Source organism: Chloroflexota bacterium (genome assembly GCA_018829775.1).
Classification (GTDB): Bacteria; Chloroflexota; Dehalococcoidia; order Dehalococcoidales; family RBG-16-60-22; genus E44-bin89.
On record JAHJTL010000053.1, the window covers coordinates 1 to 50,504 of the forward strand.

46 protein-coding genes and 1 pseudogene are annotated in these 50,504 nt (G+C 52.9%); 39 read left to right on the top strand and 8 right to left on the bottom strand.

Annotation, left to right across the window (positions count from 1 at the left end):
- Positions 1 to 58: 58 nt before the first annotated feature.
- From KKD83_05170 to KKD83_05180, 3 genes are read right to left on the bottom strand one after another with little or no spacing between them, the layout of a single operon-like run.
- Positions 59 to 784 (bottom strand): hypothetical protein, encoded by a 726-nt coding sequence (locus KKD83_05170; GenBank protein ID MBU2535540.1) that lies wholly within the window; start codon positions 782 to 784, stop codon positions 59 to 61.
- 2 nt (positions 785 to 786) lie between these two features.
- Positions 787 to 960, bottom strand: coding sequence for a hypothetical protein (locus tag KKD83_05175; protein ID MBU2535541.1), 174 nt, complete (start codon positions 958 to 960; stop codon positions 787 to 789).
- A gap of 22 nt (positions 961 to 982) precedes the next feature.
- Positions 983 to 1,525, bottom strand: coding sequence for a TdeIII family type II restriction endonuclease (locus KKD83_05180; protein ID MBU2535542.1), 543 nt, complete (start codon positions 1,523 to 1,525; stop codon positions 983 to 985).
- A gap of 533 nt (positions 1,526 to 2,058) precedes the next feature.
- Between KKD83_05180 and KKD83_05185 the strand changes: the two genes are divergently transcribed.
- From KKD83_05185 to KKD83_05230, 10 genes are all read left to right on the top strand, one after another.
- The gene (locus tag KKD83_05185; GenBank protein MBU2535543.1) at positions 2,059 to 3,249 is read left to right on the top strand and encodes a hypothetical protein; all 1,191 of its coding nucleotides are present in this window, start codon (positions 2,059 to 2,061) and stop codon (positions 3,247 to 3,249) included.
- A gap of 103 nt (positions 3,250 to 3,352) precedes the next feature.
- Positions 3,353 to 3,859 (top strand): TRAP transporter small permease subunit, encoded by a 507-nt coding sequence (locus KKD83_05190; GenBank protein MBU2535544.1) that lies wholly within the window; start codon positions 3,353 to 3,355, stop codon positions 3,857 to 3,859.
- Entirely contained in the window at positions 3,856 to 5,202 is a 1,347-nt protein-coding gene (locus KKD83_05195) for a TRAP transporter large permease subunit (protein MBU2535545.1), read from the top strand. Before KKD83_05190 ends, KKD83_05195 begins: the two co-directional genes overlap by 4 nt.
- A 213-nt stretch (positions 5,203 to 5,415) precedes the next feature.
- A complete protein-coding gene (locus KKD83_05200) occupies positions 5,416 to 6,609 on the top strand; it encodes an aminotransferase class I/II-fold pyridoxal phosphate-dependent enzyme (GenBank protein ID MBU2535546.1) in 1,194 nt (397 codons plus the stop codon).
- 140 nt (positions 6,610 to 6,749) lie between these two features.
- Positions 6,750 to 7,379: a response regulator gene (locus tag KKD83_05205; protein MBU2535547.1), complete on the top strand. Its 630-nt coding sequence runs from the start codon at positions 6,750 to 6,752 to the stop codon at positions 7,377 to 7,379.
- Positions 7,380 to 7,421: 42 nt separating this feature from the next.
- Complete coding sequence (locus KKD83_05210) at positions 7,422 to 8,114, top strand: response regulator transcription factor (GenBank protein MBU2535548.1); 693 nt, start codon at positions 7,422 to 7,424, stop codon at positions 8,112 to 8,114.
- A gap of 174 nt (positions 8,115 to 8,288) precedes the next feature.
- A complete protein-coding gene (locus tag KKD83_05215; GenBank protein ID MBU2535549.1) occupies positions 8,289 to 8,822 on the top strand; it encodes a hypothetical protein in 534 nt (177 codons plus the stop codon).
- 38 nt (positions 8,823 to 8,860) lie between these two features.
- Positions 8,861 to 9,124, top strand: coding sequence for a hypothetical protein (locus KKD83_05220; protein MBU2535550.1), 264 nt, complete (start codon positions 8,861 to 8,863; stop codon positions 9,122 to 9,124).
- A gap of 30 nt (positions 9,125 to 9,154) precedes the next feature.
- Positions 9,155 to 9,583 carry a response regulator gene (locus KKD83_05225; GenBank protein ID MBU2535551.1) on the top strand — a complete coding sequence of 143 codons (429 nt, stop codon included), beginning with the start codon at positions 9,155 to 9,157 and terminating at the stop codon, positions 9,581 to 9,583.
- 2 nt (positions 9,584 to 9,585) lie between these two features.
- Positions 9,586 to 9,960 carry a hypothetical protein gene (locus KKD83_05230; protein MBU2535552.1) on the top strand — a complete coding sequence of 125 codons (375 nt, stop codon included), beginning with the start codon at positions 9,586 to 9,588 and terminating at the stop codon, positions 9,958 to 9,960.
- Between the two features lie 279 nt (positions 9,961 to 10,239).
- Here the strand turns inward: KKD83_05230 and KKD83_05235 are convergent, their stop codons facing one another.
- Positions 10,240 to 12,108: a hypothetical protein gene (locus tag KKD83_05235; protein ID MBU2535553.1), complete on the bottom strand. Its 1,869-nt coding sequence runs from the start codon at positions 12,106 to 12,108 to the stop codon at positions 10,240 to 10,242.
- A 236-nt stretch (positions 12,109 to 12,344) separates the two neighbouring features.
- Here KKD83_05235 and KKD83_05240 point away from each other — a divergent pair, with 236 nt between their 5' ends.
- Both KKD83_05240 and KKD83_05245 read left to right on the top strand, forming a co-directional pair.
- A complete protein-coding gene (locus KKD83_05240) occupies positions 12,345 to 14,165 on the top strand; it encodes a HAMP domain-containing protein (protein MBU2535554.1) in 1,821 nt (606 codons plus the stop codon).
- 65 nt (positions 14,166 to 14,230) lie between these two features.
- Positions 14,231 to 15,586: an amidase gene (locus KKD83_05245; GenBank protein MBU2535555.1), complete on the top strand. Its 1,356-nt coding sequence runs from the start codon at positions 14,231 to 14,233 to the stop codon at positions 15,584 to 15,586.
- 45 nt (positions 15,587 to 15,631) lie between these two features.
- Here the strand turns inward: KKD83_05245 and KKD83_05250 are convergent, their stop codons facing one another.
- The gene (locus KKD83_05250; protein ID MBU2535556.1) at positions 15,632 to 16,657 is read right to left on the bottom strand and encodes a C-terminal binding protein; all 1,026 of its coding nucleotides are present in this window, start codon (positions 16,655 to 16,657) and stop codon (positions 15,632 to 15,634) included.
- A gap of 163 nt (positions 16,658 to 16,820) precedes the next feature.
- Here KKD83_05250 and KKD83_05255 point away from each other — a divergent pair, with 163 nt between their 5' ends.
- From KKD83_05255 to KKD83_05275, 5 genes are read left to right on the top strand one after another with little or no spacing between them, the layout of a single operon-like run.
- Entirely contained in the window at positions 16,821 to 19,289 is a 2,469-nt protein-coding gene (locus KKD83_05255; GenBank protein MBU2535557.1) for a hypothetical protein, read from the top strand.
- A gap of 9 nt (positions 19,290 to 19,298) precedes the next feature.
- Positions 19,299 to 19,997 carry an MBL fold metallo-hydrolase gene (locus tag KKD83_05260; protein ID MBU2535558.1) on the top strand — a complete coding sequence of 233 codons (699 nt, stop codon included), beginning with the start codon at positions 19,299 to 19,301 and terminating at the stop codon, positions 19,995 to 19,997.
- A 30-nt stretch (positions 19,998 to 20,027) separates the two neighbouring features.
- On the top strand, positions 20,028 to 21,119 hold the full coding sequence (gene tal / locus KKD83_05265; GenBank protein MBU2535559.1) for a transaldolase: 1,092 nt from the start codon (positions 20,028 to 20,030) through the stop codon (positions 21,117 to 21,119).
- A gap of 41 nt (positions 21,120 to 21,160) precedes the next feature.
- Positions 21,161 to 22,414, top strand: a complete 1,254-nt coding sequence (locus KKD83_05270; protein ID MBU2535560.1) for a glycosyltransferase — start codon at positions 21,161 to 21,163, stop codon at positions 22,412 to 22,414.
- Between the two features lie 38 nt (positions 22,415 to 22,452).
- A complete protein-coding gene (locus tag KKD83_05275; protein ID MBU2535561.1) occupies positions 22,453 to 23,604 on the top strand; it encodes a mandelate racemase/muconate lactonizing enzyme family protein in 1,152 nt (383 codons plus the stop codon).
- Between the two features lie 29 nt (positions 23,605 to 23,633).
- On the opposite strand, the gene KKD83_05280 is transcribed toward KKD83_05275, so the two are convergent.
- Together KKD83_05280 and KKD83_05285 are read right to left on the bottom strand one after the other, a co-directional pair.
- Positions 23,634 to 24,044: a hypothetical protein gene (locus KKD83_05280; GenBank protein ID MBU2535562.1), complete on the bottom strand. Its 411-nt coding sequence runs from the start codon at positions 24,042 to 24,044 to the stop codon at positions 23,634 to 23,636.
- A gap of 31 nt (positions 24,045 to 24,075) precedes the next feature.
- Complete coding sequence (locus KKD83_05285) at positions 24,076 to 24,582, bottom strand: Lrp/AsnC family transcriptional regulator (GenBank protein MBU2535563.1); 507 nt, start codon at positions 24,580 to 24,582, stop codon at positions 24,076 to 24,078.
- A 264-nt stretch (positions 24,583 to 24,846) separates the two neighbouring features.
- Between KKD83_05285 and KKD83_05290 the strand changes: the two genes are divergently transcribed.
- The 12 genes from KKD83_05290 (at position 24,847) to KKD83_05345 (ending at position 37,233) form a co-directional block, all read left to right on the top strand.
- Positions 24,847 to 25,092, top strand: coding sequence for a ferredoxin family protein (locus KKD83_05290; GenBank protein MBU2535564.1), 246 nt, complete (start codon positions 24,847 to 24,849; stop codon positions 25,090 to 25,092).
- A 42-nt stretch (positions 25,093 to 25,134) separates the two neighbouring features.
- Positions 25,135 to 26,184 carry a 3-methyl-2-oxobutanoate dehydrogenase subunit VorB gene (vorB, locus tag KKD83_05295; GenBank protein MBU2535565.1) on the top strand — a complete coding sequence of 350 codons (1,050 nt, stop codon included), beginning with the start codon at positions 25,135 to 25,137 and terminating at the stop codon, positions 26,182 to 26,184.
- A gap of 15 nt (positions 26,185 to 26,199) precedes the next feature.
- Positions 26,200 to 27,000, top strand: a complete 801-nt coding sequence (locus KKD83_05300; protein MBU2535566.1) for a 2-oxoglutarate oxidoreductase — start codon at positions 26,200 to 26,202, stop codon at positions 26,998 to 27,000.
- Positions 26,993 to 27,592: a 2-oxoacid:acceptor oxidoreductase family protein gene (locus KKD83_05305; protein MBU2535567.1), complete on the top strand. Its 600-nt coding sequence runs from the start codon at positions 26,993 to 26,995 to the stop codon at positions 27,590 to 27,592. Before KKD83_05300 ends, KKD83_05305 begins: the two co-directional genes overlap by 8 nt.
- Positions 27,571 to 29,247, top strand: a complete 1,677-nt coding sequence (locus KKD83_05310) for a methylmalonyl-CoA mutase family protein (protein ID MBU2535568.1) — start codon at positions 27,571 to 27,573, stop codon at positions 29,245 to 29,247. Before KKD83_05305 ends, KKD83_05310 begins: the two co-directional genes overlap by 22 nt.
- Positions 29,248 to 29,260: 13 nt before the next feature.
- Positions 29,261 to 29,680 (top strand): cobalamin B12-binding domain-containing protein, encoded by a 420-nt coding sequence (locus tag KKD83_05315; protein MBU2535569.1) that lies wholly within the window; start codon positions 29,261 to 29,263, stop codon positions 29,678 to 29,680.
- 210 nt (positions 29,681 to 29,890) lie between these two features.
- Positions 29,891 to 31,561 carry a thiamine pyrophosphate-binding protein gene (locus KKD83_05320; protein MBU2535570.1) on the top strand — a complete coding sequence of 557 codons (1,671 nt, stop codon included), beginning with the start codon at positions 29,891 to 29,893 and terminating at the stop codon, positions 31,559 to 31,561.
- Between the two features lie 51 nt (positions 31,562 to 31,612).
- Positions 31,613 to 32,482, top strand: a complete 870-nt coding sequence (locus KKD83_05325) for a semialdehyde dehydrogenase (protein MBU2535571.1) — start codon at positions 31,613 to 31,615, stop codon at positions 32,480 to 32,482.
- A 26-nt stretch (positions 32,483 to 32,508) separates the two neighbouring features.
- Positions 32,509 to 33,783, top strand: a complete 1,275-nt coding sequence (locus KKD83_05330) for an MFS transporter (protein MBU2535572.1) — start codon at positions 32,509 to 32,511, stop codon at positions 33,781 to 33,783.
- A gap of 14 nt (positions 33,784 to 33,797) precedes the next feature.
- Positions 33,798 to 34,106, top strand: a complete 309-nt coding sequence (locus KKD83_05335) for a UxaA family hydrolase (protein MBU2535573.1) — start codon at positions 33,798 to 33,800, stop codon at positions 34,104 to 34,106.
- Positions 34,103 to 35,290 (top strand): UxaA family hydrolase, encoded by a 1,188-nt coding sequence (locus KKD83_05340; protein MBU2535574.1) that lies wholly within the window; start codon positions 34,103 to 34,105, stop codon positions 35,288 to 35,290. Before KKD83_05335 ends, KKD83_05340 begins: the two co-directional genes overlap by 4 nt.
- An 80-nt stretch (positions 35,291 to 35,370) precedes the next feature.
- Positions 35,371 to 37,233: an aldehyde ferredoxin oxidoreductase family protein gene (locus tag KKD83_05345; GenBank protein MBU2535575.1), complete on the top strand. Its 1,863-nt coding sequence runs from the start codon at positions 35,371 to 35,373 to the stop codon at positions 37,231 to 37,233.
- Between the two features lie 26 nt (positions 37,234 to 37,259).
- Here KKD83_05345 and KKD83_05350 read toward each other — a convergent pair whose 3' ends face one another.
- Positions 37,260 to 38,351, bottom strand: a complete 1,092-nt coding sequence (locus KKD83_05350; protein ID MBU2535576.1) for a DUF362 domain-containing protein — start codon at positions 38,349 to 38,351, stop codon at positions 37,260 to 37,262.
- 262 nt (positions 38,352 to 38,613) lie between these two features.
- On the opposite strand from KKD83_05350, the gene KKD83_05355 reads away from it, so the two are divergent.
- The 10 genes and pseudogenes from KKD83_05355 to KKD83_05400 all read left to right on the top strand — a co-directional run.
- The gene (locus KKD83_05355) at positions 38,614 to 39,825 is read left to right on the top strand and encodes a CoA transferase (protein MBU2535577.1); all 1,212 of its coding nucleotides are present in this window, start codon (positions 38,614 to 38,616) and stop codon (positions 39,823 to 39,825) included.
- A 107-nt stretch (positions 39,826 to 39,932) separates the two neighbouring features.
- The gene (locus KKD83_05360) at positions 39,933 to 41,183 is read left to right on the top strand and encodes an efflux RND transporter periplasmic adaptor subunit (GenBank protein ID MBU2535578.1); all 1,251 of its coding nucleotides are present in this window, start codon (positions 39,933 to 39,935) and stop codon (positions 41,181 to 41,183) included.
- A 2-nt stretch (positions 41,184 to 41,185) separates the two neighbouring features.
- Positions 41,186 to 43,138: an ATP-binding cassette domain-containing protein gene (locus KKD83_05365; GenBank protein ID MBU2535579.1), complete on the top strand. Its 1,953-nt coding sequence runs from the start codon at positions 41,186 to 41,188 to the stop codon at positions 43,136 to 43,138.
- Position 43,139: 1 nt separating this feature from the next.
- Positions 43,140 to 44,255, top strand: coding sequence for an ABC transporter permease (locus tag KKD83_05370; GenBank protein MBU2535580.1), 1,116 nt, complete (start codon positions 43,140 to 43,142; stop codon positions 44,253 to 44,255).
- A gap of 213 nt (positions 44,256 to 44,468) precedes the next feature.
- Positions 44,469 to 46,016, top strand: coding sequence for a PAS domain S-box protein (locus tag KKD83_05375; protein ID MBU2535581.1), 1,548 nt, complete (start codon positions 44,469 to 44,471; stop codon positions 46,014 to 46,016).
- A gap of 22 nt (positions 46,017 to 46,038) precedes the next feature.
- Positions 46,039 to 46,461 (top strand): response regulator, encoded by a 423-nt coding sequence (locus tag KKD83_05380; protein MBU2535582.1) that lies wholly within the window; start codon positions 46,039 to 46,041, stop codon positions 46,459 to 46,461.
- On the top strand, positions 46,427 to 47,482 hold the full coding sequence (locus tag KKD83_05385; protein ID MBU2535583.1) for a response regulator: 1,056 nt from the start codon (positions 46,427 to 46,429) through the stop codon (positions 47,480 to 47,482). The genes KKD83_05380 and KKD83_05385 overlap by 35 nt, the downstream gene beginning before the upstream one ends.
- Before the next feature lie 1,561 nt (positions 47,483 to 49,043).
- Positions 49,044 to 49,121, top strand: a pseudogene (locus KKD83_05390) (pilus assembly protein).
- Positions 49,122 to 49,304: 183 nt separating this feature from the next.
- A complete protein-coding gene (locus tag KKD83_05395; protein ID MBU2535584.1) occupies positions 49,305 to 49,985 on the top strand; it encodes a response regulator transcription factor in 681 nt (226 codons plus the stop codon).
- The coding region (locus tag KKD83_05400) for a hypothetical protein (GenBank protein MBU2535585.1) at positions 49,986 to 50,504 on the top strand (519 nt) is incomplete at its 3' end. It lies immediately after the preceding gene.

Here is a 50,504-nt window from a genome sequence, read left to right on the forward strand (position 1 = left end):
ATGTTATTGGAAAGTGTCAAACTCCGGGTTGAAGACTACATAACATTTACCTACAAGGTTATTTGAAAAGCGACAAGTTTTCCAATTCTAACCTTTTATTGTAGTAATCTATGATTTCTTCGTAGCTTTGATATTTGTAACGACTGTCAATTCTAATAAATGGTTCCTTTGTAATTCTACCTTTGAATTTCTCCTCGTTTTCTTTACTTCCGATAATGTGGAAATCCAAATTAAATTCTACTAATTGATAGGTTCTGGCTAGTGCATCTCCTAGTGTCCCAATGCTGTCAACGATTTCAAATGCTCTTTTAGGAAACTTAAAACCCTTTTTGTTGAACCATATTACATCAATTCTTTTCACAGTCTCTATAATTTCTTGATAAGTAAATGGTGGCAATGAATTCATTGTTCTTAAACTACTCAACAAGATATTGTCTTTAAAGGTTGCTGTGGGGTCAGGTGTATAGGTATCAAATTGCTCGAAATTTCCAAGCTCTAAACAAATACCTTCTATAAAAGAATGCATCCTAACAGGACTCTTTTCGGTAATCGCTTTTATCTTTTCTTCTTCATACTCTTTTAATGCAAATATCCCAAAACCGATTTTCTTAAAATTACGATTATTTTTTATCTCACGATATAGCACTCCCCTAATTCCAGCCTGCCATTCTTTCATTTCTTTTGCGGCAGGGTAATACTTTTCGATATTGCTGTATATAATATCCCAGGTGGCAGTACCACCATTATCTTCCATTAACTTTATTATCGCTTCAACTTTAGTCATCTTTACTTCTGCAGACTTTCTAACAATTCGTATTTCTCATATGAAAGCTCTTGTAATCCTTCATCATCTATATTCAATACTTGACGAATGGCATCAAATAATAAACCCTGCTCTCTAAGCTTATTAAGAAGACGATATTTAGGATCACATTTAATCTCAATGATTATGCTGTCCATGAAACACCCTCCTTTGCATAATTCAGACCAGAAACTGCTCTAGGACAGCCTCTTTTTCAGACCGAGCCTTCTTGTTATCCAAATCCCCACCAATTTTAAGCTCAATAAGATAGTGGTTATTGGTTTCCTTATCAATCAAGTAATAATCGCTATCGTGCCTTGTTATTGGCGATACGCCTTCTTTATTCATATCTCGCAAGCATTGATAATCGGCAATGCTAGGTCTTCTCTCATGTCGCTTGTATTTCTCAAGCATTTCAGCAATTTTGCTTGTTTGGGTTGGGTTTAGTGGGCCCTCAACGTTGTGCTTCACCTCATAGTTTAAACTAGCGATGTTAATAGCTAAACCTTCAAGCATATTGCCAAGAGAGCTATCAAGAGAACGAGCTAAAGCGGAATAATATTGTATTTCTTTACCGAGAGCTTCAATAAACACATTGTGTATTTTCATGTTTATCGTGCCTTCGGGATTATCCACTTCACCCTCGTGTCGTCCCTTGAAGCCAGTCGCAAAGGCTTGCACTGAGGCTTTTACCATAACTTTGATAGTGTCTAGTTTACCCATTTGCCCTATTTTACCACATCATCAAACCAGTTTTACTATTTCTTCAACAGTCCTTGACACGTCGTGTTATAATATATTCAGAAATCTACAATTAAATATCAAGCGATACTTACCTTTCGTCTGTATATAGCTATAAGGAAATTTTAAGCACTCAGCGAAAGGAGTAAAACGTAAGGGAAAAGATAAAGATTGCCCAAATAATCGCCTGATATCCCCCAGAACTCAAACTGGCGGATGGCATAAAACGGCCAGCCAAACGAAAATGGCCTTCTGCCAGTGAAGAGTCCAAAGCCAACGGTAAACGTCCACCTCCAGCAACCAGTATTCTGAGCAATCGGGTAATCTGTATCTCCCAAACAGCAGGTTTAATTACAACCTTTTTATCTTTTGTATTCCGTGCATATAAACTAGTATGAACTATTTACTTTGATAAAATCAGAATTCAGGGTGATACCCAGAAGAAAAAAGGAGGTGATCAATTTCAAACAATCAATCGAGGAATCGCTGGATTAAAATTCTCTGAGGAGGAGTAAATGAAGAAAGGAAGAATAATTGCTGTAGTTATGGTTCTGGCACTAATCAGCAGCGTTATTGCTGCCGGTTGTGCGGCACCAGCTCCCACACCAGCTCCCGCTCCGGCACCAGCTCCCGCTCCAGCACCAGCACCAGCTCCGGCTCCAGCACCAGCTCCGGCTCCCACTCCAGCACCATCACCAGCTCCAGCCGCACCGGCGGAAGTAATCACCTTGATAGGACAGTCATCCCTGCCCGCCGGAATGCCGGTAACCTGGGGCATGGAGAATTTAGCCAAGCGAATTGAAATCGCCACTCAGGGACGCCTTATCATGAAAGCTTACCCCGCCGGCGCCATCTGCCCGGCAACTGAAGAGCACAAGGCTCTTCAGACCGGCGTGCTTGACTGGGCCGGCAGCGGCGGCGGCTATATGAGAGGCGACATGCCGTGGGCCGGCTATCTCATTCAACCGGTAGCCGGCATGCCTCCGGAACCGCTCCAGATCTGGCTTGACAACGAGGGTTGTGATATAGCCAACAGGTGGTTCGAGACACTGGGGTGGGATTTATATTTTCCTAATGGTACTGGTTTCGCCGGGCCACCCGAGATATTCGGCCACTTCGACAAGGAGCTGAATACCGTCGCCGACCTGAAGGGGATAAAGATGCGATGCTCCGGTGACGGTGGCACCGTCCTCGGCCGCATGGGCGTCGGCCCGCTCTTCATGCCCCTGGGCGAAGTCTTCGAAGCCATGCAACGCGGCCTCATTGACGCCTACGAATGCAGTTCCCCGCGCTTTGACTGGGAAATGGGCCTGAATGAAGTGGGCAAGTACATCTACATGTCCCCGATACGGGCGCCCACCGAGGTCTACATGTTTCTGCTGAAGAAGAGCGTGTTTATGGCGCTGCCCGACGACCTCAAGGTAATCATTGAGGACATGGGCGTGGCGGAGACATGGGACTACCATAACCAGCTCATCGCCGGCGACGTCGAAGCGCTCCAGAACTTCAGAGACTACGGGAACATCGTGCTGCCTCTGCCCTCGGCAATAGAGGAGGCGTTCGGTCAAGAGGCCATAAAATACATCGATGAAGAGATGGCCAAGGACGCCGGATTTATGGAGGTGGCGCAGTCCCAGCGTGATTTTGCCAAGAACTGGAACGATTTGTACGGGCTTCCTTCCTGGGCCAAATGGTCATTCAAGTAAAGCCCGGTTAGCTAACGACAGCCAAATCTAGTTTGTCCCCGCTCCGGGGATAACCCGGAGCGGGGCATGGTAAAGGATAAAATTTGAAAGATTAAAGCAGAAAATGAGAAAAATAGTTAAAGCGATAGACCGTCTTAATGATAGGGTGGGCATGGCGGTGAGATGGCTTTCCGTCCTCTGTCTCGGTGTCATCTGCGTTGAGGTGTTCATGCGGTATGTGCTTAACCACCCGACGACAACACTGCCGATAACGGCCGTCATGACCGCGTCCACCATGTATGCCTGTTCCTTTGGCTATGTCCACCTCAACCGCCGCCACATCAGGGTGGATGTTATTTACACCCACTTTCCAGTGTGGGCCAAGCTTGTTGTCGACGTTTTTTGCGCTCTGCTCTTTCTCCTGCCGCTTATCGGTCTGCTTGCCTACGCCGGCTGGAACTGGATGTGGTTTGCCTGGGCAACCAATGAGAAGAACCTGTTTAGCTGGTGGTATCCCATAATGGGTCCGGTAAGAACCACCGTCTTTATTGGTTTTGTTTTGTTTGCCCTCCAGGGTATTGCCACGCTCTACCGTGACATCTATTTTCTGGTGAGGAATGAAGAGCTATGATTAATATTAGCCCAGAGTTAGTCACCATAGCCATGCTCGGTGGCATCCTGCTTTTCGTCCTGCTTGGCTACCCCCTGGCCATTGTCGTCGGTGGTATGGGCATCGTCATGGGAATCGCCATGTTCGGGCCAAATATCGCACTGGAAGTCATCTACCACCGTGTTTTCGAGTTGCTGAATAACTATATCATTATGGCGGCGCCGGGTTTTATCTTCATGGGCATCATGCTGGGGTACTCGGGAATAACCGAAAAAATGTTCTCCGCCATGTACCTGTGGCTCGCCGGTTTCCGTGGTGGGCTGGCCATAGTCACCGTACTAATCGGCACCATCCTGGCCGCCTGCGTCGGCATCATCGGCGCCTCGGTCACGGCGCTGACCATTATCGCCCTGCCCGCCATGATAAATCGAGGGTACAATAAAGCCTTGGCCTGCGGTGCGGTATGTGCCGGCGGCACCCTGGGCATCCTGATTCCTCCCAGCATCATGCTGGTAATCTACGGGCCAATGGCGGCAATCTCGGTAGGCAAGCTGTTTTTTGCCGCCTTCATCCCCGGGTTCCTCCTTTCCGGGTTATACTGTAGCTACCTCGCCATACGCTGTTTCTTCCAGAAAGAACTGGCGCCCCCCGTGCCGGTTGAGGAGAGGGCCGTCCCCTGGGGGAAGAAAACCTGGGACCTGCTCACCTCCATGGTGCCACCACTGGTACTTATTCTGTCCGTGCTGGGGAGTATTTTCATGGGTATCGCTACCCCCACCGAGGCTGCCTCCGTCGGTGCCCTTGCCGCCACGCTTATGGCGGTCGCTTACCGTCGTTTTAACTTCAATATCCTTAAAAATACCATGACCGAGACGATAAAAGTCACCGGCATGGTGCTCCTGGTCGGTGCCACCGCTTATGCCTTCGTCGGCGTATTTATGCGCGGCGGCGGCGGCGATGTCGTGAAAGAGATGATTCTGGGCGCTCCCGGTGGCAAGTGGGGCTGCTTTGCCATTATCATGTTCATCGTTTTCCTCCTGGGCTATTTCATTGACTGGCTGGGAATTCTGTTCATTGTCGTTCCCATAATAACGCCGGTTGGCGCGGAGCTCGGTTTCGACAAGCTCTGGTTTGCCATGATGATCTGCGTTAACCTGCAGACGTCTTTCCTGACCCCTCCCTTCGCCTATGCCATATTCTACCTCCGCGGTGCCGCCGACCCATCTCTGGGGGTAACCACGGGTGACATCATCCGTGGGGTATGGCCTTTTATTATTCTCATCTTGATTGCGCTTGGGCTGTGCATCATCTTTCCCCAGATAATCCTCTGGCTTCCAGGGCAGATGATAACCGGCTTCAAGTAGTAAGAGAGTTGTTCTGAATCAGATAACTTTTTCTGACAACCGCCTCGACAAAATCGAGGCGGTTGCTTTTTAGAATCGTATATTATTTGTCATTTCACATGTCTGTCATTATAATCTTAAAGGTACAGGTATGTTTCACACATCCATAAATATGCCTGACTTGGTTTCCGATATAGTGCGCCAGATAATTACCGCCGGAAGGAACATAGAACGATGCCTGAGGAACGGGTAACAGGGATGAAAAAAAGGACTGCCGAGCGCGTTGCTAAAGTATCCGACGTCGGCTTTGCCAAATTTTTAAGCCTGTTCCATTCTCTGGAAGGTGGCATTTCACTGAGCGTTGGGGAGCCTGATTTCCCCACACCCTGGCACATCTGTGAGGCCAGCGTTGAAGCCATGAAGAAGGGCATCACCACCTATACCCCCACAGCTGGGTTCCCCGAACTGCGAGAAGCCGTTGCCCGGCATCTGGAAAAACTCTACGGCATAAAATATGACCCGAAGACTGAAATCGTCATTACCGTTGGCGCCAGCCAGGCGATGGACCTTGCTTTCAGAACGATTCTGGACCCGGGCGATGAGGTTATCATGCCCGACCCTTACTACGTGTGCTATCCTTCCTGCATCGTCCTGTCGCACGGTGTGCCTGTTACCGTACCGACCAGACCGGATAATGACTTCAAACTGGAGGCGGACCGGATTGAAGCTAAAATTACGCCAAAGACGAAGGTCATCCTCTTCGGCTATCCGGCCAACCCGACGGGTACCGAACTCACCCGCGAGGAATATGCCGAGATTGCCAGAGTGGCAGAAAAGCACGACCTGCTGGTCATCTCGGATGAAATTTACAGTCGCCTGACCTACGACGTAGAGCACACCTGTTTCCCCACACTGCCCGGAATGAAGGAGCGCACCATTCTCCTGGACGGTTTCTCCAAAGCATACGCCATGACCGGCTGGCGCCTGGGCTATGCCGCCGGGCCGGCGGAAATCATGGCCGCCATCAGCAAGGTGCACCAGCACACCATGCTCAGCCCGTCCAGCATGGCACAGCTGGCCGCCCTGGAAGCCCTGAAAAGCGGCGAAGAAGATGTCCAGCGGATGCTGGCCGAGTATAGCCGTCGTCGCAAGGTAATTGTACGCGGCCTTAATGACATAGGGCTCAAATGCCACGAGCCGAAAGGGGCCTTCTATGCCTTCCCTTCGGTTCAGGTTACCGGTATGACGTCAGATGAGTTCACCGAGAATCTCCTCAAAGAAGAAAAGGTAATCGTCATGCCGGGCAGTCTTTTCGGCCGGCAGGGCGAGGGATACGTGCGCTGCTGCTATGCCACCTCTCTATCCGATATTGAAGAAGCGCTGCGCCGCATGGCCCGCTTCGTCGAGCGCCATCGCGCTCATCCCTGACCAGTATAAAATATCGGTCTGAACACCAAATGAAGCTGACCCCTCACATTATCCAGATTAACGCTTAAAAATAATTCGACGTACTCTTTACTACTGATGAAAATGGAGTTATTATATGAAAAAGGTTTTCGGGGTGCCAAATGGCAGACGAGAAAATAAAGATTCTGGTAGTCGATGACGAGGAAACAGTACGGTTACTGTTTCAGCGAGTATTGCAGGCCGCCGGTTATGATGCGGTCATTGCGGCTGACGGTGAAGAAGCCCTGTCGGTTATTGCCAATGGTGATATTGGTGTGGTGCTGCTGGATATCAAAATGCCCGGACTTTCTGGTATCGACGTGCTGGGCAGAATAAGCACCGATTGGCCGAATCTCTGCGTCATCATGGCAACCGCGGTTGCCGACATTGAGACCGGAGTTGAGGCTATGAAGTTGGGTGCCTACGACTATATCACCAAGCCATTTGACCAAGATGAAGCGCTGCTTAAAATCCGTCGGGCTATTCAGAAATGGCAGGAACGACTTCAGGATAAGCAGCACTTACTCCAGCTCGAGCAAAACATCACCGAACAGACCAGACGATTGCAGGGGCAGTTCACCGAGCTAGTTAGCAGCCTGGCCAGAGAGCACCAGCTACTTCTGCAACTGGCGGCAAAGCAGGAAGCCGGTAAAAAGTCCCCGCTCTCCGGTCTTCCCCCGGAACTGCAGGGGCCGATTTCCACGGTCAAAGAATTCAGAGATGCTCTGCTCAAGATTCTGCACAGATCCTAGTTTATCTCTTAATCGATTTTGCTGATAAAGGGTTATTAGCTGATGAAGAAACGCATTCTCATCGTCGATGATGAAGTGAGCATCCTGAAATTTCTCCGCTCTAATCTGGAAGATAGAGGTTACGCGGTCATTAGCGCATCCAATGGTGAAGAAGCACTCAACACCATAGAAATGGAACTGCCTGACCTCATTGTTCTGGACGTCATGATGCCCAAAATGGACGGCTTTGAGGTATGCCGCCGGCTGCGTGAATGGTCACAGATTCCCATAATTATGCTCAGCGCCCGGGGCGATGAAAAGGATAAGGTGAAGTGCCTTGACCTCGGAGCCGATGACTATATCGTCAAGCCTTTCGGGGCCAATGAACTCATGGCACGGGTCAGTGCTGTCCTCCGGCGCACCAAAACGGCTGACATGTCTCCCGTTAGGTCTTCCATCGCCAGCGGGGACCTCGCCATCAATTTTGCCAAAAGACAGATAACTCGCGCTGGCACAGAAGTGAAACTGACCCCCACTGAATATGCCCTCCTTCAGGAACTGGCGGTGAATTCAGGTAAAGTACTCACCCATACCCACCTGTTAAACAAGGTCTGGGGCCCTGAATACCGTGATGAAAGGGAATATCTGCATGTCTTTGTCCGCCGGCTGCGTTCCAAACTGGAGCCAAACCCTGACAACCCCACATACATCCTCACCGTTTCCGGCGTTGGCTACCAGTTCATAGATACCGGGTAAGAAGCACTCCGTAAACCGCTTAACAAACCGCTCTAAAGGCACCTGTTTCGGGTGCTTTTTTTATTGCCTTTGGAATATTAAGGAAATCTTTAGGACTGTGAGGTAGATATTTAGGCTTTGTTTCGCATTCCGGCTCTATCCTGAAATCACTGAATAACAACGAAGGAGATAGCTGTGAAGCGAAACATGTGGATTAAGCGGTTCTTTCCCTATATCGCCCTTCTTCTCTTTATTCCGTGGCCGGTAGCTTATGCCACCAGCACCGATGTTATTGCCGGTGAGGACGCAGTCAGGATAGAAATTGCTGAACCCTCGGCAAGGCCAAGCTATACCGCTTTCGGCAGGGCAATCGGCGGTGTCAGCAACCCGGGCGCTCTCTTTTATGTTGATGCCACCAATAGTCCGTCCGATATCCAGGTAACGCTTTATCTCACCAATGCTCAACAACTGATCAGGTACTACCGGTACCTGATTCTTGACGTAGGCATCTACATTGAAAACGGTGAAGGTGAGTGGGAACGGGCGGTAACAAGCAATGGCGAGCCTGTGCCAAAGACCATTATTTCAATGCGCAATGGCCAGGTGAGCTTCCTGCTGCCGGGTTCTTCAAGATACAGGGTTACTATCGATGGTGGCTGTTTTTACTGCACCAGAGCGGCTGCGGACAGCTACTCGCTATCCCCACAGTTCTGCCTGGAAGCGAATTAACTGGAAAGGACCCGATGGCGAAAGGAGGAAAGGTCAAGATGTTGGAAGTACAGCAATACAATAGAACTTCGTTCCCGATGCACAATGAAATGATGAGGCAGTTCCGCAGGTTACATGGCAGGGCGGCCATGGTCAATCCGACCGGAGTTGCCGAACATGACGTCATCGCCATAACCGCCCCCCTGGCTATCAGATGTGTCAATGCGGATAGCGGAGGTTCAAATTTACCAGAACAGAACGCAAACTGGTCTGCTTCTCTTTCATTACCCAAGGTAGCGAACTACAAGCTATCGTCAAATTAATGCCGAAAAAGTAAGAAAAGAGGGGAACCGATGAAAAAACGTGCCTGCATAATGGCCATTGACGATGAAGTGGAGGTACTTCGACTGCTCAAGAAGATATTCGAAGAGGAGGGGTATGATTTCATTGGCGCCACCAGTGGCGATGCAGCATTTTCCTTATTACACAATCACCAGCCGGACCTTATTATCCTTGATATTATGATGCCCGGTCTTGATGGTTTCCAGGTGCTGGAACTTATACGCCGGAATTCCGACGTACCCGTAATTATCCTGACGGGCAGGGGTGAGGTGACCGCTTTACGCGATTCCGTGGAAATTGGCGCCGATGATTACGTCAAAAAGCCGTTCTACAGGCTGGAGTTGGTAGCACGTGTACGCGCAAAACTGAGGCGGGCGGCTCAGAGCCAACCGGCCTTCAATCGAGGCGAGGAAACAGCTAATGAGAAAGTGGGTAAATAAAAATGAATAATATAGCTTATCAATCATATAGACAACCATCTGTTGAGGAATTATTTCTGAGTGTTGAGGCTGGCTCTAACGAACAAGCTATTGAGTTGGCTGTACCACCATCTACCCACTCTTCAAGACTATATAAGTTTTACCACAGGTTAGAAGAGAAGCTCAATGATCTAGGCAGCAACGGATTCATAAGCCATGTCCAACATTCGCGCAGTCGCGGAACTACATTTACCGTAAAGCTGGTCCCTACAAAGGATAGCGAGTTCCTGGAAGCGCTGAACAACATGCCGGAGGTTGAAGAGGTAACGGAAGAGTCAAAAGGCGGCTATGCCTATCCTGGCCTTTCTCATAAATTTAACGTTCTGTTAGCGCAGTAAATTATACTGAGGCCTTTATCGAATACTTTTACCAGGTCAAGACTTCTAGGTTTTCAATCTCAGTCAATTTTTGTCTGAGGAGCTTACAGTGGCCAGGAGCAAAGGAATACACGTTACCTGGTGCCCCATCGGGCAGGAGTACTGCTATCTTTCCTGCTACTTCCGCATGGGAGATCGTTGTTACTTTAGAAGCACCCGCGGCCGACGAATAAAGAAACTAAAGAAGGGGAAAAGTACTCCACGTTGATGTAAAATCCCTTCTTCCATCCTGCTACTGCTCTATTGATTACTCAAATCAGCATCTTTCCTGCGGATTTTATCCCAGTTGTACCAGACCACCCCTGCCCCAATCAGCAGCACCGATGCGATTAGTATGCCCAGCGACTGGTTCCTGAGACCGCTGACAAAGCTGTCAATGGCGTTTTGCGCCAGAGTAACGCCCTTTTCCGCAATCGACGGCGTTATACCTTCAACCTGACTTACTTCCATCAGCGTTTGGTCAATAACCGGCTGTGCGGCGGCGGAAAATACCGGACCGAAACTGATAAAGGCGATAACCGACATTACTGCCAGCAGCGCTGCCGCCCAGATAAGTTTGCTGCTCCACTGTCGGCCACCCAGCGCACCAATCGCTATCATCAGTAAAAATGGCACTATCCATATAAAGTTAATCCACTTCTTCGCCGTTCCAAGGCCGGAACGCACCTCCTCAAAGGTTTCCATCTGCCCGCCAGCGCTATCGCCCATCAAGCCCCTGAGGTCCTGCTCGGCAAGTATCAGGCCATCGCCTATCCACTGCCGGATGTCTTCCAGAGCCTCGGCATCGGTGCCCATGGCCTTTTTCAGGTCCTCTTCGGTGAAGATGAGGCCTTCCTGTATCAGTTCCCGAGCCTGGCTGAAAATATTTTCTTCCTCTTCACCGCCCAACAACTGGCTTATGTCCGCTTCAGTTAAAATCCATTCATCGGGCAGTCCCAGTTCAATAAGAGGTTGCACGAGGCTTCCCACATCTATGCCCACCAGTTCCTTGAATTCCTGATATGATATATCCGCCGGCCGGCATAGGATGTTTTCCAGTGATGGATTCGATAGCAGTTCCAGCAGATGTGCCCCCGTGCATACCGGGAGGGAATCGAAAGCGCTCTCCACTTTTTCGTCGGCCAGCTGACCGAGTGTGTCTGCTATTTCCGACTTGCGGTCGGCCAGAGGTATCGTTAACTCCAGCTCATCCTGCGTGCCGCGCAGATAGGCGAATATCTGGGCAACAAGGTCGTTTACCAGCGTCCGATACCATTCCAGGGACAACATATCCTTGGCAGTAGCAATGATTTCATCATCGGTCAGTTCCATGCCAAGCGGGAGCTCGGTTACCTCTCCGAGGTTCTGCTGCAATGCCGGCGCCAGCATCCCCGTGAACAAGCTATCGTAAGTCTCCTTTCTCGACAGGAAATCGACCAGCACTTCCTCCAGTTCATCGAGCGGCCTGGCTATATCTATCTCAAGGGTGAAATGCGCCTGCTCTTTGGTGAGGTAGGGCATAGCTTCATCGACGGCGCGGTCTATCTTCTCTAGCAGCCAATCCTCGGGCAATACCTGGCGCAGCATTATCCCCATCTCCTCCTCGGATATGGCCAGCACAGACAGCATTCCATCTTCAGACGATGTTACCTCACTGGTAGCTAACTGGATGAGCTGCTCATATAGCACCGGGAAAATCTCTTCGCGGTGCAGAAGGTTCTTTATCGCCTCCGCTCCAGCCTCGGCTCTGTCTTTTAACTGAATATCGATGCGGAAGGTGTCCGTTTCACCCCAGACATAGGGCACCACCTCATTGATACCATGCTCAACTTTTGCCTGAAGCCATTCTGGGGGCAGTGTTTGCCTGACCACGTCAACGAGATGGGTCTTGAGCGGCGAGAGGATAGCACCGGCCCCTCCGGTATCCTCACCTATTCCGGATTCTTCCAGTGCTGCCGGGAGCACATCGTCGTAAATGAAATGGTACACATCCGCCTGTTGTAACTGTTCCGTGTAGAAATCGGGATTGCCGATGGTGGCGTTAACGCGGAAGGCGACCAGCACCAGCAGCGACAGAATGACAAATATAATGGCCAGAGGTATGGCAATGGTCCTACGCAACCAGAGCATACGTTTTTATAATCCCCCCATTATGATGAGATAGTCTACCTGCCGAGCAGACCATCGGTCAACCATTACTCATTCTTGTCTGAGAACAACGATATAACCTTCAAGAATGTATCCACCGACTGAAATCACTTCCGCGCTTATATTTATACGCTGTACGCCCTTTTGGCTAACAGTCGAGTTGCCGCCTTGATAGCCTTAGTTCCCAGTGATAGAATGCTTAGCAGGGGCAATAAGATATGACACTGCGCAAAAAAACGCTGCTTATCATTGCCGGTACTTTCTACGGCGTCATCATACTGCTCTTCTTTATCTCTCGCACCATCCTGCTGGAAAGCTATTCAGACCTGGAAAGACAGAGTACACATCGGGATGTCGAACGGGTACTGACGGCTTACTCACAGGTACTATCCAGCCTGGATACCACAACCGCGGATCGGGCTGCCTGGGATGACACCTATGCCTTCATCGCTGGCCCCGGCGAAGGGTACATCAGGTCGAACCTCACCGATAGCACGTTTGCTGAACTTGGGCTGAACCTGATGCTGTATAAAGACCCCTCAGGGCAAACCGTTTTCGGCAAAGCATTTGACCTTGAAGATGAAGAGGAAATACCTCTCCCGCCCAGCGTTTCAGCGTATTTGGCTGAAAATGATTTCTTGGTTACCCATCAGGATACGGAAAGCAGTTATACCGGCACCATTGTCCTTCCCGAAGGCCCCATGATGATTAGCTCCCACCCCATCCTCACCAGTGAAGATGAAGGACCCATTCGAGGGACACTGATAATGGGGCGATACCTCGATGCGGCCAGGATTAACGAACTGGCTGAAATCACGCTCCTCTCCATAACCATTCACAAATTCAACGACCCTCAGGCTCCCCCCGACTTCTCAGCCGCCCGGACCTCTATCTCAGCCGCGTCTCCCGTTTTCGTACAGCCTCTCAGTGAACAATCTATCGCTGGCTACACACTTATCGGAGACATCAGTGGGCGCCCTGCTTTGATGCTCAGGGTAGATGCGCCCAGAGATATCTATCAGCAGGGCCAGTCCGCTATCTCATATCTTATTCTGACCATTGTCGGTGTCAGTCTGGCATTTGGCCTGGTGACCCTCCTGCTCCTGGAAAAACAGGTTCTTTCCCGACTGTCTTACCTGAGCAGGAGCGTTAGTGACATCGGCATGGGCGGTAAACTTACCGCGCGGGTGTCAGTGCCCGGCTCTGATGAATTGTCCAGGCTCGGCGCCACCATTAACGGCATGCTGGCCGCCCTGGAACAATCGGAAACGGAGCTGCGGGAATTATTTGAAGAAGAGAAGCAACTTAGGCAGGATTTGGAGGCGGAAATCAATAAAAGAGTGGAGTTCACCCATACCCTCGTACACGAGCTCAAAACACCGATTACCCCGGTGCTGGCCTCCAGCGAGCTGTTGCTTGAAGAAGTCGAGAGGGGCGGACCTATATGGGAGCTGGCGCAGAATATCAGCCAGGGTGCTTACAATTTGAACCAGCGTATCGATGAACTGCTTGACCTGGCTCGCGGTGAAGTGGGGATGCTCCACCTCAATCCTGAATCGGTTGATTCCGGTCGATTGCTCCGCAGCATTGTGGACAGCGTGAAACCACTGGCCCGGAAAAACAGGCATATATTGAATGCCGAGCTGCCCTCTTCACTGCCGGTCATTCAGGCCGATAAAGACCGCCTGCGGCAGGTGGTGCTCAACTTGCTCAATAACGCCTTTAAATTTACGCCTGCTGGAGGCAGTATCACGGTGAAGGCCAGAGAAGATAAAGCTTACCTCGTTGTGGAAGTGCAGGATACCGGCAGCGGCATTAGTGAGGAAGAGCAGAAGAGGCTCTTCGAGCCCTATCAGCAGCTGGAAAGAGAAAGGGCCCGCCTCAGCGGACTGGGGCTGGGATTAAGCCTGTCCAAGAAACTGGTCGAGCTGCACGGAGGCCAGATATGGGTGCAGAGTGAGAAGGGCAAGGGGAGTATTTTTGGCTTTTCCCTGCCACTGGAAATTAGTGAACAGCCGGAAAGCTCGGCAAAAAGATGAAGGTTTTTTTCCCATACAAGCCTGTGGTAATATTAATTCAATTATCCCGATGAAAGGGGCCTGACATGACAAAGCAACCGTATTCACTGACCGTTACCGAGGCAGCTTCTGCTATATCTTCCGGCAAGCTGACACCATCGCAACTGGTTAACTCCTGCCTGGAAAGAATTGACGCCATCGAGGATAAGATAAAAGCGTGGGTGCTGGTTGACCGGGAGGGTGCCCTTGCCACGGCACGGCAGCTGGACAATGAGCTGGCACGAGGCCAAAGCCGCGGTGCGCTTCATGGCATTCCGATAGGCATCAAGGACATCTTCTACACCGCTGGTCTGCCAACTGAAGCCGGTTCCAGGTCCTGGGCTGGTTTTATTCCCGAATACGACGCCACCACGGTCGCCCGCCTCAAAACAGCAGGGGCAATTGTACTGGGCAAGACGCATACCACGGAGTTCGCTGTCATGGACCCCGCCCCCACCCACAACCCCTGGAACATCGAGCACACGCCCGGTGGTTCAAGCAGCGGGTCAGGTGCCGGCGTTGCCACCGGAATGTGTTCAGCGGCTCTGGGCAGCCAGACACTCGGCTCAGTACTGCGACCCGCCGCCTATAACGGTATCGTTGGCTTCAAGCCCCAGCATGGCCGGATAAGCATCTACGGCGTAGTGCCGGTGAGTCCGACCCTTGACCACGTGGGCGTACTGGCACGCACGGTGAAAGACGCGGCCCTCGTTTTTCAGGCCATTGCCGGCCACGACCCCAAAGACGCGCTTTCACTTGATGAGCCTGTCCCCGACTGCCTGTCATCTCTGGAAGAGCAGTCACCGCCCCGGCTGGGACTGGTGCGTCCCTTTTTCTATGACCACGCCGACGAAGAAATGCGCCAGCATACTGACGAAATCGCTGCCCGCCTGAGGCAGGCCGGTGCTACCATTGAGGAAGTGATTCCACCCCCCAGCTTTACCACCATCGTTGACAATGCCCGTATTATCATGGCGGTAGAGGCGGCCGCCTACCATCGGGACCACTTTGCCAAACACAAGGACAAATACCGTGCCGGCATACGGCAAATGATTGAGAATGGCCTAGCCACAGATGCTGCGGAGTATGAAAGAGCGCTTAAGGTACGCCTTCAGCAGTGTTCCGATATGGAGCCGCTGCTACACCGGGTAGATGCCATGCTTACGCCGACTATAACTGGTCCGGCGCCCCACGGTCTTTCCTCAACGGGAAATCCGGTGATGCAGGGCCCCTGGACCATAATGGGGGTACCATCCATAAGCCTGCCTTCCGGACTGAGCCAGGGCGGTCTCCCGCTTGCCGTTCAGCTGGCCGGGCCTCCCAAAGCCGAAGCCCGTCTCCTGGCGATAGCGAGGTGGTGCGAGTCCGTCCTGAAGGTAGACCTCCGTCCACCGTTGGATTAAGGCACCACTCTTCAGATGTAAAATCGGAATAAGGACGTAATCAGCTTAGTCTTCTTTCACCAGGTCGACCTTGGGCTTGACGTCCTTGTTCACCCAGTGGCGCGGCCATTTCCCGGTAAGTACTCTGGCTGCTTCCTGCGCCACGCTTAATTTGAGCCGCTTCAGCGAGGTGCTGGAGTTCGCCGCGCAGTGAGGAGTAAGCACTACGTCGTCCATCTTGAGCAGCGGGTTGTCCGGCTCAATCGGTTCCACCTCAAAGACATCCAGGCCGGCACCGGCTATCCACTTCTCCCGCAGGGCTTTAATCAACGCCGCCTCATCAACCACTCCTCCTCGCGAGGTATTGATGAGGTAGGCGGTTGGCTTCATCTGCTTTAATTCCTTCTCACCAATCAGCTTACGGGTCTCCTGGTACAGAGGTGTGTGAAGGGAGACGTAATCCGATTCTTTCAACAGTTCGGGAAGACCGACCAGAGTTATCCCGTGCTTCTCTGCGACCGATTTATCCAGATAGGGGTCGTACCCGATTGTTTTCAAACCGAAGCACTGTGCTTTCTGAGCCGTCAGGCGTCCGATATTCCCGCAGCCAACCAGCCCCAGCGTTTGTTGATATAGACCTGGTGTTTCGGTTGTCTCTGTCTGGAACTCACCCCAGCGTCCCTGCTTCAACCCTTCCGTCGAAGATACCAAAAGTCGGGCACAGGCAAGCAGCAAGGCCATGGCATGGTCGGAGACTTCTTTAATGCAGAAATCAGGGATGTTGACCACAATTACGTTATTATCGGTGGCAGCGTCTACGTCAATCGTGTCGTAGCCAATGCCATAGCGCACTGCCACTTTCAATTTGGGCAGTGATGACAGAACCCGGCGCGTTATCCGGGCAAAGACTATCAGCAGCGCATCCGCGTCTTTGGCCGCTTCAATTATTTCGTCTTCCGTCTTGCAGTCCGCTTCCACCAGGTCGGCGTTGACCCTGGCGAGCTCCTCGGTTTCCACTTCAATAGTTGCCACTACCGGTGGGAGATGGAGCTTATCCTCCACTCGTATCACTTTGAATCGCGTTTCCGGCATCATTTCCTCCTTCAGACTCTATAGTAAAAGTTACAGGCTATTGCCTATTATAAAGCATGGCCACCGTCATGTCAGCTATTTGCCCTGTTTCACTTCTAACGGGATGGCCGAAACCACGCCTATTCAATGAGCAGTATGCTATAATCGTTTCAAGCCAGGAAAAATGAAGCGAAGTAATGATATGGCACCAGCCACCATCACCACCTCTGAAGACAAGGGCCTGACCCGGGGTACACTGTGGATTTTATTAATCGGGGTTTTCCTCACCTCATTCAGCATGCTGGCTTATGAAATCACCCTCGCCAGACTGCTCTCCGTACTTATCCTCTACCATTACGTCTTCGCCATCGTTTCTCTGGCCCTGCTGGGACTCGGGCTTGGCGGTATATTTGTCTATCTATTCAGGCGGCAGACGCTCAGTTCCGATAAAAGATTCGGCGCACTGGCACTATTTGCCAGCTTGATCTCGCTGGCAATTCCGATTTCCGCCATACTGATGATTCGGATTGGCTATCTGGATAGCGCGACGAGTAGTATCCTGTTTTACTGTGTCCTGCTGTTCTTCCCGTTCTTCTTCACCGGCATTTTGCTGGCCGAGGTATTCCGTACATTCCCGGAAATCAGCGCCCGGGTCTATGGTGCTGACTTGGTTGGTGCAGCCCTCGGCTCGCTGGGCATCATTTTCTTCCTCGATGTCTTCGGTGCCATTAATACCAGCTTTTTCCTGGGTATTACGGCTGCCGTTGCCGCACTCCTGTTCGCCAGCAGGATATTTAAAAGCAGCATCCGGCGGGCGGCACTGCCGATAGCCAGCTTTGTCATCGCGGCCATCCTTTTAATCACCAATTTGCCTGGCGCCTATCTGAGCGATATACCGATTATCGGCAAGAACCCCAACAAGGATATTCACCGCGCACTATATGAGAAATCTTCTCCGGCGCAGATAATCGAAACACGGTGGAGCGCCTTCGGCCGGACGGACCTGGTTGAGTATACCCGGTATCCAGCACAGATGGAGATTTATCTGGACGGCACCGCTACGGCACCGATGTACCAGTTCAATGGCGACCTGGAAAATCCGGACCAGACCGTGCAGGACCTCAAGGCCACATTTTCCGGCTACTTCCCTTTTTATTTTCTCTCCGAAGATGAAAAAGACAACGCGCTTATCATCGGGCCCGGCGGCGGCAGGGACGTGCTGCTGGCTCTGATGGGCGACGTTGGCGAGATTATCGCGGTTGAGGTGAATCCCGACCTCGTGGATATGGTGCAGGAATACGCTCGGTACAATGGCGGCATTTTCACCGATTTTCCCAATGTAAAGGTCGTCGTTGATGAAGGCCGAAATTTCCTCAAACGCCAGAAGGATAAGTACGACATTATAATGCTCAGCCTTCCGGTTACCCAGACCAGCCGCAGCCTTGAAGGCTATTCCCTGACGGAAAATTTCCTGTTCACCACGGAGTCCATCCATGATTACCTGGACCACCTGACCGAGGAAGGCCGACTTATGGTGGTGACCCACGACGATTTCACTGCCTGGCGGCTGCTGTCCATCTCGCTGGTATCACTTGAGCAGAGAGGTATCCAGAACGCTGACGCACTTCAGCAGATTTACATGTTTGGCCTTAGCTCGGGTGAAACCGTATATCCGTGCTTTGTCCTGAAAAAGACGCCGTTTGCACCCGAAGAGGCGCTCGTCAGACATGAGAAAATGGTCGAATTGGGCTATGAGCCGATGCTGTCTTATTTCCCGTTCGTTGAGGATGAGGGAACCGTTAATCCGACACTTCGGGACCTCGCCAGTGGAAAGCTGAGTTTCCGTCAGATTGCCGAAGTCGCCAGAGGGATGGGCATGGACTTCAGTACGGTTACCGATAACAGCCCGTTCTTCTACAAGATTGACGTGGGGCTGCCGCAACCGGTGTCGCTGGTTTTCTGGTTTTCCTTTGTTCTGATGATACTCGTGCTTGTGGGGCCGCAGACGTACTGGTATCTTCGTTCTTCCCGCAGCCGCGGCCAGGCCAGGGGTCGCCAGAGCAAGAAGAAGGGGCTAACCCGCTCCGTGTTCCTGTTTGCACTGATCGGCATCGGCTTTATGCTCATTGAAATTTCATTAATCCAGAGATTCATCCTCTACCTCGGCCAGCCGGTGCTGTCAATGGCCGTCCTTCTGTTTTCGCTGCTGGTTGGTGCCGGCCTGGGCAGCCTGTACAGCGGCCGCCTGCCCCGCGAAAATATACTCAAGGGTATTACGACGGCTGCCATCTCCGTTGCTTTACTGTCAGTCGTTTACATCTTCCTCATCCCCCTTGTTTTCAACCAGCTGCTGGGGCTGGCTCTGGCGCTGCGTTTGCTGGTCATGGTGGTCATGCTGGTGCCCCTGGGGTTCTTAATGGGCTTCCCGTTTCCACTTGGCATCAGGGCGCTGAAAGAAGTTGAATTGGACAGATATATTCCCTGGATGTGGGGCATAAACGGCGTGGGGTCAGTATTGGGTTCGACATTTACCATTGTCCTTGCTATCAGCCTCGGTTTCGCCCAGGCATTGCTGGTCGGCGCCATCTGCTATCTGCTCGTTTTCCTTGTTTTTGCCAGATATGGGATAGTAAATATAATGAGTCGGCATTAAAGAGATACAGTGCTTAAGCTGATTTTTCTCGGTACCAAGGGCGAAATTGAGGAATCGAATGAGAAACACCGGTATAACTCCTCATTGTTGCTCGTTTCGGAAGGCGATAGATTGCTTGTTGATTACGGAATGCTTCACCAGTATAATCTGGAAGAGCTTGCGCCGGGTGCCCTGCTCATTACGCACGCTCACCCGGACCACTATGTATGGCTGGAACAGGATATACAGGCCGATATCCCTGTTTATCTGACGGAAGAGACGCTCGCCTATGGCAAATTCAAGCCGTCAAACATCAATGTTATTGAACCGGGGGAATATATAACGGAGGGGAGTTTTCAATTTCTTGCCTACCGCGTGCTTCATTCCATAAGATGCCCGGCAGTCGGATACAAGGTGAAAACGCAGAATAAGACGCTGGTCTATAATCCTGACCTGGTGGATATCGTAAACAAGGCAGAGGTGCTGGCTGATGTTGATTACTATATTGGAGATGGTTCCTCGATAAAGTCCAATCTGGTGAGAAGGAGAGGCGATATCCTTTTCGGACACACCCAGATGACAACGCAGATAAACTGGTGCAAGAAGTATGGCATCGACCATATCCTCTTCACCCACCTCGGCAGGGAGACCACCGCCGCTGAAGATGAATTCGGTCGCGACCATCCGGAAGCGATTTTTGCTTATGACGGCATGGAGGTTATAATTTAGGGGATAGCATCCTGAGCAAGGAGGAGGCCAATGGAAAAGCTGAAAGAAGTCCAGAGACTGGGCCAGTCCATATGGCTCGATTTCATTCAGCGGGGGCTGATTACCAGCGGTCAGCTGAAGCAACTGGTGGATGACGGCATAAGCGGTATGACCAGCAATCCTACCATTTTCCACAAGGCGGTTACCCAGGGGCAGGACTACGATGAAGCGATAAAGTCCATCCTGAAGTCCACCCCTGACGCCGGCATTATGGATATCTATGACCGCCTTACGGTAGAGGATATCCAGATGGCGACCGATGTGTTTCGCCCTGTTTATGATGCCAGCGACGGCGTTAACGGGCTGGTCAGCCTTGAGCCAGCACCCAAACTGGCCTATGACACGGAGGGGACACTTGCTGAAGTACGTCGTCTGTGGCAGCTGGTCGACCGGCCCAACCTGATGATAAAAGTGCCTTCCACCCCACCCGCTATCCCGGCCATTGAACAGCTCATTGCCGAAGGCATCAATATCAATATCACCCTTATGTTCTCCATGGCGCACTATGAAGCGGTCTCCCGGGCGTACCTTCAGGGAATCGCCCGCTGTTCCAACCCGGGGCAGATAACTTCGGTGGCCTCTTTCTTCGTCAGCCGCGTGGACACATACGTTGACCGTGAACTGGAAAAGATAGGCACCGGAGAGGCGCTATCACTGCGTGGCAAAGCCGCGGTGGCCAACTCCAAACTGGTCTACCATCGCTTCAAGGAACTCTTCTCAGGAAAGGAATTTGCCAGGCAGAAGCAACGTGGTGCCCGCGTTCAGAGGGTGCTCTGGGGAAGCACCAGCGCCAAAAACCCCGACTACTCCGATGTGAAATACGTCGATGAACTGATGGGACCGGACACGATTAACACTCTGCCGATGGAAACCATTGATTTGTTCCTTGACCACGGCGAAGTCAGAGACACATTGAATGAAGGTGTAGCCGACGCGGAGCAGGTTTTAAATGACCTGAAGAAGGTCGGCATTGACCTGGATGCGATTACCGAGCAACTGCAGGTGGATGGCGTGAAGGCATTCAGCGACTCTTTTGACCAGTTGCTTCGTGCCCTGGAAGAGAAATGCCGTCAATTCGGGTAGACGGTAGCGCTAGATAAAATAATATAGGAGAATATGCGGATATGACCGAATTTCACATTGCCAGGCCAAAATTTCATATTACCAGTCTTGACGACTATGAACCGCTTGTGGGAAAGGAGACAGTCGAACGCATTCGGGAAAAAGCCAGGCCTCTCCACGGGCTGCATATCGCCAATGTTAATTCAACCTACTACGGTGGCGGCGTATCCCAGCTGCTCTCATCACTGACGCTTCTGATGGACAGCGTCGGCATCGAGACGGGCTGGCGGGTTATCGTAGGCTCACCGGACTTCTTCAGCATCACCAAAAAGATGCACAACGCCCTGCAGGGTGGGTCCATAAATCTCACCGACCGTAAAATGGAGTTGTATGAAGCCACTATCTACGAGAACTCAATTCGCAACCACCTGTATCACGACATAGTCATTGTCCACGACCCCCAACCCCTCCCCATTATCAACTACTACCGGCGTAGAGGACCCTGGATATGGCGCTGCCATATCGACCTCTCCCACCCCAACCAAGAGCTATGGGATTACCTGTCACCGTTCGTGGAAAAATATGACGCCGTCATTCTCAGCTCCGAAGATTACGCTCAGAAACTGTCGACACCGCAGCTTTTCTTCATGCCGGCCATCGACCCCTTTTCCATTACCAATCGTGAAATGAATCCAGAAGATACCGAAGAGCGACTGCGCCACTACGGTATTCCCACCGACCTGCCTCTTATAGTCCAGATATCACGTTTCGACCGCTGGAAAGACCCGGAAGGCGTCATCAAGGCTTTTCGTCTGGCCCGAAAGGAAGTGCCCTGTACCCTGGTATTGCTGGGCAATGTGGCCACCGACGACCCCGAAGGTGAAACGGTATACAATTCATTGCTTGACCAGCGCGAGGAACGCATTATTATTCTCAGCCGACAGGACGGTGCGCTGGTCAATGCCCTGCAACGCCGGGCAGCGGTGGTTCTGCAGAAATCAATTCGCGAGGGGTTCGGTCTCACCGTTTCCGAGGCGATGTGGAAAGGGACGCCGGTGATTGGCGGGAACGTGGGCGGCATTCGCTACCAGATTGAGGACGGCGTGAGCGGCTTCCTGGTCGATACCATCGAGGAAGCCGCCGACAGAATCGTCCGGCTGTTGAAAGACAGGAGTCTGCGCGACCATATGGGAAAACAGGCCAGAGAAACGGTGAGAGAGCAATTTCTCCTCACCCGCTACCTCGAGCAATACATTGACCTGTTCAATTCCTTTGAGCCGTCGTTTCGGCTGGTCGGTAAATTGAAAAACAGGTAGTTAAAGCGCATAATTTTGCTGTTCTGGAGGATTGAAGCATGAAGATCACCAAGGTAACACCCATTTTCTGCGACGCGGCGTGGCGGGCTTTTACCTTCGTCAAGGTGGAAACTGACGAGGGTCTGGTTGGCTATGGTGAATGCACCGACAACAGCAGCGCGTTTGGCGTCGCTGGCTGTGTCAGGGACCTGGAACCGCGCCTTATCGGCAAAGACCCACGAGCCGTGGAGAGGCTCTACCGCGAGATGAGCCATCGCTTCCAGCATAACCCCGGGGGCATCGCCCAGAAAGCCATCGCCGGCATAGAAATCGCCCTCTGGGACATAAAGGCCAAGGCACTCAACGTTCCGCTCTATGAACTGTTTGGCGGGCCTGTTAACGATAAGATACGTATATACTGGTCTCATTGCGGCACCTACCGTGTCCGCAACCCCGAACTGTACCCGGACAAGCCAGCCCTGAAAACGTATGACGATATCGCCGCTCTGGGTGAAGAGGTAGCAGCCAATGGTTATACGGCGCTTAAAACCAATATTCTCACGCCCGGGGAGCCACCCCGTATGCTTTGGTCTTTGGAGCAGAATATAGATACTGGCATACTGAAAACCATTGACCGACTGATGAGCACCTTCCGCAAGGCGGTGGGCGATGATATTGACCTCTGCCTCGACCTGAATTTCAATTTCAAGACGGAGGGCTTCATTCAGGTCGCCAGGGTTGTTGAGCCGTATAACCTGATGTGGCTGGAAATGGATATCTACGACCCGGAGGCGCTCCTCCAGGTCAAGGAATCAACCAGAGTGCCCATCTGCTCCGGGGAAAGTATATACAACATGAAAGGCTACCTCCCCTATCTGGAAAAGCACGCCATGGACGTCTGCATGATAGACCTGCCCTGGAACGGATACATAGAATCGCGCCGCGTGGCTGCCCTGGCCGACATGTATGAGATGGTGACGGCGCCCCACAACTACTACAGCCACCTTTCAACCTTCATGAACGCTCATTTCTGTGCCTCCATACCCAACTTCAAGATTATGGAGACGGATGTCGACAGCGTGCCCTGGCGTGATGACATCACCACCGAGCTGCCGGATATAAGAGAGGGTTACATCTACCTGCCCAAAAAGCCGGGGATTGGGGTGGAACTCAACGAGAAGGAAATCGCCAGGCACCCGTGGCCTAAGTAAGTACCACGAACCATGTCTTGTTCAGGTTGTTACTTAAATTCCCCCTTTGAGAGAACGATTAGGACGATAAGTGTTATTGGAAATAATAGAGACAATGCATAGTAGGCTGCAATAATACCTGAGTTGCCCACATCGAAGCCGCCAAATGCTATTGGTGCTAACCAAATAATTGGAATTGTGGCGGCTGCGCCCGCAAATGCTAATCCCCATCTTCTGCAGAGTAAGGCACAGATACCTCCAACCATAGACACTATACCGGAAAAACCAGCGATGAAGGGTATCAGCCACTGCCATCCGAACGCAATTAGCTCCCACGTTTCCAATTGCCGTGGTGCCTCTAGATATAACAACGTGAAGATGTAAAAGGCAGAGGTAACCCCCCCAAACCCAGCCAGTATTTCAAATACCCCCGCTACTATTGGCATCCACTTCCTGCTCATGATACGCTCCCAGGTTTTTGGCTAGAATCGCTTACTTAGAGCTGCCTGACTGCTCCAGGCTCCTCAGCCAGCCCACCTCGTCCTTTTTTACGTCCAGAATTAGGAAGGTCTCGCTTTTCCTGATTCCCGGCACGCCGGCCAGGTAGTCCTTGACGAATTGGGTCAGCTCGCTGGAGGAGTGAAACCACGCACCGATAAACAGATCGTGGTTGCCGGTGCAGAGAGATACGTAGCGAACATTCGGGCAATTGGCCAGTGACTCGGAAATCTTATCGATTTGACCCAGTTCCACCTCAAGGGCAATGATGGCGATGATATTGTAGCCCAGTTTTGACGGATTCACGATTGCGGTGAAGGTGATGATGCCCTGTTCCTCGAGGTGCTGAATCCGCCGCCGGATCGTCGTTTCGCTTACGTTCAGTTTGCGGGATAGCTCCGCGCTGCTCTGCCGGGCATCCTTGGTCAGTTCCGCAATCAAACGAAGGTCCAGGTCATCCATGGCAGAAAATAGTATGGCACGAGATATCCCCGCTGTCAATTCATAAAATCAATAATATTTTCTACTTTTGAGCTTGGAAAAAGATATGAAATTGATGGTTCGCTGCTTTTAAACGACTTTGTTTCCCGTTTTGCCGAATTTATATATTTATATATTCAATTATGCTAATATTGGTCATATATTACGCGGCATATGCCCTTTTCCGCCACATCTTAGCCCTTGACCATAGAAATCACAGGGTTGATAATTATAGGCAGATAGCCTATTCCTTTTCAGAATGGCCGGTGAAAGGGGGGTGAAAATATGGTCACCTCTACTCAACTCAAGTCAAGCTATGTCGTCATTGATACGGAAAGGTGTAAAGGCTGCCAACTCTGCATTGCCTTCTGCCCCAAGGGAGTTTTAAAGCCCGCATCCCGCATCAACCGCATGGGTTATACGCCGGCCGAGGTCAACGAAGAGACCGCTCACGAATGCACCGGCTGCGGCATCTGCGCCCTGATGTGCCCGGACGTCGCCATTACCGTACATCGCCTCAATAAGGTGTGAGATTAAGTTGCCGTTTGACTTCTTTCGCTTTGGGGGTTTCCAATGTCTGAAAAGACTCTGATGGCAGGTAATATCGCCATTGCTGAAGGTGCCATTTTAGCCGGCTGCCAGGCTTATTTCGGCTACCCGATTACCCCCCAGAACGAGCTCCTCGAGCACATGTCAAAACGGATGCCTGAGGAGGGAAGGATTTTCCTGCAGACGGAAAGCGAGCTGGCCGCTATTAACATGGTATATGGCGCTGCGGCGTCCGGCTGTCGCGCCATGACTTCCACCTCCAGCCCCGGATTCAGCCTGCAGCAGGAAGGTATCTCCTACATGGCCGGCGCCGAAATCCCGGCGGTAGTGGTGAACGTGATGCGCGGTGGTCCCGGTTTGGGCACCATCGGCGGGGCACAGGGCGACTATTTTCAGGCCACCAAAGGTGGAGGCCACGGCGATTACCACGTGATTACTCTGGCACCGGCCTCGGTACAGGAGATGATGGACCTCACCATGCTCGCTTTTGAACTCGCCGATAAATACCGCAATCCGGTGGTTATGCTGCCGGACGGCTTCCTCGGCCAGGCCATCGAGCCGGTAACTATGCGCGAACCGGTCACGGAGGTGCCCGAGAAACCCTGGGCCATCACCGGCGCGGTTGGTCGGCCCAAGAACATAATCAATTCCTTTGCCATGGACCCGGTTAATTACCGCCCCCGGGTCGAGCTTTTACGCCATAAGTTCGAGAGAATAAGACAGGGCGAAGTCCGCTACGAAGGTATCCACCTCGACGATGCGGAACTGGTCATCGTCGCCTACGGCAGTGCTTTTCGTTCGGCAATGACGGCCATGAAAATGGCCCGCGAGGAAGGATTAAAAGTCGGCATATTCCGCCCCATCACCCTTTTCCCCTTCCCCGTTAAACCCCTGTCCGATTTATCACAGAATGGCAATCGTTTCCTGGTGGCGGAGCTGAGCCTCGGCCAGCTCATCGAAGATGTCAGGCTTTCGGTTAGTGCGGATTCCCAGGTGGCACTGGCCAATCAGTTCGGCGGCGTGCCCATCTCCCCCGACGAGATACTGGAAGCCGTTGAAAGAATCATGAAGTAACAGGTTAAGGTTGAAATGGCCCGGTTAGACGATAAAGAATTAGAGACAATACGATATCAGCGGCCGGAATCAATGGAGGAACATCCCTTCCATTTCTGCCCCGGCTGCGGTCACGGTATTGTTTTCCGTCTTGTCGCCGAGGTAATTGATGAGCTGAAAATCAGAGAAAGGGCGATATGCGTGGCCTCAATCGGCTGCTCGGTCAACTCTTACGAATTTTTCAAATTCGACGGCCTTGAGTCGGCCCACGGGCGTGCTCCCGCCGTGGCCACCGCCATCAAACGATGCCATCCCCACCTCATCCCCTTCACCTACCAGGGCGACGGCGACCTGGCCGCAATCGGCACCGCCGAAATCGTACACGCCTGCGCCCGCGGTGAAAACATCACCACTATCTTCGTCAATAACGCTATCTACGGCATGACCGGAGGCCAGATGGCCCCCACCACGCTCCTCGGTATGTACTCGACCTCAACACCAGACGGGCGAAAATCACCCCTTGCCGGCTACCCCATCCGCGTCTGTGAGATGCTGTCGACACTGGAAGGCACGGCATATATAGCCCGCGTTGCCGTGCACAGTCCGGCTGCGGTCAGAAAAGCCAAGCAGGCGATAAAGCTCGCTTTCCGTACTCAGCTTGCCGGCTTGGGAATGTCACTGGTCGAGGTGCTGTCTCCCTGCCCGACCAACTGGCGGGTGGAGCCCGTTAAGGCCATGGACTGGCTTGCGGAAAACATGCTTCCCCACTACCCGCTTGGAGAATATAAGGTGATTGAAGCCGTTGCGGCATTGAAAAAAGAGGTCGGCCATGCATGAGGAAATTTCCATAGGCGGTTTTGGTGGACAGGGGGTGCTGTTCATCGGGCGGCTGCTCACCGAGGCCGCTTTCAGAGAAGCGCGCGAAGTGGTATACATGCCCGCGTACGGGGCTGAGAAAAGGGGAGGCACCGTCTGGTGCAACGTTACCATCTCAGATGAACGCATCGGCGCTCTGTTTATTTCCCGGCCCACCGTCGCCGTGGCCATGAGTTCGGCTTCCCTGGCCAGGTTCGAACAGACCACCAAGTCGGGCGGACTGCTCGTGGTTAACCAGACACTGGTACCGGAAACAGTTGGGCGGAACGATATCGCTGTAGTCTACGTTCCAGCAAACGACCTGGCGGCAGAGGCCGGGGACAGCGGCATTGGCAATCTGGTGGTCCTCGGCGCGCTGCTTGCTTATCGTCCGGTCGTCTCTCTGAATAGCATTCACAAGATTATGGAGGAGACGCTTGCCAAGAAACAGAAGTTATTGAATATGAATCGGAAAGCACTGGAGAGCGGCTACAGCTGGACACAGACGGAATACGCGGGCCAGATACCGGGCCTGAAGAGCGGTGGATTACCATGTTCGATGAGAAGACACTGACCGATGCCCGCCAGGGGATGAAAAAATGGGAGGCTGAGGTTATTAAATCAGCCCCTGACCTGGCGGCAAAAAAACGGCTCTCCACCATTTCCGACCTGCTGGTAAACCCGATATACACTCCGGAAGATATTCGTAACCTGGGCTTCGAGCGTGATATCGGCTATCCCGGATTTTTTCCGTTCACCCGCGGCTGTCAGGCCACCGGCTACCGTGGTCGGGTCTGGACATTCCGCATGTTCTCCGGACTGGGCAACGCCGAGGATACTAACCGGAGATGGCACCAGCTCCTAAAAGAGGGCGAGACCGGCCTGAGCACCGCCTTCGATTTCCCCACCCTGATGGGCTACGATTCCGATTCTCCAAAGGCCAGAGCCGAGGTCGGCAAGTGCGGGGTGGCCATCGATACCCTGACCGATTTTGAAATTCTAACCAGGGATATCCCGTTGGGTGAAGTGACCACCTCCATGACCATCAACCCGCCCGCCAGTGCGCTCTGGGCAATGTACCTGGTAGCCGCCGAGAAGCAGGGGGTGAGCTGGGACAGGGTGGGCGGTACCATTCAAAACGACATGCTCAAAGAGTTCATCGCCCAGAAAACTTTTATGTGTCCGCCGGAACCGTCGATAAGGCTTATCAGCGACACCATCGAGTTCGGCACCAAATATGTGCCCCGCTGGAACACCATCAGCATCAGCGGCTACCATATCCGCGAGGCCGGTGCCACCGCCGTGCAGGAATTAGCCTTTACTCTGGCGGATGGGATTGCCTATGTTCAGGATGTCATCGAGCGTAAGAAACTTGACGTTGACGCTTTTGCGCCGAGGTTGTCTTTCTTTTTCGACTCTCACATGGACTTTTTTGAGGAAATCGCCAAGTTCCGGGCGGCGCGGCGGATGTGGGCCCAAATCATGAAGGACAGGTTCAAGGCCAAAAACTCCCGATCCTGGTGGCTGAGGTTCCACACCCAGACGGCCGGCTGCTCGCTGACGCACCAGCAACCACATAATAACATCATCCGCACCACCACCGAGGCGCTGGCGGCTGTCCTGGGCGGAACGCAGTCGCTGCATACCAATTCCTTCGACGAAGAATATGCCCTGCCCACGGAATTCGCCGCCACCATTGCCCTCCGCACCCAGCAGATACTGGCCGAGGAGACCGGCGTGGTCAATACCATCGACCCTCTGGCCGGTTCCTATTATATGGAGGCACTGACCCGCCAGATAGAAGATGAAGCCTGGAAATACATCAAACGAATCGATGATATGGGCGGTATGCTGGCGGCAATTGACCGTGGATTTCCACAGCGGGAGATTGCCAATGCCGCCTACAGGTTTAAACAGCAGGTGGATGCTCAGGAAAAGCTAATCGTGGGCGTTAATAAATACCTGGCCGAAGAGGAAACCCCGATTGAGATACTGAAGATTGACGAAAAGGTTGAAGCAGAACAGGTCAAAAGGCTGAAGAAAATAAAGAGAAGCCGGGACAGCCGGGCGGTGGCGCAAACCCTCAATGACCTCCGTGCCTCCTGCCGGAGCGATAAAAACGTCATGCCCTGTGTTATCGAAGCGGTCAGGGCTTATGCCACCGAGCAGGAAATCTGTGATGTCTACCGCGAGGTCTTCGGTGAGTACCACGATCCCGGTTTCTTCTAATTTGGAAAGGACAATGGAAAGAAAATTACGGGTGCTGGTTGCCAAGCCCGGCCTTGATGGCCATGACCGCGGCGCCAGGATTATCGCCCGCGGCTTCCGTGACGCGGGATTTGAAGTCATCTACACCGGCGTGCACCAGACCCCGGAGCAGATTGCAAGCGCCGCGATTCAGGAGGATGTTGACCTGGTCGGTTTAAGCTGCCTTTCCGGGGCGCACCTGTACCTGTTTTCCGAGGTAGTCAGACAGCTGAAGGCCAGCGGTGCCGGCGATATCACCGTCATCGGCGGCGGTATCATTCCGGAGGAAGATATTCCCAGATTAAAGGAAGCCGGCATCAGGCGCGTATTCCTGCCGGGTACCCCGATTGCTGAAATCGTCGACTGGACACGGAAAAACATACGGCCGGAAAGCCGTTCCCATACCTCATCCTGAAAGGCGGTGAAACCGTAAAGGCCAGGCCATCTATCCTCCCCGAATGCCTCTGCTGCTGTCATTCGCCGTCCAAGACCAGTTTATGGTATAACTATTCTGAAATCATTTTTTCAGACTTTACCGCTGCCAAATTTTCGATTGCTTGTCTTTAAAAAGTTACCGAACCCGCCACAGGTCTATTAATATGCCGGTAAAAGGGGGAAACAAACAATGAACGCATGGGAAGCAATGGTCAATATGCTTAAGGCTGAGGGAATCGAATATATCTTCGGTATAGGAGATTCCGGCTTGCAGCTCTATGCGGAGAAGATTGAAGGCATAAGAAACGTAAACCTGCGCTATGAGGGGTCGGCGCCGTTCATGGCCATGGCCTATGCCAGGCTGAGCGGGAGGCCTGGCGTTTGCACTGCCAGCATTGGACCCGGAACGGCAAACCTGCTTCCCGGCGTCTTAGAGGCATATTCCGGCTGCTCACCCCTGGTGATAATCAATGCCGCCAGCTCGCAGAAAACGTATGGCATGGGGGAGTTCCAGGAATCCGACCAGCTAGCCCAGATGAAGCCCATAACCAAATGGAGCGCCCGCATCCCTTACACCGAGAGAATACCGTGGTTTGTGCGCCGGGCTTTTTCCATAGCTGTCAACGGGCAGCCAGGGCCTGTTTTCCTGGAGATGCCTTATGATGTTAGCGGGAAAACGCGCTGGGAACTGCACGATATAGGAAATCCCCAGTATGTGCCGGCAAAGAAGATTCGCACCGGAGGTGACCTCGAGCTAATAAATGAAGCGGTTAAGCTTCTTACAAAGGCGGAAAGACCGGTGGCGATTTCCGGAAACGGAACAGTGCTGGCAGAAGCAGCCGAGGAATTCAAGCAGTTTATCGAGTCGCTGGGCATACCTTTTCTTACTACGCCAGGCGGAAGAGGTATTCTGCCTGAAACCCACCCGCTGGCCCTCGGCTTATGCGGTTACTACCGTACCAAAGTTGGGAAAGAAGTCTATTCCGATGCCGACCTGGTATTCACGGTTGGCACAAGAAATGAAAGTTACGAGACCCACCAGTGGCGCGACTTTCCCGAGGGAGCCAAGTTCATTCAGGTTGATATTTCACCAGAGGAGATAGGGAAGAACTGGATGCCTGATGTCGGCATTGTTGGCGACGCCAAACTTGTCTTGAGACAGCTTACCTACGCCGTTCAAGACGGTAGTCCGACAGGCAAAGGTTTCCGTGAAATGCCCAGGGTGAAGGAAGTTCTTAAAGCAAAAGAGGAGTTCAGGAAAGAGGTCGAGGCGGAGTGCATGGTAGATGAGACCCCAATACCGGCAAAGCGCGCCGTATATGAATTGAGCCGCGTCTTTGGCCGGAACACCGTCCTGGTCAGTGAGAACGGTTCGCAGGACTGCTGGTCATATTGCTGGCCGTATTACGAGGTACAGGACGGCTCGGAATGCGTGCCGGTTGCCGAGCAGACCTGCATGGGCATGGGCGTTGTCGGTGCCATTGCTGCCAAATTGACCAAACCGGAGAAAAATGTGGTCTGTGTCACCGGCGATGGCGCCTTCCAGATGTACATGAAAGAGTTGCCAACGGCAGCTCAGTATAAGGCAGGGTGTACATGGCTGGTTTTGAACAACTCCGCGCTTGGCTGGGTCAAGCATCATCAAATGACTGCGGCAGGCTGGAATACCAGCACCTTCCAGGTGCAGCCCGATTTCGTCAAATGGGCGGAGGCATGCCAGTGCTTGGGCAGGAGAGTGGAGAAAGCATCTGAGATTAAACCAGCCCTGGAAGAGGCCCTGAAGGCGAATAAAGACGGAAAGCCCGCGGTCATTGATGTGGCAGTTGGGCTTGATATGTCTCACTTCCAGCGAGCCGCGTGAAACGCTCGCAGAGCAAGGTAAAATATCCAGCTGAAAGAAGGGGGAGGGGATATGACCACAATCGCACTTATGGGGGCCGGCGGGCAGATGGGAATGCGGATTGCCTGTAAACTGAAAGGCCGCTCTGACTACAATACGCTCTACGTGGAAATCGGCGAGGAGGGAAAGAAAAATCTTGCCGGTCTGGGCCTTTCTGTAATTCCTCAAGATAAGGCAATCGAACAGGCCGATGTGGTCATACTGGCCGTACCCGACCGCCTGATTGGCCCGATTTGCAGCGACATCGTCCCCAAAATAAAAAGCGGCACCATGATTATGGGGCTCGACCCGGCGGCGGGGTATGCCGGAATGCTCCCCGACCGTAAGGATATCACTTACTTCATCACACACCCCTGCCATGCCCCCATGTTCGGTGACGAGACCGACCCTGAAGCCCAGCAGGACTTCTTCGGCGGCGACAAGGCAAAGCAGAGCATCGTTTGCGCCTTACACCAGGGACCGGAGGAAGACTATGCCAAGGGAGAGGCGATTGCCCGGGTGATTTATGCTCCCGTACTTCATTCTTACCGGGTCACCACGGAGCAGATGGCGATTCTCGAGCCGGCACTCGTTGAGACCCTAGGGCTTACCTGCGTTTACGTCATGAAAGAGGCCATGGATGAAGCGGTCAGGATGGGTGTGCCAGAGACAGTGGCGCGCGATTTTCTGTTTAGCCACCTCCGCTGTATGATGGGTGAGGTCTTTCTCTTGGAGGGTTCCACGCTCTCTGAAGGCGCCAAACTCGCTGTAGCCGAGGCGAAAAAACAAATATTCCAGCCCGGCTGGATGAATATCATGAAAATCGAGAGCATCAAGGAGAGTGTGCGGAAGATCACTCATGCTTCCGGCCCCTATACGACGCGTTTTCAGCACTCGGAGTAGAAATTTGATGATACAATTATTCAGCCATGCTTTTTAACCGGAAATCCACCAGGATATTCTACGGGTGGTGGATAGTCGGGGCTGCCTTCCTCATCGCGATGTACTGCGGTGGCGTCGTCTTCTACGGTTTTACCGCTATCTTTGAACCAATCGCCAATGACATGGGCTGGAGCTATGCGCAGATTTCCCTGGCGGCTTCATTGCGCGGCCTTGAGCTCGGCCTGCTGGCACCGCTCACCGGCATATTGACCGACCGACTGGGCCCACGCCGCCTCATTTTCGCTGGGGCGATTATTACGGCCCTGGGGCTTTTCCTTCTCAGCCGGACCACATCGCTGGCCACGTTTTACGGTGCCTTCGCCCTCATCGCCATAGGCATGAGCGCCACCACTCTCACCGTGCTGATGACCGCCGTCGCCAGCTGGTTCCGCTTAAAGGTGGGCATCGCCTGCGGTATCGCCATGTCCGGTTTTGGCTTCAGCGGCCTGCTTGTGCCCCTGATTGTTAAACTCATTGACATCTTTGATTGGCGGATGACCATATCCATTCTGGCCGCTGGTGTGCTGGCCATAGTCCTTCCGCTCTCCTTTGTTTTTCGGCACCGACCCGAACAGTACGGTTACCAGCCCGATGGCCTTGAAGAAGCTTCTTCACCGTTATCCAACACCTCCACTGCTACACAGTCCCCCAAATCGAACTTCAGAGTAACGCAGGTGCTTAGAAGCGTCACGTTCTGGCGCATTGCCATGACCTTCATGGTCCACGTTATACTGATAAGCAGCGTTATCACCCACATTATGCCGTACCTGAGCAGCATTGGTATGGACAGGACCAGGGCTGGCTTCGTGGCCATGATATTACCGATATTGAGCGTCGGGGGGCGTCTGGGCTTCGGCTGGCTGGCGGACAGGTCGGACCGGCGACGGGTGGCGTCCATTGCCTTTGGCCTGATTACCATCGGTTTGTTCTGTTTCGGTTCCGCCCCCAGTGCCGGTCTTTGGCTGCTGGTTCCCTTTCTCTTCCTTTTCGGTGTCGGCTACGGCGGCTCTACCGGTATAAGGCCTTCCTTAGTAGTCGAGTACTTCGGCCGTGCTAATTTTGGGAGTATCTTTGGCTTTATCGTCGGTATCAACGCCCTGGGCGGTATCGTCGGGCCGTTCCTGGCGGGATGGGTATTCGATACCTGGGGCAGCTACCAGGGAGTCTGGCTCGCCTCTTCTGGACTCGCGGTTGCCGCGGTATTGCTGATTTACAATGTTTCACCGGTTAAAATAATCCCTGAATCTGATACCAGAGATTGAGAAGGAGGTATTCAATGACAGCAAGAGGGGCATTGAGACTTTCGGAAAAGGACAACGTGGCCACGCTTCTTGAGGATGCAGCGCCCGGAACCGGGGTGCTGATTCACCTCGGCAAAGAGACCGGTACCGTTAACGCCAGAGAAAGCATACCTTTCGGTTTCAAAATCGCCGTGACTGACATTGCCAGAGGCGCCGCTATCATCAAGTACGGCGAACCTATCGGCATCGCCTCGCGCGACATCAAAAAGGGAGAGATGGTCCATATCCACAACCTGGAAGGCGCACGGGGCAGAGGAGACTTAACAAAAGGAGACGTCAAATGAATTTCTCAGGATATGCAAGGCCGGATGGCTCGGCTGGGACCCGCAATTATGTCCTTATAATCCCCTGGGGATTCCTGCCCGCCAAAATATGCGACATCGTTGACGGAACGAAAACAATTCTGAGCCCGGATTACGGCGGCGGCCGTACCAGCCGCGACCGTGAGACCATCGCGCGCACCCTGATAGGACTGGGGCGGAATCCAAATGTTGCCTCAGTTATTATCCATACGCTAAGCCCGGGTGCGGGATACCCGGAACTAAAGCCGGCTCGCCTCGCTGAGGAGATAGCCAAGTCGGGGAAGCGTGTGGAGATACTCGATGTGGCCAAAGAAGGGAGCACGTTCCGAGCTCTGGAGAAAGGAGTCCAGCTGGCAAGGGAGATGGTACTGGAGGCCTCCCGCCTCAGACGGCAGCCCTTCGATTTGAGCAATCTGGCCGTTGGTGTGAAATGCGGTCACTCGGATACGACCTCCGGCATTGCCGGCAACCCGGTCATTGGCAACCTCTTCGACCGCATTATCGATGGCGGTGGTACCGCCTTCTTCGGTGAGACCACGGAAATTATCGGCGCGGAACACATACTGGCCAAACGCGGCGTTAACGAAAACGTCTCCCGGCGCATCCTCGATGCCGCTGCCGAGACCGAGGCCATCGCCAAATCCACCGGCGAGGACATTCGCACCGTTAACCCGGTGCCTTCCAACATCGCCGGAGGCATATCCTCACTGGAAGAGAAGTCGCTGGGCGCCATCCACAAGTCGGGGTCAGCACCGATACAGGGTGTGCTCAAGTACGGAGAAAGGCCGGAAGGAAAGGGCCTGTACTTTGTGGACAACTGGATGAGCATGGGCTCCATCTTCGCCGGCTACGCTGCCTCCGGGGCGCAGCTGGTCATCTTTCAACTGGGAGGCGGGGGAGTGGTGGGCAATGACCTGCTGCATACTTCAACTGCCGTCATCGCCCCGCTCCTGTGGACGACGGCCAATCCCAAGACGCTGGCCATGGCACCAACCAGCATTGACTTCTACTCCGGCACGGTCATCGAAGGCGAGGATACGATTGAAGAAGCTGGTAAAAAGCTCCTGCAGGTAGTGCTGGACATCGCCTCCGGCACCATGACCAAAGTGGAGACCCTGCGCCACACCGACCCGACCCAGATTTATCTGAGGGACCCGTGTTTTTAATACCTGTCGCTTTTTCCTGACTTTATATCCCTGCCAACATCCTGTAAACTAGGAAGCAAAATCGATGGAGGACGGATTAAATGAGTGACCAACAGGTCGGCGGCTATGCCGGCAAGATTTTAAGAGTCAATTTGTCTGATAACAGTACCGCTGTGGAAACACCCGATGCCCCATTCCTTCGAAAATACCTCGGCGGTGCCAGCTTGGGCACCTATTTTCTGTGGAAGGAACTGGAGCCGGGGGTCGATGCCCTCGGGCCGGATAACAAGTTGATCTTCGCTGCAGGACCACTGACCGGGATACCGCTACCCGGCAGCGGTCGCAACTGCATCGTCGCCAAATCGCCACTGACCGGCGGCATCGCCAAGTCGGAAGTCGGTGAATTCTGGGGCGCGGAAATGAAACGCGCCGGCTATGATGCCATTATCGTCGAAGGAAAAGCAGAGAAACCGGTCTACCTCTGTGTCAATGATGGCGAGGTATCCATCAGAGACGCGGGACATCTCTGGGGCAAAAATACCAAAGAAGCGCAGCAGATGGTCAGAGCCAAGCTTGGTGACGACAAGATACGATTGGCCCTCATCGGTCCGGCGGGAGAAAACCTGGTGCGCTATGCCTGTGTTATGAACGGGCTCTACGACGCCGCGGGGCGGGGTGGCACCGGGGCCGTGATGGGCTCGAAGAACCTCAAGGCAATTGCCGTCAGGGGACATCAGTCACCGGCAATGGTAAGCTCCAGACCGATACCGGAACTGAGAAAATGGTTGAAAGAAAACTGGGAAACGTTACGGGGTTTCTGGGAATACGGCACTGGCATCGGCATGGATGGTTTTGAAGCCGTCGGCAACCTGCCGGTGAGAAATTTTCGGGATGGTCTATTCCCTTCGGTAAAGAAGATTGACGCACCCGCCGTTATGAATAACATCGGTATCAAAATGGACGCCTGCTTTGCCTGCACCGTCCGCTGCAAGAAGGTGGTCCAGGTAAAGAAACCTTACGTTGTCGACCCCGCCTACGGAGGGCCGGAGTATGAGACCCTGGCTTCAATCGGTTCCAACTGCGGCATCGATAACCTCGAGGCCATTGCCAAGGGCAACGAACTCTGCAATGCTTACTCCCTGGACACCATTTCCATCGGTGAAGTCATCGCCTTTGCCATGGAATGCTTTGAGAACGGCCTGCTCAGCACGGCAGATACCGGCGGTATTGAACTGAGGTTTGGCAGCACGGAGGCGATGTTGAAGCTTATCGAGATGATTGCTCGACGCGAGGGCATTGGCGATTTGCTGGCCGAGGGCGTTGCCCGTGCCGCGCAGAGAATCGGCAAAGGGGCGGAAGCTTATGCCATTCATGTAAAAGGGCTGGAGGCCGGCATGCACGAGCCGAGGGTCAAGCTCGGCCTCGGCCTTGGCTTCATGGTCAATCCTCATGGTGCCGACCACTGCTGCAACCTGCACGATACTATGTATACCAATGTCGCCGACTGGCGAGGCAAAGAGATGGCGCATTTGGGTATGCCCGGCCCGTTTCCGGCCGACGATATCGGCCCACGCAAGGTAGCACTATTCCGTTTTGTACAGTCAAAACTCATCGTCTTCGACTCACTGGTGGTCTGTCAGTTTTTGCCCTATTCTTATGAGCAAATAAACGGCCTTCTATCGGCGGTGACCGGATGGGATACCAGCGTCAATGAGTTGATGCGTATCGCGGAAAGGACGCTTACCATGGCCAGGCTGTTCAACCTTCGTGAGGGACTTACCGCCGCCGACGATAAGTTACCGCAGCGCTTCTTCCAGCCGAAAACTGATGGCGTGCTGGCCGATAAAGCGCTGGACCCGGAGAAAATGGAACTGGCCAGGAGATATTACTATACTTTGATGGGCTGGGACGAAGAAACCGGCGTTCCCAGGCCGGAAAAAGTGGAGGAGCTGGAAATCTCTTAATCGGTTACTGATAGCGGCCACCGGTGTCAGCCGCTGAGCAGGATTTCGTGCACCTTACCGGCGAAGTCCTCGCTTTCAGCGTCGTCGGTAATAATCTGAATCTGTTCCGGGGAGCTTACTCCCAACCCCAGCTCCACTGCCCGGGCAATCTGGTCCTGCCCGAAGATAGGGCCTTTACTGACCTCCGGCGTCGTGCCGAAAAATCGCAGGATGGCCACACCCACCGCGTCTATAGCCACCCGGTCGCTGCCGGCCAGTATTACATCAGCATTCACCCGTGTACCCTTATCGGGTCCACCATCTACGAAGGCCTCCACCCCATCCAGCACGACCAGGTCCGGATTATAGGCGGTATTTATTTCGGCTATCATCTGCCGCTGGTAGCGCGAGCTGTGCAGCTCGCCCATATAGGGATATCCGGTACGGGGCACCAGCCCCACAGAATTCTTCAGCGACAGGGTAAAGTGGCCGCCATAGGCATGTGTTTTGAGACAGCAGGTCTGGACAATCGTTTCCGCTTCCAGATAGGCCCGGGCAAAGAGGAAACCGTCCTGCCAGTGGCTGTCACTCGGCTTAACATGAACCCACCCCTCGGGCCCGAGTTCCTGAAGGTTGACCACCTCAATTCCCAGTTCCTTGGCCAGCGGGAAGATACCTTTCTTCTCCATCACATCACGGGTATTGGGCGGGCCGCTGCGTTCGGCCAGAGTTATGCTGCTGGCCCCCATTTCCTGCAGGTCCAGGACCAGAGCGCGCAGGGTATCGTTGTGCGTTGAGCCTGGAGCAGGGTCGGCGGTGTTGAAGTTCGGTTTGAGGGTTACTGCCTTGCCCTTCACCGGATTGGTCTCAAGCAGCGCAATTCCTCTCCGTACTCCTTCCACTCGGTTTTGAGTGCGCACCAGGCTTACTCTGGTTAAACTATCTGTATTGGTCATTGTCGACTCCTTTGCTGCCGCCGGAACGGTCGTCTTTTTTGTCGGCTCCGCCTTTCTCAAGCAGGCCGGAAGAAACGATGCTATCAGTGCCAGCCCACCCATCAAGGCCAGCTCTTTTAAAAACTCTCTTCTGCCCAGTTTTTTGAGCCGTGCCTGACCTTTGGATTCGTGATACGATAACATCTCGCCTCCCGTTGGTCATCCCATGTTTTCCAGGTCAAACACAGCACACCGGTATCATTTTCATATTAAGTGCCGCCTAATCTGCCTGTCAAGGACGCTTTGAATTTTTTGTTATCCGAGGGTAAACTGGTAGCGAGATTCGTGACATTCACTTTTTCAAGCATCGGCGAATATAATAACATGTCGATTTCTTAATTATGAAGTGAAATCATCTTGACCTGGTAACAGATTTTTCAAAACGCGGAGCAAAGGAGAATATGAAATGGCGAGAGCTCTGGAAGGTATACGCATCATTGATTTAACCCACGTTTTGGCCGGAGCCATGGCGACCATGATACTTGCCGACCTCGGTGCCGAGGTTATCCACGTTGAGCCACCGTATGGTGACGATGCCCGAGAATTCGGTCCTTTCGCCGGCGAGGCCGGCAAGAACCGCAGCGCCTATTTCGTCAGCCTTAACCGAAACAAAAAAAGCATGGTCCTGAACTTGAAGCACGAAAAGGGAAAACAAATCCTCCGTAAGCTTATCAAGATTTCCGATGTTATCATTGAAAACTATCGCCCCACCACCCTGCCGGAACTGGGATTCGGCTGGGCAGAGATTCAAAAAATAAACCCGGCCATCATCTATGCTTCCATATCCGGGTTCGGCCACGATACGCCGCCGGAATACCGTTCCCGTCCGGCCTATGACATTATCGCGCAGGCGTACAGCGGGTTCATGAGCATCACCGGCCCCGAAGACGGCGCCCCGTGCCGGGCTGGTGCATCGATAGGAGACATTTTCTCCGGCCACCAGGCAGCCATCGGCATACTCGCCGCCCTGATGCACCGTGAAAAAACCGGCCGGGGCCAGCGCTATGACGGCTCAATGCTGGATGGTCTGTTCTTCGTTCTGGAAAACGCCGTTGCCCAGTACACGGTTGGCCACCAGATTCCCAAGCCGCTCGGTTCCGCCCACCCCAGTATCGCTCCCTTTCAGACCGTATCCACCAGAGATGGCTGGATGGTCATTGCCATCGGCAACGATAATATCTGGAAACGGTTCTGTACGGCGATTGGTCGGGAGGATTTGAGCACGCAACCCGAATTCGAGACCAATTCGCTGCGCTCCAAGAACAGAAAAGCACTGATTGAAATCGTGGAAAGGGAAATGAGGAAAAAAACCACCCGTGCCTGGAGCAAGATTCTGGAAAGGGAATCAATTCCCCACTCCCCCATAAACAATATCAGGCAGGTCTGCGAGGACCCCTGTATTCAATACCGGAATATGCTGGTGGAAATAGAACAGCCTCAGATAGGCAGGGTAAAGATCGCCGGTTCACCGTTTCATCTTTCAGAAACGCCGGGAGAGGTTTATGCACCGGCCCCTCTGCTGGGAGAGCACACCGGGGAAATCCTGAAAAACCTTCTCGACTATTCCGACGAGGACATCGCCCATTTGAAGGATGATGGCGTGATTAATCACGGGTGAGTCCTGACCCGAGCTTATCCCCCCGATGACAATGTCAAGTGTTATCATTATAATATTGTAATAAATATATAAAATTATTACATTAATTTTATTAAATGGAGGGCAAAATGAAACGGAAAAAGATTAGGCTGCTGGTTGTCCTGCTTATAATCGTGGCCACTGGTGTGGGACTCTGGTGGGGTTTTGGCCGTTCTGCGGCAGAATCTCCCGGTGAAATTCTGACTTCAGGTTTTATCGAAGCCAGAGACGTTTCCATTGCCGCCGAGACCGGCGGTCGCATTGCCGAAATCACGGTCGACGAAGGCGACCAAATCGCGTCCGGCGCCACCCTTGTCATACTGGACGATTCACTGCTTACCGCCCAGAAAAGACAGGCGGAAGCCAACGTAAATCTGGCCCGTGCCTATCTGCAACAGGCCTTAATAGCACGGGACGGCGCGGAAAAGGCCTGGGAAAACGCCCTCGAGGTGCAGCGCAATCCCATGGAGCTGGAATCAAGAATTATTACCGCGGAAGGTGAGCTGGCGCTGGCCGAACTGAACCTGGCAAAAGCCGAGGAACTTGAAACGGAGTGGAACCTGGCCGTGGCTGAAATCCAGCTCGATACTGCTCAGAAGCTTCTGGAAAATTTCGAGAAGGCAGAACATACCGTGGGCATGGGCTCCCAGTATGACCGCATGGCAAAAACCATTCCCGCGGCCGGTGAACTGGCTATCGCTGAGCTCAATCTTGACTATCAGACGGAATTAATCGATTACTTCATCATTCCAGCGGCTGAACTCCGCGTGGCAACCGCACAGAAAGCGCTCCAGAACCTGCTGGCCATCAGGGATAACCCCCAGGAACTCAACACGGCGGTGGACAATACCTATACTGCCTACCAGGCGGCTGTGGCCGCCACGGAAGCCGCCGAGCTACAGGTCGAGCAGGTTGAAGCTTCCCTCAACGTAATCAATGTACAGCTTGACAAGCTTACCGTGGCCTCGCCTGTATCCGGTGTGGTCGTCTCACGCCATGCGGAAGCAGGAGAAATCGCCCAGCCGGGCTTTCCGATACTGACCGTAACCGGACTGGACGAAGTAACGCTGACCGCCTATGTTCCAGAACGCAAAATCGGTCTGGTCAAGCTGGGACAGGAAGTGCAGGTATCCGTTGACTCCTATCCCGACGAGTATTTTCCCGGCACCATTGTCTACATATCCCCGAATGCGCTGTTTACCCCCAAGAATATCCAGTTGAAAGAAGAACGTGAGAAGATGGTCTTTGCCGTCAAAATCAGCCTGGCCAATCCAGAACAGAAACTGAAGTCGGGTATGCCCGCAGATGCGCGAATACTGACCGATGCTGAAGGTAAATAAACATGAATACCCCGGCTATTGAGGCCCGCGGGCTTCAGAAGAAATATGATAACGTTCTCGCCGTTAGCGGCCTTGACCTGCGCATCGAGCGCGGGGAGATGTTCGGCCTCGTGGGCGCCGATGGCGCCGGCAAGACAACGACCATCCGCATGCTCTGCACTCTTGTTTTGCCCTCCGCCGGTGAAGCCCGGGTCCTCGGTATGGACACGGTGAGGGATACGGCCGGCATCAAGGAAAAAATCGGCTATGTCGCAGAACGTTTCAACCTTTACCCTACCCTGACGGTAGAGGAAAACCTGTCTTTTTTCGCCAGGCTGCGTAATATACCTGCTGAAGTGAGCGAAGAACGGATGAAAGAGCTGCTTCATTTCTGCCGTCTGGAACCGTTCCGCAAAAGGCATGCCGAGCACCTTTCCGGCGGAATGCAGAAGAAGCTGGCGCTGGCCTGCAGCCTGATCCATGAGCCCGAGGTCATTTTCCTCGATGAGCCCACCACCGGTGTTGACCCGGTCTCCCGGCGCGACTTCTGGCGTATTATCGCCAGCTTCCTGGCCAGGGGCATTACCGTGCTGGTATCGACCCCCTATCTGGATGAAGCGGAACGTTTTAACCGCATCGCCTTCATGCACAAAGGTCAGATAACCGCCTGCGATACACCGCAGAACCTGAAAGCCCGGTTTCCCGGTGAGTTGCTGGAGATAAGGACCTCACAGGTCAACAAGGTCGTCACCGTTTTGCCACAGGCACCGTTCGTGCAATCGGCACAGATATTTGGCGACACCGTCCATGTCATGGTCGACCGAGCGGAAGAACGCCGCGCCGAAATCAACCGTTTGCTGAAGGAACAATCCATTCCGGTTACTGACCTGCGACTTATTTCCGCGGGACTTGAAGACATCTTTGTCACCCAGCTTGCCGGGCTTGAGGACAGGTTGACAAGCTGGAGCGCCGCGGAAAATTCGGTGGATTTTGTGGCCAAAGAAAGCAGCCCGAGCGAAGACGCTATCCAGGTAAATGACCTTAGCAAAAACTTCGGTGATTTTACCGCCGTCGACCGTGTGAGCTTTAACGTCAGGAGCGGCGAAATCTTCGGCCTCCTCGGCCCCAATGGTTCCGGAAAGACCACCACCATCCGCATGATTACCGGCCTTCTGGCACCGACAGCAGGTAATACCTACGTCATGGGTGAAGATATGTCGGTAATGGCGGATATTGTACAGGCAAGAATCGGTTATATGTCGCAGAAGTTCTCGCTCTTTAACGACCTCACCGTGGAGGAGAACATTAATTTTTACGGTAATCTGTATTCGTTGCCGGCGTCTTTGCTCAAAGAAAGGAAAGAATGGGTGCTCAACATGGCCGGACTTCGCGGCAAGGAGAAGGCAATGGCCGCCGAGCTCGCCGGCGGCTGGAAACAGCGTCTTGCCCTGGGCTGCACCATCATCCACAGCCCCGAGGTGGTTTTCCTGGACGAACCGACGGCCGGGGTCGACCCGCTATCCCGCCGTGCGTTCTGGGAACTGATTCAGGAACTATCCACACGCGGCACGACCATATTCATCACCACCCATTACATGGATGAGGCCGAGCACTGTCACCGGCTGGGCCTGATGTATCAGGGCAGTCTCATCGCCTTGGGCAGTCCCCACCAGCTGAAAACGGAGCAGGTAAAAGGCGAACTTCTTGAGGTCGCCAGCTCAGACTACGCCCGGTCGCTGGCGCTGCTTTCGGCAGACCCCCGCTATCATCAGGTAAGCCTGTTCGGCAGCGCCATACACGTTGTTGTTGACGAGGCCAGAATAGCCTCACCGAAAATCAAACGGCTTCTGGAGTCCGGCGGGGTTACCTTACACGGTATCAACCGCATTCCATTCTCGATGGAGGATTTGTTTATCTCACTGATGGAAGCACAGGAAATGAACCACTCCGCTTCGTTGGCGCAGAAAGGAGACTGATATGTGGCAGCGAATGATAAGCATCATAGTCAAGGAATTTATCCAGCTCAGGCGTGACCGGCGCTCCATGGCCATGGTGTTTGCCCTGCCCATAATACAGATGTGCATCCTGGGCTATGTGGTGAGGACCGATATCAAAGATGTTTCGCTGGCGGTCTGGGACGCCAGCAACACGGTGGAAAGCCGTGAACTGATTGAGAGCTTTGACCAGACGGAGTTTTTCAACGTGAACTACTACGCCTTCGACTATGAAGAAATCACCATGCGCATCGAATCGGGAGATGCCAGGGGCGCGCTGGTGATTCCGCCCGAATACGCAAGGAATATCAATCGCGGAGAACCCGCTCCGGTACAATTTTTCACGGATGGGTCGGAGCCTGGAGCCGGTATCCAGTCGCTGGCCAACGCCAACCTTATCGCGGCGGCCAAGGGCGCCGAACTGATGAGCAAAAAACAGCTGAGCGAAGTGCAGTTGCCTATCTCGCTCCAGCCGCGAATCTGGTACAACCCGGCCATGCAGAGCTCCGTGTTTTACCTGCCGGGGTTTGTGGGGATACTTATGCAGAACATCACCATCATCCTTACCTCCCTGGCCCTTGTCCGCGAGCGTGAACATGGCACCATGGAGCAGCTCAATATATCGCCGCTGCGCCGGGGTGAGCTTATCATCGGCAAGCTGATACCATATGTTATCATCGGCTATGCACAGCTACTTCTGGTGATTAGCACCGCCATCGTCGTCTTCAGTATGCCCATGCGCGGTAACTTCCTGCTTCTTTTAGCCCTGTCCTCTTTGTTCCTCATGTTCTCGCTGGCCCTCGGCCTTTTGATTTCCACTATTTCACAGAACCAGTTCCAGGCCATGCAGGCCAGCTTCATGGTGCTGGTACCCACCATCTTTCTCAGCGGCTTCATCTTCCCCGTCGAGTCCATGCCCAGAGTGGCGCAATGGATTGCCTCGGTCATCCCCCTCACCTATTACCTGCGTATTCTGCGCGGCATCGTGGTGAAGGGTGTGGGCATCGAATACCTTTGGCAGGAGGCAGCGATTCTCGCCGCCATGACCGCGGTCACCCTCATCATTGCCACCGTCAGGGTACGTAAAAGCCTCGACTAGGCTAGAAGTGCACATATTATGCCTCTTGGCATTTCTTAAGCTTGACACGCCTGCTATAATATAGTACTGTGAATGTAGCTAACATTATGTTAGATTTTTTATGGCCATTTAATGTGCTAATTGGCATTTATATTGACATTTTTTAGTGACATATCGCACTTTCCCTTTCCTCGCCGTGCCGCGTTTAATTCCTGAGGCCGTGAGGTAAAAAAGATGAACGAGGAAACCTCAAAGAAGCACCTTCAAGTTGAGCTGAAAGAACTGCGCCAGCGCGTCGCCGACCTTGAAGCCCAAGAAAGCAAGCTCAGTCGGGCGGAGGATGAATTAAAGCAAAACAAAGAGTATCTGGAGAACCTTAACAATTCACTGCCAGATGCAATAATTACTGTAGATGTTCCAGTTAACATTGATGATAGGATTATTAGATACGCTAATAAATCAATAGAAAAAATATTTGGCTACAAACAAAAGGAATTGCTGGGCAAGAGTCCGGTAGTGCAATATGCCAGCAAAGAAGATTTTATTAATTCGGGTAAAGTCTTAAAGTCCGCCATCAGCCGCAGGACGAAAGTAATACATCGAGAGGAGCTGCTGCTGAAAAGAAAAAACGGAGAAACGTTCCCGGCTGAACTCACCACCACCTTTATACGAACGGGAGGGAAAGTTACACAAATCACCTCAATCATCAGGGATATTACCGAGCGCAGGCAGGCAGAAGAGGCCTTACACCTGAGGGCACACCTCCTGAATGAAGCCACCGATTCCATAATCGCTACCGACCTGGATGGCAATCTCATCTACATGAACGAGGCGACCTGCCGTACCTACGGCTACTCCAAAGAACAATTGCTCAATATGAACTTGCGACAGCTGGTGTCACCGGACATTACCAGACTAGTTGATGAGAAGCTCAGGCGCGTGAAAGAGGAGGGAGCTATCACTTTTGAATCAGAACACAGGCACAGGGACGGTAGTGTCTTCCCCGTGGAAGTAACAGCCCGTACTGTAAACCTTGGCGACAGGACAATCATCCTGTCCGCAATTCGAGACATCACCGAGCGCAAGAAAATGGAGGAGCAACTCATCGTTACTGACAGATTAGCTTCCATTGGTGAGCTGGCTTCAGGGGTTGCCCACGAACTCAACAACCCGTTGACCGGGATTATTGGCTTCTCAGAACTGCTGCTGAATAAAGACGTTCCGGAAGACGTAAAGGGAGACCTGAAAATCATCCACCGGGAAGCACAGCGAACGGCGCAGGTAGTGAAAAATCTGCTCACTTTTGCCCGCAAGCAGGACACAACTAAAAAGCCCGCAGATATCAACAAGGCCATAAAATCGGTTCTTGACCTGCGCGCCTACGACCAGAAAGTGCACAATATCGACGTAGTTACCGATTTTGCACCCGACCTGCCCGAATTCAAGGCCGACATTTTCCGCCTGCAACAGGTCTTTGTCAATATCATCATCAACGCGGAATACTTCATATTGCAGGCACATGGGAAAGGTACAATCACCATCACGACGAAAGTCAAAGGAGACACCGTCCTGGCTTCATTTGCCGATGATGGCCCGGGTATAAAAGAGGAACATTTGAGACGTCTGTTTGACCCGTTCTTCACCACTAAAGAAGTGGGCCAGGGCACCGGGCTTGGTTTGAGTATCTGCCACGGCATAGTCACCGAACATGGCGGCCATATCTACGCAGAAAGCGAGCCGGGTCAAGGGGCAACATTTATCGTGGAACTGCCCATAAGATGAAGGCAGAGACAGGGGCGTCATCATGGCTGACACTGCCCGCAGTAAAAAGAGAATACTGGTCGTAGAGGATGAGGCAGTCATTCGCAACGTCTGTCGTGCAGGACTTGGAGCTGAAGGTTTTGATGTGCATGTCACCCCCGATTGCCGTACCGCCCAAGAAATGATTAACAAATATCATTATGACCTCTTCCTTGTCGACATTTTAATACCGGAAATGAGCGGAATGCAGTTGTACCAATGGCTTCTGGAGAAACACCCTCAACTGGCAAAGAAGGTTGTTTTCTGTACTGGATTGGCAATAGAAGGAAATATCAAAAAATTCCTGGAGCAAAGTGGCCGCCCAGTACTGCCTAAACCTTTCTCGCTCGCTGAACTGGTCAACGTAATTCAAGATACGCTGCGGCGAAAAAATGGCAAAAAAATTAGAAAGAATACTTATCGTTGATGATGAGGAGTCAGTAAGGAAGCTCCTCAATAACAAGCTGACCATAGATGGATACCGGTGCCATGAAGCGTCCAGTGCCAGGCAGGCGCTGTATGAGCTGCACCATAACAAGGTTGACCTGGTCATGCTGGATATCAAGATGCCGGCGAAATCGGGTATTGAGCTGCTGCCCGAAATAAAACTTGGTTATCCTGATACTTCAGTTATCATGGTCACCGCGCTCGCCGATATGCAGACTGCCATTCGATGCATGAAGCAGGGCGCCTACGACTACGTAATCAAGCCTTTTGAACTCGATGAAATAACCATCAGCGTGGCGCGGGCACTGGAGAAGAGAAGGCTGGAACTGGAGAACAAGGAGTATCAGCAGCACCTGGAGAAGAAGGTCGCCGAGCAGGCGAATAAAATCCGGGCATCGTTCCTTAACGCCATTACGGCCCTGGTTTACGCCCTTGAAGCCAAGGATGCCTATACCAGCGGGCATTCCCAGAGGGTTGCCCAGTTATCCGCGGCCATTGCCCGACAGTTGAATCTTCCCCGGAGTCAGATTAATCAACTGAAACTTGCCGGACTGCTTCATGATGTCGGTAAGATAGGTGTTCAGGAATCAGTGTTGAACAAGCCCGGCCGCCTGACGGAGGAACAATTCGAGCTGGTAAAGCTTCATCCTGAGATTGGTGAGCATATCCTGAGCCCGATAGTTAATAGCACGGAGATTCTGGACGCAGTCCGCAGCCATCATGAGCATTACAACGGCAAGGGTTACCCGGATGGATTGAAAAACGGCGAGATATCGCTTGGCGCCCGCATTCTGGCGATATCGGATGCATACGAAGCAATGACATCCGAGCGCCCCTATCGGGCGTCAATGAGTGCTGACGCAGCTCTCAATGAAATAGAGCATAACAAAGGGACTCAGTTTGACCCGGAAATCGCCGATACCTTTACCAGGATTGAGGAATCCCGTATCTCCAATTTAAACAAACAGAAGCAGGGTAATAAATCGCCTCGAAAAAGCTGACTCCTCTCCCCACCCCATATAGAATACCTTCTCCACGTAATGTTTCACCATACTATTCTCAAATCAATAGTCTTCTGTGATTTCTCCCAGTAACATAACCGCGCCCATATACCAGATTTTTCATATTTGCGGAACTGAAATTCCCAACGGCTTATGGTATCGCTTCAGGGCAGGCCTTTTTAATCTACCCTCCTTTCACCTTTACCATATCTTTTCTGCTGGCCGGATATTTTACAGAGAGTTTACACAGCGGTAAAACCGGGATAACAATGCCCCTCTATACTCATTAGTAGACTGAAGTTGGTGGGAATGATTGACCAAGGGGCCCCGGTCATGAGTGACTACCAACCCCAGTCAGAAAAAAAAGGGGGTTAGGAAAATGAAAAAGTTAACCATAATCATTTCTGTCCTGATGGCCCTGCTCATCCTGGTGGCAGGCCCGATGACCGCACTGGCACAGGACGATGAGGAAACAGAGGCTGACTCTCCCAAATCATTCTGGGAGGGGTCTCTGGCAATCGTCGCGCCGCGGATAGCCCCGGTTGGTGAGGAAATATCGATGACCGTGTTCCTCAGGGCAAACCAGGAACCGTTCCCTGATGCCGGAGTCTGGGCGCTCACCAGGGAGAGAGCCGAGGTACTGAAGGAGGAGCTGGCGGCACTCAGAGAACAGAACAGCCTGTCCTCTGCCGATACCGACCTTGAGGGCATCATCAGCATCCATGGCACCTTCCTCGGCAGAACCGATGAAAACGGTAAGCTCTACCACGCGTTTGACGAGTCCGGCCATTATATGCTGGCCGCGGTCAAGAAGCATTACTTCCCCGGCTTCACCGACATCAACATCGGAACGCTGCCCCGAGCCCTCGGCATCGAGGCGCCACGGCGTGCGCTTGTCGGTCAGGATGTGACCATCACCGCCTTCCAGAGAAGGACTGAGGAACCGGTTGAAGGTGCCGGCATCTGGGCCCTTTCCCGTGAAGAAGCCGAGGTCCTGAGGGAAGAGGTGAAGGCTCTCCACGAGGACACCAGCATTGCCGCCGAGGAGAAAGACTACGAGTCTCTGGTAGACATCCACGGCGATTTCCTTGGCAGGACTGATGAAGACGGCCAGCTAACCCATGCTTTTGCCGAAGCCGGCGGCTATCTTCTGGTCGCGGTGAAAAGAGGCTACGTACCCGGATTCTCTCCCATCGGTGTCGGAATCGAGCCCAAAGCTCTTGGACTCCATGCACCGTGGCGTGCGCTTGTCGGTCAGGATGTGACCATCACCGCCTTCCAGAGGGGGACTCAGGAACCGGTTGAAGACACCGGTATCTGGGCCCTCTCCCGGGAGGAAGCCGAGGTCTTGAGGGAAGAGATGAAGGCTCTCCACGAGGACACCAGCGTTGCCGCCGAGGAGAAAGACTACGAGTCTCTGGTGGACATCCACGGCGACTTCCTCGGCAGGACCGATGAGGATGGTGAGCTGAGCGTTGCTTTCTCTTCAGGTGGAATCTACCTGCTGGTAGGCGTCAAGAAGGGATATTTCCCAGGCGTGACCATTATCGGCGTCCACGAAATGCCTGCACCAACGCCCGCACCGCCACAACCTGTACCGGAACCGTCAGCGCCAGCACCAGAGCCCGAACCGGAACCGGAAGAAGTGACCGAGTAATGTACCCGTATTGATGCAGACGGAAAACTAAATATGGGGGCCAGCCCTGTTAGGGCTGGCCCCACTTTCAGTACTAACTTAATTCGTGGAATTGCGTGGCATACATATTCAGGGTACCCACTTTGGAGTATAATGAAACAAAAATTCGATAGTGCACGGATAAATATGCCGAAACTGCTGGTCGTTGATGACGAACCCAACATCGTTGAGCTGACCAAGCTCTACCTCGAGCGCGAAGGCTATCAGGTCGAGGCGGTATCTACCGGTCAGGAAGCCCTCTCCAGGCAGAGCGCCGGCAACTTCGACCTTATCGTCCTCGACTTGATGCTGCCTGATATAGACGGCTTCGAGGTCTGCCGCCAGATAAGGTCGAAAAGCGATGTTCCTATCCTGATGCTGACGGCGCGCAAAGAGGACGTCGACAAGATAGTTGGCCTGGAGATAGGTGCCGACGACTATTTCACCAAACCGTTCAATCCGAGGGAGCTGGTGGCCCGGGTGAAGGCAATATTGCGCCGCTATCAGGCGGGGCTTAAACCGCACGACAGCATTGAAATCGGCAACCTGCACATCGACCTCTCCCGACATGAAGTTACCGCGGCCGGTACTCCGGTTAAGCTCAGGACCAAGGAATTTGCCCTGCTGTCTGCTCTGGCCCAGAATCCCGGCATCGTATTCAGCCGGGAGAAACTGCTGGACGTGGTGTGGGGATATGACTACTACGGTGAAACGCGCACCGTTGATGTTCACATCAACCACCTGCGGGAAAAAATCGCCGGCGCCGGCGTCGCCATAGAGACGCTCCGAGGTACCGGATATAAAATGGTGGTGAGCGAGGAGTCATAGATGAGCCTGCGCACGCGTCTTTTCGCCACCTATTCTCTGGTCGTCATTCTCTGCCTGGGGCTGGTTGCCCTGTCAGTTACGGTTATCCTGCAGAGCTCTCGTGACCGCCTGACCATGGAACGGCTGGATACCATCGCCCGACCCATTTCCATACAGGTTACCACCATGATGCGCCGTCAAATACCAATGGCCGAGATACTGGACAACCTGGTAGAACAGGCGGAGAAGAACAAGGTCAATATTTTACTGGTGGATGGCGAGGGCAATATTCTGCGGCAGTTCTCGCCGGGGCAGACCAGTTCCCGGCCAACTATCGAAGTATTGCCAGTCGATGTGCCTCATGTTATTTCGGAGCCGGTACAGGGAAAATTCGTCACCGAAAACGGCCAGACTTACATTTACGCCGCCTATCCCCTTGTCCGCCCTTCCGGTGCATCTGACCCCCAGCGCATAGAGACCCTGGTTCTTTCCGTACTGCGTACCAAGGCCGCCGCCATCATGGCAGGCCTGTTCAGCCCC

What these genes read in the sequence shown, in the direction of transcription:
- KKD83_05205 (MBU2535547.1), top strand. Translation starts at nt 6,750, where the DNA reads ATGGCAGACGAGAAAATAAAGATTCTGGTAGTCGATGACGAGGAAACA.
- KKD83_05320 (MBU2535570.1), top strand. Translation starts at nt 29,891, where the DNA reads ATGAACGCATGGGAAGCAATGGTCAATATGCTTAAGGCTGAGGGAATC.
- KKD83_05255 (MBU2535557.1), top strand. Translation starts at nt 16,821, where the DNA reads ATGAAGCGAAGTAATGATATGGCACCAGCCACCATCACCACCTCTGAA.
- KKD83_05365 (MBU2535579.1), top strand. Translation starts at nt 41,186, where the DNA reads ATGAATACCCCGGCTATTGAGGCCCGCGGGCTTCAGAAGAAATATGAT.
- KKD83_05240 (MBU2535554.1), top strand. Translation starts at nt 12,345, where the DNA reads ATGACACTGCGCAAAAAAACGCTGCTTATCATTGCCGGTACTTTCTAC.
- KKD83_05195 (MBU2535545.1), top strand. Translation starts at nt 3,856, where the DNA reads ATGATTAATATTAGCCCAGAGTTAGTCACCATAGCCATGCTCGGTGGC.
- KKD83_05245 (MBU2535555.1), top strand. Translation starts at nt 14,231, where the DNA reads ATGACAAAGCAACCGTATTCACTGACCGTTACCGAGGCAGCTTCTGCT.
- KKD83_05395 (MBU2535584.1), top strand. Translation starts at nt 49,305, where the DNA reads ATGCCGAAACTGCTGGTCGTTGATGACGAACCCAACATCGTTGAGCTG.
- vorB (MBU2535565.1), top strand. Translation starts at nt 25,135, where the DNA reads ATGTCTGAAAAGACTCTGATGGCAGGTAATATCGCCATTGCTGAAGGT.
- KKD83_05185 (MBU2535543.1), top strand. Translation starts at nt 2,059, where the DNA reads ATGAAGAAAGGAAGAATAATTGCTGTAGTTATGGTTCTGGCACTAATC.
- KKD83_05315 (MBU2535569.1), top strand. Translation starts at nt 29,261, where the DNA reads ATGGAAAGAAAATTACGGGTGCTGGTTGCCAAGCCCGGCCTTGATGGC.
- KKD83_05190 (MBU2535544.1), top strand. Translation starts at nt 3,353, where the DNA reads ATGAGAAAAATAGTTAAAGCGATAGACCGTCTTAATGATAGGGTGGGC.
- KKD83_05270 (MBU2535560.1), top strand. Translation starts at nt 21,161, where the DNA reads ATGACCGAATTTCACATTGCCAGGCCAAAATTTCATATTACCAGTCTT.
- KKD83_05370 (MBU2535580.1), top strand. Translation starts at nt 43,140, where the DNA reads ATGTGGCAGCGAATGATAAGCATCATAGTCAAGGAATTTATCCAGCTC.
- KKD83_05170 (MBU2535540.1), bottom strand. Translation starts at nt 784, where the DNA reads ATGACTAAAGTTGAAGCGATAATAAAGTTAATGGAAGATAATGGTGGT.
- KKD83_05340 (MBU2535574.1), top strand. Translation starts at nt 34,103, where the DNA reads ATGAATTTCTCAGGATATGCAAGGCCGGATGGCTCGGCTGGGACCCGC.
- KKD83_05230 (MBU2535552.1), top strand. Translation starts at nt 9,586, where the DNA reads ATGAATAATATAGCTTATCAATCATATAGACAACCATCTGTTGAGGAA.
- KKD83_05210 (MBU2535548.1), top strand. Translation starts at nt 7,422, where the DNA reads ATGAAGAAACGCATTCTCATCGTCGATGATGAAGTGAGCATCCTGAAA.
- KKD83_05225 (MBU2535551.1), top strand. Translation starts at nt 9,155, where the DNA reads ATGAAAAAACGTGCCTGCATAATGGCCATTGACGATGAAGTGGAGGTA.
- KKD83_05310 (MBU2535568.1), top strand. Translation starts at nt 27,571, where the DNA reads ATGTTCGATGAGAAGACACTGACCGATGCCCGCCAGGGGATGAAAAAA.
- KKD83_05380 (MBU2535582.1), top strand. Translation starts at nt 46,039, where the DNA reads ATGGCTGACACTGCCCGCAGTAAAAAGAGAATACTGGTCGTAGAGGAT.
- KKD83_05180 (MBU2535542.1), bottom strand. Translation starts at nt 1,525, where the DNA reads ATGGGTAAACTAGACACTATCAAAGTTATGGTAAAAGCCTCAGTGCAA.
- KKD83_05330 (MBU2535572.1), top strand. Translation starts at nt 32,509, where the DNA reads ATGCTTTTTAACCGGAAATCCACCAGGATATTCTACGGGTGGTGGATA.
- KKD83_05290 (MBU2535564.1), top strand. Translation starts at nt 24,847, where the DNA reads ATGGTCACCTCTACTCAACTCAAGTCAAGCTATGTCGTCATTGATACG.
- KKD83_05325 (MBU2535571.1), top strand. Translation starts at nt 31,613, where the DNA reads ATGACCACAATCGCACTTATGGGGGCCGGCGGGCAGATGGGAATGCGG.
- KKD83_05280 (MBU2535562.1), bottom strand. Translation starts at nt 24,044, where the DNA reads ATGAGCAGGAAGTGGATGCCAATAGTAGCGGGGGTATTTGAAATACTG.
- KKD83_05220 (MBU2535550.1), top strand. Translation starts at nt 8,861, where the DNA reads ATGTTGGAAGTACAGCAATACAATAGAACTTCGTTCCCGATGCACAAT.
- KKD83_05345 (MBU2535575.1), top strand. Translation starts at nt 35,371, where the DNA reads ATGAGTGACCAACAGGTCGGCGGCTATGCCGGCAAGATTTTAAGAGTC.
- KKD83_05305 (MBU2535567.1), top strand. Translation starts at nt 26,993, where the DNA reads ATGCATGAGGAAATTTCCATAGGCGGTTTTGGTGGACAGGGGGTGCTG.
- KKD83_05375 (MBU2535581.1), top strand. Translation starts at nt 44,469, where the DNA reads ATGAACGAGGAAACCTCAAAGAAGCACCTTCAAGTTGAGCTGAAAGAA.
- KKD83_05235 (MBU2535553.1), bottom strand. Translation starts at nt 12,108, where the DNA reads ATGCTCTGGTTGCGTAGGACCATTGCCATACCTCTGGCCATTATATTT.
- KKD83_05350 (MBU2535576.1), bottom strand. Translation starts at nt 38,351, where the DNA reads ATGTTATCGTATCACGAATCCAAAGGTCAGGCACGGCTCAAAAAACTG.
- tal (MBU2535559.1), top strand. Translation starts at nt 20,028, where the DNA reads ATGGAAAAGCTGAAAGAAGTCCAGAGACTGGGCCAGTCCATATGGCTC.
- KKD83_05335 (MBU2535573.1), top strand. Translation starts at nt 33,798, where the DNA reads ATGACAGCAAGAGGGGCATTGAGACTTTCGGAAAAGGACAACGTGGCC.
- KKD83_05360 (MBU2535578.1), top strand. Translation starts at nt 39,933, where the DNA reads ATGAAACGGAAAAAGATTAGGCTGCTGGTTGTCCTGCTTATAATCGTG.
- KKD83_05355 (MBU2535577.1), top strand. Translation starts at nt 38,614, where the DNA reads ATGGCGAGAGCTCTGGAAGGTATACGCATCATTGATTTAACCCACGTT.
- KKD83_05300 (MBU2535566.1), top strand. Translation starts at nt 26,200, where the DNA reads ATGGCCCGGTTAGACGATAAAGAATTAGAGACAATACGATATCAGCGG.
- KKD83_05275 (MBU2535561.1), top strand. Translation starts at nt 22,453, where the DNA reads ATGAAGATCACCAAGGTAACACCCATTTTCTGCGACGCGGCGTGGCGG.
- KKD83_05200 (MBU2535546.1), top strand. Translation starts at nt 5,416, where the DNA reads ATGCCTGAGGAACGGGTAACAGGGATGAAAAAAAGGACTGCCGAGCGC.
- KKD83_05175 (MBU2535541.1), bottom strand. Translation starts at nt 960, where the DNA reads ATGGACAGCATAATCATTGAGATTAAATGTGATCCTAAATATCGTCTT.
- KKD83_05250 (MBU2535556.1), bottom strand. Translation starts at nt 16,657, where the DNA reads ATGCCGGAAACGCGATTCAAAGTGATACGAGTGGAGGATAAGCTCCAT.
- KKD83_05385 (MBU2535583.1), top strand. Translation starts at nt 46,427, where the DNA reads ATGGCAAAAAAATTAGAAAGAATACTTATCGTTGATGATGAGGAGTCA.